Below are 57,671 nucleotides of genomic sequence, written 5' to 3' on the forward strand. Positions count from 1 at the left end.
CAGGATTAAGAATTATATTTGTATAACTATAATAGGATTTATTTATTAATTTGTATAGTTATTTTAGGACGGGTCATGAAACTTGAAACCTGAAACTTGAAACCTGGATACTCCGTAGATAGTCCGTAGATAGTCCGTAGATAGTCCGTAGATAATGTATAGATAAAGCATGGATAAAGCATCAATGGTGACAGAATTGTTTAGTGTAAAGCTTCAATAAAAAACACTTGTACAGCAGGTTTAGTACTAACTAGTAGCACTATCATTGGATTTATTCATTAATCGGTATAGTTATTCTTATAGGAGTTAGTCATTTCCACATCTTGTCGCCCCTTTCCTTAGGTGAGTCCCAAAGCTTCATAGGTACGTGCGGTTTATATTGATTCCTCCTTCTATCAACATGATAAGATTGTGATCAATTGGCTCTTTGCCACATTGTCCAATTGACTAATTGCCACATTAACTAACTTATCGTTTAAAGATTTTTTCCACATGCACTGTTTCTCCGTTTTGAAGGTTTAGCTGCAAGAGATAGGCTCCTGGGGCTAGTTTGTTTAAATCTAACGAGGTTGGGTTTTGGGTGAGCATTAGCGGGGCAGAATGTATTTTTTTGCCGGTGTAATCGTAAATGGTGGCTATTGTTTGGTTTTCGGTGGCGGCTTGCAGTTGTATGGTTTCTGAAAAAACAGTTGGGTAAACCAGTACCGTTGACGGGTTGGTGAGTGTGGGTAGTTGCAACGAATTGTCATCGGTGTAACGGGCTAACGCAAAATAGCGATTGGTGGGAAAACTACTGGTGGAAGCAAAACCCGCTGTTAGAATTTCATCGCTACTGATAATTATTTTATAGCCAAAGTCGGCAAAGCCAAAAAAGTCTGTGATTAAAAAGCCTTCTTCGCCAAAATCGTTGACCTGCGTGCCATCTAATGTATATTTTGCTAACGTGAAGTTTTCATTCCCTACGTTTGTTTGATAGGAATAGCCTACTGCAAATAGGTGTGATTCATACTGCACCAATTGATTGATTGTTGAATAGTGCGACGGAATTAACGAAATTACATTGCCTTGGGTTCCAAAAGTTGTGTCGAATTCGCCACTTTCTGTTAACTTGACCAAAGCAAAATTGCGGATTACACCAGGATTGTTTGGCGAATAGCAAGAGCCACCAATAATCAAACTATTGTCTGGCATGAGCACATGCGAATCGCTGCCGGATGCTCCTATTGTTTCTATATTAAAATAGGTGTAACCATCTTCTGAAAAAGTTGTATCCAGGTTACCGTTTGCCAACAAGCGGACTGCACAAATTCGGTTTTGATTTGAACCTGTTGTTAATGTTACCTCTCCGGTACCCACAATTCGACCATCGGGAAGAATGGAAACCGCATTTAAACGTTGACGGTGATCGATCATTTCTACAAATACTTTTCCGTCTGTGCTAAACGTCGTGTCGTAATCTCCATTTGGCAAAAGACGAGCAACAAAAATTTGTGTTAATGAATTGTTGCCAAATGATGTATGACCTACAACTACCATATTTCCGTCCGGTTGAAGCGTGAAATCGGCTGCAATATCGTCTGAAAAAGTGCCTAAGTTATATTCTCGCAAACCATTGGTTCCGAAAGTTGTGTCTAAATTGCCATTGGCATCCATTTTTCCTATGACAAAATTGTAATACGAATCTGTACCTTTTTTAAGAGCTAAAATATAATATTCGGTTTGCGATAATTGAATAAAATTGAGGATGCTCATAACGGGTAATTGCAGAATGCCGTTGTTTTGAAAGGTTGTATCCAACGTTCCGTTTTGGTTATAGCGAACTATAAATCCATTGGTATTGTCTGTGCCTCCTGCTAAAATTTGTTGGTTTTCTAACACCAAAAGGGCTTGTAAAGTTTCAATATTTAAATTGGGATTTACGTTGGTGGTAACCAAACCATCTGTTCCAAATGTTTCGTCTAACACTTGTGCTTGTAAAGTTACAAAGGCAAAAAGGAAAACAACTAACCAATTGAAGCTATATCGCATATTTTAAAATTGAAAGATTAAAATTCGTTTTATGAAATGCAAATGTATTGAAACCATTACGTTATAAAAAGTACAGTTCTACTTTTGTTTGAAAATGTGTGAGTTAAAAGCCTGAATTATAAAGACGTGAAAAAACAACTGAAACCCAACTACATCTCCTTTCTAGCCCCGAAAGAAGCGGCATCCCCGCCTCGGCGGGATAGAGCGGATTGCGGGAAAATGGATTGCTGAAAATGCCCGAGCCATTCGCTCTCAAAAAACTAAAAACAACTTTAAAAGTCTGATTTCTTTGAATTTTGCCAACACTTTATTATCTTTCGCCATTATTATATGAACATTACCCTTTATTACAATGTTAGAAGAAAAGAATGATAACCTGTCACCAATTGAGAATGAGACAGATGGAAACCAAGAAAACGTTTTGAAAAACGAAGTGGAAGAGACTGTAGAAGCAGTTTCGGAAGAAGTTGATACAGAAAATTCTACTCTGATTGAGGAAGAATCTGTAGTTGAAATTTCTGCCGAAGAATTGGCTGACGATTCTCCTGAAACGGAAAGTGAGCATCAAAAAGCGTTGAATGCTATTGACGATTCGAATGCAGAAGAAAGTGAAGATGAAACGTTGAAAGACCGCCATGATATTCCGTTGTTGGATTATCACTCGATGTCGATGGAAGCGTTGGTTGATGAACTTGAAAAACTTTCTACAGTTGAAAAAGTCATGTCTATCAAGGAACATGTTGAGGAAATAAAGAAAGAATTTTTATCGAAATATACTCATTTTATTGATGAAAAAAGGGATGAGTTTATAGCTGAAAATCCGGATACTACGGAGGAGTTTGAGTATCATTTGCCTTTGAAATCAAAATTTGATTCGTTATACAAACTGATTAAAGGAAAGCAAAATGCTCATTTTAAAAGTTTGCAAAACAATTTACAAGCTAATTTAAACAGACGATTAGCAATTGTTGAAGAGATTAAAAACCTCATTAATCCGCAAGAAAACATTAAAGACACGTTGAAACACTTTAATGAATTGCGTGAAGAATGGCGAAATATTGGTCCGATTCCGAGAGATAAGTATAACCATGTTTGGAATAATTATCATTTTCATGTAGAAAATTTTTATGATTATTTGCATTTGGATCGTGAAGCCAGAGATTTAGATTTTAAACACAATTTGGAGCAAAAACAAAAAATTATAGCTCGTGTTGAAGAGTTGGTTAATGAAGAAGATGTGACCAAAGCTTTCAGAGAATTACAAGATTTACATCGTCTTTGGAAAGAAGAAATCGGACCGGTGGATAGAGAACACCGTGAAGAAATTTGGAATCAATTTAGTGCGTTAACGAAACAAATGCACGATAAACGCGAAGGTTTATTTGCTAATCAACGTGAAAAAGAAGTTGCCAATTTAGAACGTAAAAAAGCCATTATTGCTGAAATTGAAGAGTTTGCAAAAGTGGAAGTTACTGTTCACTCGCAATGGCAAGGTTATATTGAAAAAGTAGAAGCTTTACGCAATTCTTTCTTTTCTGCCGGAAAAGTTCCAGCCGAAGTGAATGAAGATACTTGGGCAGAATTTAAAACTGCTGTTCGCAATTTTAATTCGCACAAAAATTCGTTTTATAAAGATATTAAAAAGGAACAAAGCGATAATTTGAATAAAAAATTGGCTTTGGTTGAAAAAGCAAAAGCCATGAGTGCAAGCGAAGATTTTGCTGCCACTACTCCGCTAATGAAACAAATTCAGGAGGAATGGAAACAAATTGGTCATGTTCCGAGAAAATATTCTGATAAAGTTTGGAAAGACTTTAAAGATGCTTGTAATGAGTATTTTGACAGAATGAAAGCAACTAGAAATGACGCAAATTCGGAGGAAATTGAAGCCTTTGACAAGAAAAAAGCGTATTTGGATTCGATGAAAGATTTTGAATTGGTTGGCGATCACAAAACCGATTTAGATGCAATTAAGGCTCATATAGAACAATGGAAATCGTTTGGAAAAGTTCCGTTTTCAAGAAGACATATTGAAGGAAAGTTCAATAAAATTCTGGATGCGTTGTTTGAAAAACTAAGTTTGAGCAAGAAAGATGGCGATATGATGCGTTTTTCTAACAAATTAGAACAATTAGCCGGATCGGATGACAGTAGAAAATTGGAAGGCGAAAAGATTTTTATTATTCGTAAAATTGAAGAAGTACAGTCAGAAATTTTTCAGTTGGAAAATAATATACAATTTTTCACGCATGCCAAAAAAGATAATCCGCTTGTGAAAGAAGTTTTCAAAAACATCGAAAAACACAAAGATGAATTGCAAACGTGGAAAGATAAATTGAAACAATTGCGAAATTTATCGCAGGAATAGTTTCAAAACTTTTACATATAAAACCATTCTATTTCAGGATGGTTTTTTTTTATGGAAAAAATAACAGATTGATTAAAAGTAAATAATACATTTGCATCGTGAAATGGTTTAAAAATAGTATTGCGTTAGCCAGTCTTTTGATGCTCTTTGTTTGGAGTGCAAAAGACAATACTTTTTTTGCAGAAAATAGTGCTCCAGCTTCGCAAACTGTTCGTTCTATAGAAACGGTTAAAGTTGTTGGCACGAAGCAAACCATTGCAGAACATCAATTTCAAAGCGTTGTTAAAGAAAGTTCTACTTTTTTAATTTCGTTTTTACCTTTTGTATTTGAGGAAAGTAAAACGTTTTTCCTTTCAAAATTTACTTCATTTTTATCGAGACAAGACCACAATCGTTGTGAGAAAGTATCGAGACTCTTGTTTCCTTATCATTTTTTTTGGTGATTAAATCTGTTTTATCAGTTTAATTTCAGCTGCTTTACATTATTTGTTTAGCAAACTTCATTATCATTCAATAATTTAAAAAATCAAAAAAATGGAAACATCTACCACATTAATTGGGTTGGGATTAGTATTGATTACAATTCTACCTATCGCTTTGTTATTACGAAATCAAAATATCAATAAATCTAAAATTGAAAACATTTTAAAACAATATAGTCAAGGAAATTCAAAGGCTTTCACTGTTCGCGAGAGTATTAATAACAAAATTGTTGCCTTTGACGAACAAAATAAAAAGTTAGTCTTAATTGATTTGAATGCAAAACCTGAACTGGTAACTTTTGCCGATTTAAAAGAAATTGGTCACTGTGAAATTCACCGAAAAGTTGAACAATCGCAAGCTGCAACCAGAAAAGAATTGGTAACAAAAGTTGAAGTTGTATTGGAAAAAAAATCAGACAAAACCAGAATTCCTTTTAAGTTTTATGATTTTGAATATGAAAAACCAATTCAAATCACACATTTTAGAGATAATCAATTAGCAGAAAAATGGCTTGATGTGATTAAAAAAGCAATTTAATAGTAGTTATTTGTTTGTGGAAATTTCCTTTTCTGATTTACATCGGAAAAGGATTTTTTATTTAAATTAAAATCAACACTGCAATTAGTATAAAAACCACAATTTGAAACCATTTCAAAAAAACAGCAAAATTCTGATTAGAGCGAATAAAAATAGTTAGTTTATCGGCTAAAATACTTACCAAAGAAAAAATAACGAATGCTTGAAGCATAAATAAAAAGCCAAGTAGATAGATTTGCTGTGTTACGTTTCCTAATTTTTCATCGATAAAACCAGGAAAGAAAGCTAGGAAAAATAAAGTTACTTTTGGATTAAGCACATTCATTATAAAACCTTGCTTGAATAATGAAAGTAAGTTGCTCTTACTATTGTTATTGGTTTTCAAATCTATAGAGGCGGGAGCTTTGTAAACTTGAAAAGCAATCCAAAGTAAATAACATGCTCCAATTATTTTTATTCCGGTGAAAATTAGTTCAGATTGTTTAATGACTGCCGAAACTCCTAAAGCAATTAACGTGGTATGCACCAAAATTCCGGAAACTAAACCGGCAGCTGTGGCAATTCCGAACTTTTTTCCGTTAGAGATGCTTTGGGTTAAGACGTACAGTATGTCTGGTCCCGGTGAGAGTGTTAAGGCGATGGATGCGAGAAGGAAAGTAGTAAACATAGTTTGCAGTTTGTAGTGGCAATATTCAGTTAGGGTTTACGGTCAACAGACAACTGAAAACAGATAAATTTAATTATTACTTAAAATCCGCTCATTAATCTTCTTAATCAAACTTGGTCCTTCATAAATAAATCCGGTATAAAGTTGCACCAAACTTGCTCCGGCATTCAACTTTTCAATCGCATCATCGGCAGAGTGAATTCCGCCAACGCCAATAATTGGGAAGGATTTATTGCTTTTTTCACTCAAAAAACGAATCACTTCAGTAGAACGGTTGGTTAATGGCTTTCCGCTGAGTCCACCCATTTCGGCTTTGTTTTCGGATTGTAATCCTTCTCGTGAAAGCGTCGTATTCGTGGCAATTACACCTGCAATTTTGGTTTCATTGATGATATCGATAATATCCAATAATTGTTCGTTGGTTAAATCGGGTGCAATTTTGAGTAAGATTGGTTTTTGTTTCGGTTTTTGTAAATTCAGATTTTGAAGAGTTTGCAATAAGTGTGTCAACGGTTCTTTGTCTTGTAAAGCTCTTAAATTGGGTGTGTTGGGCGAACTCACATTCACCACAAAATAATCAACATGTGGAAATAAAGCTTCAAAACAGATTTCATAATCCAACGTTGCTTCTTCGTTGGGCGTGTTTTTATTTTTACCGATATTTCCACCAATTAAAACGCCATTATTTTTTTTCAATCGTTCAACCGCTTCATCAACTCCGCCATTGTTAAATCCCATTCGGTTAATTATGGCCGAATCTTCTTTTAATCGAAACAAACGCTTTTTAGGATTTCCTTCTTGTGGTTTTGGTGTTAAGGTTCCAATTTCAATAAAACCAAAACCAAAATTGGATAATTCTTGGTATAATTTGGCATCTTTATCAAAACCGGCAGCTAAACCAACCGGATTTTTAAATTTTAAACCAAATACTTCTCGCTCTAATTTTGGGTTTTTAACTTCATAAATTAATTGAAAAAGCTTTCCAAAACCCGGAATTCTATTTAAAAACCGAATCAGTGAAAACGTAAAATGATGCACTTGTTCCGGATCGAAACAAAATAAAATCGGTCGAATCAGTAATTTATACATAATGGTTGTGTTGTTGGGCAAAATTAATCATTCTGACTTACATCGCTGCTAGACACGAAATAAAATAATCGATTTCTTCTCTGGTATTTTGATGATTGAACGAAATGCGAAGACTAGGTTTTTTGAGTTCTTCTTCCGATAAAATTTCGGCCAACACGTGCGAAGGCTTGATACTTCCGGATTGGCAAGCACTTCCTCGTGAAACGGCGATTCCTTTCATATCCAATTCAAATAAAATCATCGCTGTTTTTTCTGGAGCTAATGGTAATTGGACATTTAGAATTGAATAAAACGTTTCATATCCACCATTGAATTTAATGGAAGGAAACTGATGCACTAATTTTTCAATCGTATATTTTTTCAACTCAAAAATAGTATTTCTTTCCTCATCCAAATTTTGATAAGCTATTTCTAATGCTTTAGCCATTCCGGCAATTTGATGAACGGCTTCGGTTCCGGCACGAAGGCCTTTTTCTTGTTCGCCACCAAAAATCATAGGTGAAATAATTGTATTTTTCTTTACGTAAGCAAAACCAATTCCTTTTGGACCGTGGAATTTGTGAGCACTCGCTACTAAAAAATCAACTTGAATTTCTTGTAAATCAATTTCAGTTTTACCGATAGATTGCACTGTATCTGAATGAAAATAGGCATTGCGTGTTTTGCACAACTCTCCTACTCGATTCAAATCGACCACAACTCCGGTTTCATTGTTCACGTGCATTAAACTTACTAAAGTAGGTTTTGGATCTTCCAACAAAGTGGCTAATTGCAAATAATCGATTTGGCCGTTAGACATGATTGTTAGAAATTCAACTTCAATTCCAAATTCTTTTTGTAATTCTAAAATGGGATACAAGACTGCATGGTGTTCAATTTTGGTTGAAATGATTCGTCGAACACCCATTTTTGTTACCGCATTTCGCAGAATCCAGTTGTTTGCTTCGGTTCCGGAAGAAGTGAAGATTATTTCTTGTGCCGAGCAATTTAATTGTTTTGCAATGCTTTTTCTGGCGGATTCCAAAATCACTTTTGCACCACGACCAAAACTGTGTGTGGAAGATGGATTTCCGAATTCAGTTTGCATCACATTGGCCATTTCCTGAATTACTTCGGGACGGATGGGGGTTGTTGAGGCGTTATCGAAGTATATTTTGTTCATTTATTGGTTTGCTGTTTTTTGACCCGTCTTGGCGGGAGATTCCTCTTTTCGACTTCGTCATCTTTCGGAATGACAAAAAATTGAATTAAGATTCTCTTCCTTAATTTTTCCCTGCTTCGCAGGAGATTGCTTCGCCAGTTCGCTATCGCTCGTGTCCTATTTCGACTTCGTCATCTTTCGGAATGACAAAAATTAATTCAAGGGAAAGAAACTAATCGCTGTTCCGCCACCGGCTGCTAAATTTAATTTTAATTTGGATTTAGAAGTTACTTCGATGGTTTTGATGGAATAGGATTTCGGATTTTTTTCCCAATGAGCATCTTTTCCATCTTGGTAAATGGTGGCTTTGTATTTTTTTCCGGGAGTTAGAAAGTTCAGCGAAATTTCGGTGTTTCTCGGATTTTCATCAGTAATGGCTCCTAAAAACCACGATTCTTTACCTTTTGTTTTTCGGGCGATTGTGACATAATCTCCGGGCTCAGCTTCTAAAATTTCGGTTTTATCCCAATCTACTTCCACATCTTTGATGAATTGAAATGCATCGGGATAACGTTCGTAATTTTCCGGTAAATCGGCTGCCATTTGTAACGGACTATAAATCGTTACATACAACGCCAACTGTTTTGCTAACGTGGTGTGAACTTGTTCTTTTTTTGTGGCATCATAATGACTCATTTTGATTTCAAAAATTCCCGGCGTATAATCCATTGGACCACCAAGAAAACGTGTAAATGGTAAAATCGTTTCATGAGCTGGTGGATTTCCAACACTCCACGCATTGAATTCGTTGCCTCGAGCCGCTTCTGCCGCAATGTAGTTGGGATACGTTCTATGGTAACCAGTTGGTCTAGATGATTCATGTGAATTAACCATAATCTTATATTCAGCGGCTCTCTCTACGGTATAATTAAAATGATTCACCATTGCTTGACCGTCATGCCATTCGCCTCTTGGAATGATTTTGCCAACATAGCCACTTTTCACAGCATCATAATTATGTTTTTTCATAAAGGAATACGCACGGTCTAATCTTCTTTCATAATTTGATACAGAACCTGATGTTTCGTGGTGCATAATCATCTTAACTCCTTTTGATTCGGCATATTTTTGTACTTCTTCCACATTAAAATCAGGATAGGAAGTGACAAAATCGAATACATTTTCTTTCCAATTGCCAAACCAATCTTCCCAGCCAACGTTCCATCCTTCTACTAAAACACCGTCAAAACCATGTTTAGCAGCAAAATCGATGTATTTTTTAGTATTTTCTGTGGTCGCTCCATGTTTTCCGGTTGGTTTTAATTCGGCATCCTGAGCCATTTGTGCATTTTGTGAACCGGCATAATCCCAAGTGGCTTTGCCGACGTGCATTTCCCACCAAATTCCAACATATTTCATTGGTTTAATCCAAGAAGTATCTTCAATTTTGGATGGTTCATTCAAATTTAAAACCATTTTTGAGGCTAAAATAGTTCGTGCATCATCACTCACCATAATAGTTCTCCAAGGTGAATTGGCCGGAGCTTGTAAATAGGCTTTATCGCCAATGGCGTTTGGAACCAAATGCGATTGCATTAGAAATGTTTTTGTATTCACATCCAAATGCATAATTGGATAATTGACAACTGCAGCTTCAAAAATATTGAGGTATAATCCATCGGCAGATTTCATCATAACCGGCGATTGAATTCGGGATTTGGTCATTGGTCCTTTCATCCCAATTCCGTTATTCATTTCTAATTTATCAACATCAATTTGCGATAATTTTGTTTCATTATAGTTGTATTCTTGGCTATCATAATCACCCGGAATCCAAAATGCTTTGTGATCTCCTGTTAATGAAAATTGCGTTTCTTCATCAGAAATTACAAAATAATTTAACTTTTCTTGTGAAGGAATTTCGTAGCGAAAAGCCAATCCTTCATTAAATAATCGAAAAACTAAATTCATTTTTCGACCGGTTGCTTTTTGAAGAAGTTCAATCTTTAATTGATTATGCTGATTTAAAATTTCTTTTTCTTCGCCTAAAACCGGAGACCATTTTTCTGAAAAACTGGTTGTTTCTGTATTTATTATTTCAAAGCCTTCATTCAAAGGTTCAGTGTTTTTAAGGATCAACCCTAAGTTGCTATTTTGAACAACCATTTTAGTTTTATATTTTAAATTGTATGTTGGTTTTCCCTTTGCGTTAAGAGAAACATTCAATTCAAAGTTTTTGTCAGGTGATTGTAGTGGTTGAGCGAAAACGGCTAGTGTAAAAAAAAGAGAGAAACAAACGATAGAATTTTTCATTTTTATTAATTTATATGAAGTTATCAAAGATAAGAAATATGGTTAAAATCATACTAATTAAACTTAAATGCTTTTTAGTGAAATTAAAAATCCTATTTTTGCTTATAATTTTGACATTTCTATGAAAAAAATAGTCGGTTTTTTTGTGCTTTTGCTTTCGTTAAACGCTTGTGATGATGGTGATTTTAACATTGAGTCATTTGATTTTGCTGATGCCAACTCTACCTCGTGCAATACTGGCGAAACCGGTTTTTTTATTTATAAAATTAATGATAATGAAACGCTTATAATTCAAATTCCTGAAAGCAGTTTTATAAATACGATTACGCCTACAGAACCTAGAATTATCAACATTTCTGGAGCAAACAGAGTTATTTATAGGCTTTATAACGGTGTTTTAACGAATAATGTTATTTGCACCACAATACCTCCCGCTACACCAACAGTTTCTGCAGAATGGAATGCACTTTCCGGAAATATTGAAATTACAACATCTGTAAACAAGGAAGTTGATGAAGAGACAAATGCAACTGAAATAAGCGGATATACCCACACTGTAGTATTGCGAAATGTGAATTTTGATACCGGAAACGGAAACCAACAATTGTTTACTGAGTTGGTTTTTGGAGATTATGTTACATCATCTTTGCGACAAGGGGATTTTGATGTAAATATTGCTAAATGTGGCAATGACAATTCGTTTTTATTTAAAATACCCGTTATAGGCTCAACAACTCCTGCAAATATCCCTCCGCAGGCAATGACACTTCGTATTGATCCAAACTTATTTATAGCAGAAGTTACGCCTGAAGATCAACCAAGAACAGCCTTGATGAATGGCACTTCTAATTTTCTTAAACTTATTTTTTATAACGGAATTATTAGTAATGAGTTTTTATGTTTATCAGCAACCCCAACCTTTCCTACTCCCATTGAAGAGTTTTATGCTGAAAATGGTGTTTCAGGAACAAGCGGAATTATTGAAGTTACAACAACCATTGAATATGAAATTCCGACAGATAACCAGAGTCCGGTTATTGGTCATCGTCATAAAATCACACTTAAAAATGTGACGATGACAAAAGTAGTTGGTTCGCCGGAATTACAAATTTCATTTAATTTGGGTGATACTTATGAGTTTGGAGAGTTTGTAATTCTTCTTTAAAAACTAGTTAAACCATTTTCTTTTGAATAAAATACACCTCGGTTGCACCCAATCCGTATTTTTGATAATTGGCATCTTGAAAAGAAATATTGTCATATCGACCTAATAAAAAATCGAGTTCTGCTTTTAAAACGCCTTCGCCAACACCGTGTATAAAAACGACTTTGGGTATGCGGTTTTTTTGAGCAAATTCGAGTTGTCTTTTTGCCGTTTCCATTTGAAGATTTAGAATATCATAATTGTTCATTCCGCGTTTGGAAGGAACTAATTTTTCGATATGTAAATCTACTTCCAACACAAATTCATCCTTCTTAGATTTCTTTTCTTTAGTGAAATTTCGCTTGATTGGCTCGGTCTTTTCTTTGATAGCATTACTTACTTTTTCTCTTGATATAAAACCACTTAATTCACTGGTATTGTTTTCTTTAATCAACTCGTTGACAAAATATGTCATCAAGAATCCATCAGCAGTTTCTAGTTCAATTTGTTCATTTTTGATTGAAACTACTATGCCTGAAACAGCTTCGTCTAAAGCAGCTACTTTATCACCAATATTAAATTTCATCATCCTTATTTTCTTGATTTCTACTTGGCACTTTTTGCATTAATTTCATTACCCCTATCATGATAATTACAATAGCCACTACTTTGATATAAATAGAATAATTACTACTTTCTTTGGGTGTATAAAAAGCAAAAAAAACTGCAATTAGAATGATTGGAATAACTATTTTTTTCATCTGGAAAAGTTTTGATTTCAAAGGTAAAGATTAAAATTAAAAATGGAACAATGAAAAATCAATCTCTTTTTTTTGTAAAATTGTATTCTTAAAATTATAAAATTATGGAAGATTATATGCTTCCCTGTTTATCAAAAAAATTATTTGGCGTCGATTGTTTTGGATGTGGTATTCAACGTTCTTTGGTTTTACTAATGAAAGGAGAGTTTGAAGCTGCTTTTTATATGTATCCGGCAATCTATTCGATGATTTTGTTTTTTTTATTCATCGGTGTTAGCTTGATAGATAAATCAAGAAGTTATCATAAAATAATTGTCTTTTTTGGAATCGTAACAGCATTTATAATGGTTTTTTCTTATTTTTATAAACTCTTATATTATTAATCAACCAATAAATTAAAATTAAATTATGGAAAAACAAAAATTACCAAATCAAACAGCAATAATGATTTTAGGAATAACTTCATTTATAGGCTGTTGTTGTACAAATGGAGTACTTGGGTTAATCTTAGCCGGAATTGGGTTGTATTTAGCCAACAAAGACGAAAAATTATATGCCGAAAGTCCTGATGTGTATGATCTTGGTGCTTTAAAAACCTGGAAAATAGTTAATATTATCAGCTTAGTTATTAGTGCAATTTTTGTGATTTATTTAATTTTCTTATTGGCTACCGGTAAATTTGCCGAAAGCATGGAACAATACGAAGAATTAATAAATCAACTTCAAAACCAATAATATCGTTTTACTAAAAAAGCCACTTTAGAGTGGCTTTTTTTTATCTTTCAAATTCTTTCAGTGTTTTAATTATTATAGAAACACAATCCAGCAATTGTTCTTCGGTCATTACTAAAGGTGGTGCAAAACGAATGATGTTTCCATGTGTAGGTTTTGCTAGAAGACCGTTTTCGGCTAGTTTCATACAAATATCCCAAGCGGTTGAACTTTCTTCGGAATCATTGATCACAATGGCATTCAAAAGACCTTTTCCTCTTACTAAAGTAACAATGTTACTATTTTTAATATATTTGTTTAATTCACTTCTAAAAAGTTTTCCTAATCTACGTGCATTTTGAATTAACTTTTCGTCTTGAATCACTTCTAACGCTGCTGTGGCAACTGCTGCTGCTAGAGGGTTTCCACCAAATGTTGAGCCGTGCTGACCGGGTTTAATAACGTTCATAACATCATTATCAGCCAAAACTGCCGAAACAGGATAAACTCCACCTGAAATTGCTTTTCCAAGAATCAAAATATCAGGTTTTGAATAGGTTTCCGGATTTCTTTCACATTTGCTTTCACATCCACAATCACCACAAACCGATAATAAAGAACCCGTTCTTGCAACTCCGGTTTGCACTTCATCAGCAATGAATAAAACGTTATGTTTTGCACATAATGCTTTGGCTTTTGAAATAAAATCTTCAGACGGTACATAAACTCCTGCTTCACCTTGAATTGGTTCAACTAAAAATCCTGCTATATTTTTATTATTCTCTAAAACACTCTTTAGAGCATCTAAATTGTCGTAAGGAATTTTTATAAATCCTTCGGTATAAGGTCCAAAGTTTTTGCGTGCATTTTCATCATTTGAAAAAGAAATGATCGTGGTAGTTCTTCCGTGAAAGTTGTTTTCACATACCACGATTTCGGCTTGATGTTCATCGATACCCTTCTTTTCATACGCCCATTTACGGCAGATTTTAAGTGCGGTTTCAACGGCTTCTGCACCGGTATTCATCGGCAAAACTTTATCAAAACCAAATAAATTTGTGATAAACTTTTCATATTTACCCAACTTATCGTTATAAAAAGCTCTTGAAGTCAAAGTTAAGGTTTGAGCTTGTTCTATCAAAGCATTCACGATTTTTGGATGACAATGACCTTGATTAACAGCCGAATAAGCTGAAAGAAAGTCATAATATTTTTTTCCTTCCACATCCCAAACATAAACTCCTTTTCCTTTGCTCAACACAACCGGTAATGGGTGATAATTATGAGCACCATACTGATCTTCTAAAGCAATTAATTCTTCTGAATTGATTTTTTCTAAAACTGACATTGTAATAAATTTTAAATGCGATACATATCAATTCCTACTTGATGGAGAGAAATCATCCAAATAAGTAACAAAAATAAACAATATTCTTTGAAAACGTTTGCGTACAAAACAAAATAAAATTATAATAACGAGTTTTTCATACCGTTTGTCGAATAGATTTTTAAAATTTATGCTTTCTTGGTATTTTTATAAAAACCAATAAAACATGAGAAATATTTTACTTATCATTCCGATTCTTTTTCTTTTTACAGTTTCATCTTGTTCTGATGAGGATGACAACATTCCATCAACAGTTGAATCAAACAGTGTTACTGCTTCAATTAATGGCGAACTTATTAAATTTGAAAACCTTGTTATTACAAAACAACCTTATACTAATGAAGAAACCGGTTTTGAATGGACAGATATTAAAGTCTTAGGTTACAATACTCAAAACACTCTTAATGCCATTGAGTTTATTGCAGAAGAAGGATTAATGGGAGCAGAATCTATTTGGCGTTTCAACATTACTGTTAATGGTTTTACTTACGTTCAAGATAATAGTGCCTTTACAACTTTAGTTACAGAAAGTTCTGGAAACAAGTTAAAAGGAACTTTTTCAGGAGTTTTAATAGAGCCCAACAATGGTCAAACCATTACAGTTATCAATGGCATTTTTGATATAGATCATTAATAACATTTTTTATCAGATGTATGTTAAACAATTCATAAGAAAATACTATATTTGTGTTACTAAATAAACTTTTTTATGAAAAATAAAATTTTATTAATATTAACTTTTGCTCTGATTGGAGTATATTCTTGTTCGTCTGACGATGATAAATCAGAAGTTAATTTTATCCGTGCAAAATTTAATAATGTTGAACTAAAATTCAATATTATTAGTGTAGATATTGTTCCTGAAACTGATCCTGAGACAAATATTTCATACAATGACATATATGTAACTGCAACAATGAGTGGTGATGCCACTAAAACTCTCGAACTTAGATCACAGTACGATGTTACAGGAGATATTATTTGGGGTGTTTATTATATTAATGAAGGAATTTATTATGGAAATGACACACAAGGCTCAAACGTAACTGAAAATTCAAACGGCAAGTACAAAGGCACTTTTTTCGGCTCTTTAAGTAGTGATGGTGGCGGGACTATGAATATAACCGAAGGTTCCTTCGACATTATATATTAAAACCTAAAAACAATATAAATTTAAACGTCTTTTTAGCAAAGGCGTTTTTTTATTGTAAAAAATTCACAACACCTTAAAATTTTAGTATCTAATAACTTATTTTTGCCCCATGGGAAGAAAGAATACAGACAAAATTATATTTACGGAAGTACCCGTTTTAGATGCCGGAGCAAAAGGCGTTTCTGTTGCCAAAGCTGAAGATGGAAGAGTTATATTTATTCCGAATGTCGTGCCGGGCGATGTGGTAGATGTGCAAACATTCAAAAAAAGAAAATCCTATTTTGAAGGCAAAGCAATTCATTTTCACAAACTTTCCGAGCATCGTGTTGAACCGCAATGTCAGCATTTTGGAGTTTGTGGCGGATGCAAATGGCAAAATATGAAATACAGCCAACAATTATTTTATAAAAACAACGAAGTTTTTAATAATCTAAAGCGAATAGGAAAAATTGAATTACCGGAATTTGAACAAATTCTAGGTTCAGAAAAACAGTTTTTCTATCGAAATAAAATGGAATTTTCTTTTTCAGATAGTCGATGGCTTACCGAAAATGAAATTCAGAACGACAATGAAATTCAAGACAAAAATGCATTAGGATTTCATATTCCAAAAATGTGGGATAAAATTCTGGATATTGAAAAATGTCATTTACAACAAGATCCTTCCAATGCAATTAGAAATTCATTAAAACAATTCGCTACACAAAATAACATTCCGTTTTTTAATGCTCGAAATCATGGCGGTTTGTTGAGAACGTTGATGATTAGAACTACTTCAACCGGTGAAGTCATGGTACTGATTCAGTTTTTCAAAGAAAACAAAACGCAACGTGAATTGGTGTTGAATTTTCTTTCGGAAAAATTCCCTGAAATCACCTCTTTGCTTTATGTAATTAACGGAAAAGCAAATGATACTTTGTACGACCAAGATATTAAATTATTCAAAGGTAGAGAATACATTTTGGAAGAAATGGAAGGATTACAATTTTCTATTAATGCCAAATCTTTTTATCAAACCAATTCTGAACAAGCGTATGAACTTTATAAAATAACCCGCGAATTTGCCGGATTAACCGGAAATGAATTGGTGTATGATTTATATACCGGAACCGGAACAATTGCTCAATTTGTTTCTAAAAAAGCGAAAAAAGTAATTGGTGTAGAAGCCGTTCCTGAAGCGATTGCCGATGCCAAAGAAAATGCAAAACGCAACAACATTACCAACTGCGAATTTTTTGTGGGTGATATGAAAGAGGTTTTTAACGCCGAATTCATTACCACTCACGGAAAACCCGATGTCATTATTACAGATCCACCACGAGATGGGATGCACGCAGTAGTTGTAGAACAAATTATGAAAATTGCACCAGAAAAAGTGGTCTACGTAAGCTGTAATTCGGCCACCCAAGCTCGTGATTTGGCTTTAATGGATTCGTTATATAAAGTTACTCGTGTTCGCCCTGTGGATATGTTTCCGCAAACGCATCATGTTGAAAATGTTGTACTTTTAGAAAAAAAATAATGAAAAACAGATTGAAAATTTTCTTTTTATTACTCATAACCATCTTTTTTTCAGGTTGTGAAAAGGATGACATTTGTGCAGATGGAACGCCAACCACTCCTCGATTAATCATTGAATTTTATAGTATCGAAAACAGCACAGTTAGAAAATTAGTTGCTAACTTAAAAGTACAAGGCGAAGGTGTTGCTACTTCAATTGATTTTAATCAGGTTGACACGATTGAATTACCTCTAAAAACAAATGAAAATTTTACAAACTATAGTTTTACTATTAATTCTACTGCGAGCACGGCAGCCAACAACACCGATTTAATTCGGTTTAATTATAGCGTAAACGATATTTATGTGTCTAGAGCCTGCGGATTTAAAAGTTTTTTTAATCTAAACCTAGCAAATGGTCTACTTAAAGAAAATCCATTAGGAGACACTATCTATTGGATTGAAAATTATGAAATAGTAAAAACTAATGTTGAAACCGAAGAAGATGTCCATATCAAAATGTATTTTTAGTTTTTTTTTGTTTTTGTTTTCACTAGCTATTTTTGCACAGGAAACAAAGAAAGATAGCCTAATTACTCCTGTAAAAACTGAACGTTACGGACTTCGTATTGGTATTGATGCGTTTAAATTAGCCAGAAGTTTTTATGAAGATGATTACAGAGGTCTTGAAATTGTTGGAGATTATCGTTTAACAAAAAACTATTATTTAGCCGCAGAAATTGGTAATGAAAACAAAACAAAAAATGATGATCGTGTAAATTTTACAACTTCAGGAACCTACTTTAAAGTGGGATTTGACTACAATGCTTATGAAAATTGGTTAGATATGGAAAACCTTATCTATGTAGGTCTGCGATTTGGTGCAAGCACATTTACTCAAGAATTAAATACTTATAAAGTATATAATCCAAATCCATATTTTGGTGAAACACCAACCATTACTTCAGGTAGAAAATTTGATGGACTATCTGCACAATGGGGAGAATTTGTTGCTGGGGTAAAAGCAGAAATGTTTTCAAATTTTTATGCCGGATTTAGCTTCAGAATAAATTATTTAATTGCAAACAAAGAGCCTTCTGGATTTGACAACCTTTATATTCCCGGATTCAACAAAACTTATGAAGGCAAATTTGGAGTTGGTTTTAATTATACACTTTCCTATTTTATACCAATTTATAAGAAAAAAATTCAACCAAAAGCAGAAGAAATCAAAAAATAATTAAATTGATCTTACTCCTCTTAAAAATATCCATTTCATAAATAATTGTTCGCCGTCTTTTGTTTTAGCAACTTGAAACTTCGGGGCTAGAATTAGCGTAATTATAAAAGCAATAAAAGGTGGCCAAAATCTCTCTAAGCTAGTAAAATAATCAATTGCAATGCGTAAAGGAATGAAAAATAGTGCAAAAGAAATCAATTGAAATACAAATGCTTTTGTTTTAAGACTCATAATTTTTAATTTCAACAAAGCTACAAAATTTTAAATTTATCCTTTTGTCGTAATTTTTATAACTTTCTGTGAAGATTAAAAGTTTTATTTTACTTTTACGAATCAGTTTTAATGATTTTTACCAAAAAACAATTCTATTCGATGCACTATAAAAGTTTAAACAAGCTTGCTCCAACTGTTTCCTTTGAAGATGCTGTAATTTTAGGTCTAGCCTCTGATAAAGGTTTATATTTTCCGGAAGAAATAAATCCACTACCTGCTTCATTTTTTGATAAAATTGAAACATTCACTAATGTTGAAATTGCATTTGCAGCGATAAAACAATTTGTTGGAAACGAAATTCCTGAAAACGATTTAAAACAAATTCTTGCTGAAACTTTAAATTTTGAATTTCCATTAACCAAAGTTGACGAAAATATTTTTTCATTAGAATTATACCACGGTCCAACAATGGCTTTTAAAGATGTTGGTGCACGTTTCATGGCGAGATGTCTGGCTTACTTTAACAAAAAAAAATCAGAACAAAAAAATACCATTTTGGTAGCAACATCAGGAGATACCGGCGGAGCTGTAGCTAGTGGCTTTTTAGGAGTAAAAAATGTTGAAGTCGTTATAGTATATCCAAGTGGAAAAGTAAGTGATGTTCAAGAACGTCAATTAACTACACTGGGTCAAAATATTACCGCATTAGAAGTTGATGGTGTTTTTGATGATTGTCAAGATATGGTAAAAAAAGCTTTTTTGGATGAAGATTTAGCTCATAAAAATTTAACTTCTGCCAATTCTATCAATGTTGCCAGATGGTTACCACAAATGTTTTATTTCTTTTTTGCTTATAAAGAGTTGAAAAAGCATAATAAACCACTTATTGTTTCTGTTCCAAGCGGTAATTTTGGAAATATTTGTGCCGCTATTTTAGCAAAAAAATTAGGCTTACCAATTCAACATTTTGTTGCTTCAACCAATGAAAATGATACAGTTCCTCGATTTATGACAACCGGAATATATACTCCAAAAACTTCTAAAGCTACTTTATCAAACGCAATGGATGTTGGAAATCCGAGCAATTTTATTCGAATTCAGGAATTATACAACAATGATATGAATGCTTTTAAAAATGATTTTTCATCGTATCATTTTTCAGATGATGAAACAATAGAAATCATGAAAAAAATATATTCAAAATTCAATTACATTACAGAACCTCATGGTGCAGTAGGTTATTTGGGGCTAAAGAAAGAATTAGCCAATAAGCCAAATTGCATCGGAATATTTTTAGAAACAGCACATCCCATTAAATTTTCGGATATTGTTGAATCAACTTTAGAGTTAAAATTACCTATTCCAAAACAGATTGAAAGTGTTTTAAATAAAGAAAAAAAGAGTCTAAAAATCAAATCTTACGATGATTTAAAAGATTTTTTAATCTGATCCAAATTCAAATTCCAAAACAACTAAATACCACATTTTTTCATGATTCAAATTAAACAACAAAAAGTACATTGCCCATTCGATGTAAAAAAGAAAATAATTTTTTTATATTTGGGTAATGAAAAGTAAATCAAATATCATTTCTTTTGTTTTTATCATTGCTTCGCTTTTTTTAGCTATCATTATGCATTTGGTATTGAGAGGAAGTTTTAAAAATGATTTTCATAGCTTAATAACTTTTCACTTCATCAAAGACGTAAGTTTTATTATTGCAGCTGGTTTGCTTCTTCGCTTTGTAATTGCACGAAACGACAAAAGAAACATCTCTATTCTAGAGCAACTTCAGACTATTAACAGTGAAATTAAAGATTCTAATGAACGGTATGACATTGTAGCAAAAGCAACCAGTGATACGATTTGGGATTGGAAAATTCAGGAAGATGAATTCGTATGGAACAAAGGAATTCATGGGATTTTTGGTTATAAAAAAGAAGATGTAGGCACAACTTCCAGCTGGTGGTTTGATCGAATTCATCCTGAAGACAGTTTAAAAATGTCTGTAAAACTCTATTCTTTTCTCGAACAAAAAACAGAACGATGGCAAGACGAATACCGTTTCAAATGTGCAGACGGAAGCTATAAATATGTTTTTGACAGAGGATTTTTAGTAAAAGACAAAGACGGAAAAGCCATCCGAATGATCGGAGCGATTCAAGACGTAACAAAACAAAAAGAAGAAGAACAACGCTTAAAATTATTGGAAACGGTAATTACACAAACCAAAGAAGCTGTGGTAATTACAGACACCGACACTTCAAATAATCCAATTCCCAACATCATATTTGTAAATCCCGCTTTTACTAAAATGACTGGTTATAAAGCACATGAAGTAATTGGAAAATCTCCAATAATGTTTTCTGGTGCAAAATCAGACATGGCCGAATTAGAAAGACTATCAACATCAATAAAGAACAACAAAGAATGTTTTATTGAAACTATTAGCTACAAAAAAAACGGAGAAGAATATTGGGTAAATTTTTCAATGATTCCGGTTACAAATAAAGAAGGAGAACACTCACACTGGATATCAATTCAACGTGACGTTACTAAAGAAAAAATTCAACAACGAGAACGTGAACAGTTGATTCGAGAATTAACACAAAACAATAAAGATTTAAAACAATTTTCATATATTACGTCTCACAACTTTAGAGCACCACTTTCAAATTTAACCGGGCTGCTACATTTATTAGAAGACGTTCCTATTGAAAACGAAGAGTTACAAGAAATTCTTAATGGTTTTAAACGCTCTACACATTTATTAAATGAAACAATTGAAGATTTGGTAAAAGTGGTTATAATCAAGGATAATCCGTCTATTTTGAAAGAAGATATTTCAATTAAAGAAATTTTTGAAAATGTATTTTTTCAATTAAATAACCAAATCAATCTTTATAAGCCAACAATAAAATTTGATATCGATGAAAATGTAACGATTCATATCAATAAAGCCTATATGGAAAGCATTATATTAAATTTAATGTCAAATGCTTTGAAATATAGATCATTGGATAAACCACCAAAAATTTCAATTAAAGCCACTGAAAAGGAAAATTTCGTAAATTTGATCATCAAAGACAATGGAATTGGCATTGATTTGAATAAAAATGGGGACAAAATTTTTGGTCTGTATCAACGATTTCATAATTATCCCGACAGCAAAGGCTTAGGATTATATCTTGTGAAATCACAAATTGAAGCCATGGGAGGCACAATTGAAGTTGAAAGTCAGGTTGGAAAAGGAACCCAATTTACACTAACCTTTATTAAAGAATAATGCTAAAAACCATACTGTGTGTAGACGATGACCCAATTACTTTAATGCTTTGCAAAAAAGTGATTAAAAAGGCTGAATTTAGCGAAGAAGTTTTGTTTGCCAACAATGGTCAAGAAGCAATTGATTTATTTCAAGCACTTGCTGATAAAAATCAAATTAATGAAATTTCTGAGCTTCCACAACTTATTTTTCTCGATTTAAATATGCCTGTAATGAGTGGATGGGAATTTCTTGACTTATTTAAAAACACTATTTCTAATAAATTTTCACAAACAAAAGTAATCATACTTTCATCAACGATTGATCCTGCAGACTATAATAAGGCTAAACAATATGATATTGTATCACATTTTTTATCAAAACCAATAACGGTAGAAATGCTTGAAAATTTAAAACCAATATATTCCTAAAACAAAAAAAGCTTTCCAAATAAATGGAAAGCTTTTTTATGATATATAACCTTGTAATTAATTATAACTTGGCAACGTGCTTAGTTAATTTTGATTTTAAGTTTGAAGCTTTATTGTCATGAATGATATTTTTCTTAGCTAATTTATCAATCATAGAGATTACAGCAGATAATTTTCCGGCTGCATCAGACTTTTCAGTTGCTAATCTTAATGCTTTGATTGCATTACGAGTAGTTTTATGTTGGTATCTGTTTAATACTCTTTTCTTTTCGTTGCTTCTGATTCTTTTTAAAGCTGACTTATGATTTGCCATTTTGTTTTTAATTTTAGATGTAATAATTTATAAATACTAGTTAAAAAAGAAAAACCTCCCACAATTGCAAAAACAATCACTTTGGTTTTAACTAATAAAATAGAAATCGAGACACCAATTTGTATTTTATAAAACTAATTTACAACTAATTTGTAGTCCGTAGGGGAATCGAACCCCTGTTACCAGGATGAAAACCTGGCGTCCTAACCCCTAGACGAACGGACCATTGATTCCTCTAGTTTAAGCTTTTCAATCTGTTCACTGAACTTGTAGCCCGTGGGGGAATCGAACCCCCCTTACCAGGATGAAAACCTGGCGTCCTAACCGATAGACGAACGGGCCAATTGCTAATTGCGAGTGCAAAAATACAACTATTTTTTATACTCGCAATAGTTATAAATTATTTTTTTAATTTTTTTTAATAAGCCTTAGCAAAAAGTACCCTTCCAACTGATGGTTTCCCACTAAACATGCAGACTCCGGCCTCTTCTACTCTATCCAAAGGAATACAGCGAATTGTTGCTTTGGTTAACTCTTTAATTTTTTCTTCAGTTTCCGGAGTTCCATCCCAATGAGCTGCAAAAAAGCCAGCTTTAGAGTCTAATAATTCTTTGAATTCTTCAAAACTATTTACCTCTGTAATGTGACTATTTCTATAATCTAATGCTTTGGCAAACATACTATTCTGAATAGTTTCTAATAAATTTTGAATATACGTTTCAATACCATCTTTTGCAACAACTTCTTTGGTTAACGTATCTCTTCTAGCCACTTCAAAAGTACCATTTTCCAGATCGTTTGGTCCAATTGCAATTCGAACAGGCACACCTTTTAATTCATATTCATTGAATTTAAATCCGGGTTTATGAGTAGTTCTGTTATCAAATTTTACAGAAATTTTTAATTTGCGTAGAGCCGAAACTAATTTATCAACTTCAGCTGTAATTGCTTCAAGTTGTTCGTCTGATTTATAAATTGGAACAATTACCACTTGAATTGGAGCCAAATTTGGAGGTAAAACCAAACCATTATCATCAGAATGCGTCATTACTAACGCCCCCATTAATCGAGTTGAAACACCCCACGAAGTTCCCCAAACATGTTCTTGCTTTCCTTCAGAATTAGCAAATTTCACATCAAATGCTTTGGCAAAATTTTGTCCTAAAAAGTGTGACGTACCCGCCTGAAGTGCTTTTCCATCCTGCATCAACGCTTCAATACAATAGGTTTCAACTGCACCTGCAAAACGCTCAGATTCAGTTTTAACTCCTTTTACAACCGGAATTGCCATGAAATTTTCTGCAAATTCAGCATACACATTCATCATTTTTACAGATTCTTCAATAGCTTCGGCTTGTGTTGCATGTGCTGTGTGACCTTCTTGCCACAAAAACTCAGCAGTTCGCAAAAACAAACGCGTCCTCATTTCCCAACGTACCACATTGGCCCATTGATTTATTAGCAAAGGTAAATCTCTATAGGACTGAATCCAATTTTTATAAGTACTCCAAATAATCGCTTCACTGGTTGGACGAACGATTAATTCTTCCTCCAATTTAGCATTAGGGTCAACCATTAATTTTCCTTTATTATCAGGATCGTTTTTAAGGCGATAATGCGTCACAATGGCACATTCTTTAGCAAATCCTTCTGCGTTTTTTTCCTCAGCTTCAAACATGCTTTTCGGCACAAATAGTGGAAAATAAGCATTAGAATGTCCAGTTTCTTTGAACATTCGATCTAATTCGGCCTGCATTTTTTCCCATATAGCATAGCCATAAGGTTTTATCACCATACAACCTCTAACACCCGAGTTTTCAGCTAAATCTGCTTTAACCACAAGTTCATTGTACCACTTTGAATAATCTTCGGATCTTTTCGTAAGGTTTTTGCTCATTTTGAATAATTTGGCATAAAAATTGTTTAACTAAAATTAACTAAATAGTTCGGCAAAACTAACTATTTTTGTAATAACAACAATAAAAATGCTACGATTATGAAAACTAATTTTTACTTCTCATCAAAAAATATTGCCCGCTCAGTTTTATTCTTTTCGGGAATGTTGTTAGTTTCTTGTGGTTCCTATCAAAATTCGTCTTACTATGACAATGATGGTGTTTACAGAGGTCCGGAAGGTAACAGACAAGTTGCAAATAACAATGATGAACAAAATAATACCAATCAAGCTTATCAAAATTATTTTAAATCAAAACAATTAAATGCTGAAGAGGAAGTATTTACAGATGTTGAAAGTTATTCTTCTGTGGAAGACTCTACTGTAACTTCTGAGAGAAATTATGATTCTTACGCGGCTTGGGGCTCAAATCCTTCCTCTGTAACTGTTAATGTATATGACAATAGTTGGGGATGGAATTATTGGAATAATTGGTATGGTCCAGGTTGGGGTTGGAACTCATGGTACGGCGGTGGCTGGGGATGGAATGTTGGCTGGGGATGGAACAATTGGTACGGCCCTGGATGGGGAATGGGATGGAATAATTGGTATGGTCCGGGATGGGGTTATGGCTGGTATGGAAATAGCTGGTATGGAAATGGTTGGAATAACGGTTATTACGGAAATAATTATGCCCATGTTAGAGGTAGAAGAACTGGCGGATATTACGGAAATAACTACCAAGGAAGATACAATAATAGAACATCCTATTCAACAAATGGCAGAACATCAACAAGAGATAATTTTGGCACTAGATCAAGAAATTCTTCTACCAGAAGCACACAAATTTCTCCAAGAAATTCAAATGGAACCCGAGAATATAATCCAGCTAACACCGGAACTCGAAATCCTTCAAACGTAGGAACAAGAAGCTCTACTCGCACTTCTACTCCTGCACCTAGAGTTAGAAATGATGCACCAACAAGAAGCACACCAAGCTCTTCACCTACATATTCAGGTTCAAGATCGAATTCAGGTGGATCATTTGGAGGTGGTCGTTCATCTGGCGGTGGCGGTGGCGGTGGTCGTTCATCCGGTGGCGGAGGCGGACGTGGCAGAGGTTAATCTAAAAAATAATCTAAAATACCTATGTTAAAACTTATCTTTTTACATGGGTATTTTTATGAAAAAAATAAAAAAATATGAAAAAGATTTTTATTACTTCCAGTTTACTTTTTGCAAGCTTTGTTTCTTTTGCACAGGAAATAACGCCGAATGAAGGATTGCGATACGCAATAGATAATTTAACGGGTTCTGCTCGCTTTAGAGCTATGAGTGGAGCTTTTGGTGCTGTTGGTGGAGATTTATCTGCTATCAATGTAAATCCTGCCGGTTCAGCTGTTTTTAATTATAACCAAGCAACCATTTCACTTAGCAATTACAACATTAGAAACAGTTCTACCTATTTTGGAACAAATACCATTGAAAACGATCACGATTTAGATATAAATCAAGCGGGTGCTGTTTTTGTTTTTAAAAACAATAATCCGTCAAACGGATGGAATAAGATTAGTTTTGCATTGAACTACGAAAATAATTCTAATTTTGATAATCAGTTTTACACTCGTGGTGTCAATCCAAACAACTCCATCGATGGCTATTTTCTACGATTTGCAAATGGATTGCCTAATGAAGGAGGCATTCGTTTAGAGGTTCTTGAAAATGCCTTTTTTGATCAATTAAGTTTCATAGATCAACAAGCTTATCTAGGTTATAATGCTTATATGTTCAATCCTGTTGATGGTGAAAATCTAGACAATAGTGTATACTTTTCAAATGTCCCAACAAATGGTAACTTTTACCAGGAAAATTACACTGTTGCAACTGGTTATAACGGAAAACTCACCGGAAACATTGCAACATCATTTAAAGACAGACTTTTTATCGGACTTAATTTGAATGCTCACTTTACAGATTTAACCAACACGATTTCCATTTATGAAGGCTATAATAACAATTCATCTACAGGACTTCGTTCTGTTCAATTTGATACTGAAACGTATACATACGGTGGTGGATTCTCTTTTGGTGTTGGAGCCATCGGGAAAATAACCGAAAGTTTACGACTAGGTTTAGCCTACGAATCTCCTACTTGGTATAATTTGAGTGATGAAGTTAGACAAAGAACAATTACTTATTGTGCAGACTGTGATCCAGATTTTAACCCGGTAATTTTTGATCCAAATGTAATTATGGTTTTTGAATCGTATAAAATTCAAACACCAAGTAAATTAACAGGGAGTTTTGCTTATGTTTTTGGTGAAAAAGGATTGATTAGTGTTGATTATTCTATGAAAGATTACAGCAATACAACATTTAGACCAAGAAGTGATGCTCATTTAGAATCTCTAAATAGCTTTATGACTGATAATTTAGACACAGCAGCCGAAATTAGAGTTGGTGGAGAAATTAAACACAAACAATGGAGTTTTAGAGGTGGTTATCGTTTTGAAGAAAGTCCATACAAAATTGATGTGGCCATGGGAGACCTTACGGGTTATTCCGGTGGTATTGGCTTTGATTTTGGCATTTCAAGATTAGATTTGGCTTATGCATATAGTAGAAGGAAAATGAATTTTGATTTAATTAGCTCGGGTTTGAGTGATGCTTCAAGATTAACGGCTATCAATAATAATGTAACATTGAGTTATACGATAAAATTCTAATGAACTTAAAATAATTCTGAAAAACCATTTGCGTAATGTGAATGGTTTTTTTATTTAATTCGATTAATCACAAATAAAACCGTAATTTTGCATCCCTTTTAAGATTAAAAAGAGAATAAAACAATGAGAACCAAATCGTTAAAGAAAAATAAAATCAACGTTATCACCTTAGGATGTTCTAAAAACGTGTATGACAGTGAAGTGCTGATGGGTCAACTAAAAGCCAGCGGAAAAGATGTTGTTCATGAGCAAGAAGGAAATATTGTAGTAATTAACACCTGTGGTTTTATTGACAATGCAAAGGCTGAATCGGTTAATACGATTTTGGAGTATGTTGAAAAGAAAAATCAAGGAATTGTAGATAAAGTTTTTGTAACCGGATGTTTATCAGAACGATACAAGCCGGATTTAGAAAAAGAAATTCCGAATGTTGATCAGTATTTCGGTACAACAGATTTGCCAATTTTACTAAAAGCATTAGGAGCCGATTATAAACACGAATTATTAGGTGAACGATTAACCACAACGCCAAAAAACTTTGCTTATTTAAAAATTGCCGAAGGGTGCGACCGTCCGTGTAGTTTTTGTGCCATTCCATTAATGCGTGGAAAACACGTTTCTCAACCTATTGAAAAATTGGTTAAAGAAGCAGAAGGTTTAGCAAAGAATGGTGTAAAGGAATTAATCTTAATTGCTCAAGATTTAACGTATTACGGTTTAGATTTATATAAAAAACGAAACTTAGCCGAGCTTTTAGAAAACTTGGTTAAAATTGAAGGAATTGAATGGATTCGTCTTCACTATGCCTTCCCTACCGGATTTCCGATGGATGTGTTAGAATTGATGAAAAACGAACCAAAAATTTGTAATTATATTGATATTCCGCTACAACATATTTCAGATAACATTCTGAAATCGATGCGACGTGGAACAACTCAAGAAAAAACAACCAAACTTTTAAAAGAATTTAGAGAAGCTGTTCCCGGAATGGCTATCAGAACCACTTTGATTGTTGGATATCCCGGTGAAACGGAAGAAGATTTTCAAATTTTGAAAAATTGGGTGGAAGAAATGCGTTTTGAACGTTTAGGATGTTTTGCCTATTCGCATGAAGAAAACACACACGCCTATTTATTGGAAGACGATGTTCCTGCCGAAGTGAAACAACAACGTGCTGCTGAAATCATGGATATTCAATCTCAAATTTCATGGGATTTGAATCAAGAAAAAATTGGTCAGACATTCAAATGTATCATCGACAGAAAAGAAGGACCATATTTTGTGGGAAGAACAGAATTTGACAGCCCTGATGTGGATAATGAAGTATTAATTGATGCTTCAAAATTTTACTTAAAAGTTGGCGATTTTAGTATGATAAAAATTATTGACGCTACTGAATTTGATTTGTACGGTGAACCTTTAAATACTTAGAATTATGAAAAAAATTGTATTAATACTATTCCTAATCGGATTTATTTTGCCTTCTACTGCTCAAATGAATAGAGGAATGAACCGTAGTGGAGGACTAAATGATATGTCGAGATATAGCAAAGGAGATCCGCAAAGAGAAAAAAAAGATCCGGTAGTAGAAACGATGAAATACTTAAAAGAAGAACTTTCGCTCGATAGTTTTCAGGAAGCTGCTGTTAAAAGTTATCTACTTGAAAACATTGCTGAAAGTGAAAAAATGAATGCGATTATGATTAATCCTGAAGAAAAAAGGGTGAAATTTGAAGAACTAAGAAAAGTCTTCGATGAAAAAACTAAAAGCATTTTAAGGCCGGATCAAGTAGAAAAATTTACAAAACTTTCTGAAGATGCTAAAGGAAACAAAAAATCAAAAAAGAAGAAGAAAAAAGAAGAGGAAAATTAGTTCCTCTTTTTTTATGAACTGACAAATATCATTAAATAGTTGCTTTTTACTAAGTAATTTAGAGGTATAAATTAATATCTAAAACTTTTACTTATGATTAGCAAACATCCTATACTAGAAGAGTTTCCTGAATATTCAGAAAAAATTAAAGATTTATATCATCACAATGAAGAATTTCAGGTTCTATTAGCTTCTTATCATTCTTTAGATAATGAAATTTTTGAAATTGAAAAAGGTGAAATCCCACTTAACGATGATGAATTAACCCACAAACGAAAAGATCGTGTTTTCTTGAAAGATGAAATTTATACTTATCTCCAAAAAAACTAAAAAAAGTCAGGAAGAAAATAAAATCTTCCTGACTTTTTAAAAATTTTATTTCAATTTTCTACAAGGGAATATTACCGTGTTTACGTTTTGGTAATTCTACTTCTTTGTGTTCGAGCATGCTAAAGGCTTTGAGTAATTTTTTACGCGTTTCATTCGGCAAAATTACTTCATCAATAAAACCACGTTGAGCTGCACGATAAGGAGTAGCAAATTTTTCGGCATATTCTGTTTCTTTTTCAATCAATTTTGCAGCCGGATCTTGAGCTTCGGCAATTTCTTTTTTAAAGATGATTTCACTGGCTCCTTTTGCTCCCATTACGGCAATTTCGGCAGTTGGCCACGCAAAATTCATGTCGGCACCAATGTGCTTGGAATTCATAACATCATACGCACCACCATAGGCTTTTCGTGTAATAACGGTTACTCTTGGCACAGTTGCTTCGCTTAAAGCGTATAATAATTTTGCTCCGTGACGAATGATTCCTGTCCATTCCTGATCAGTTCCGGGTAAAAATCCGGGTACATCAACCAAAACCAATAACGGAATGTTGAAGCAATCGCAAAAACGTGTAAATCGAGCCGCTTTTACGGAACTGTTTACATCTAAAACTCCTGCTAAATATAGCGGTTGATTAGCTACAATTCCAATACTTCGTCCACCTAAACGAGCAAAACCAACGATGATATTTTCGGCATAATTTTTATGAATTTCAAAGAAAGAATCTTCGTCAATTATTCCTTGAATCACTTCGTGCATATCATACGGCTTGTTTGGATTATCCGGAATAACATTCATCAATTGTTCCCGAATTTCATCATTCAAAACAAATGGAATTTTAGGCGTTTTTTCTTTATTGCTTTGTGGTAAATAACTCAATAATTTTTTCACATCTTCCAAACATTCTACATCATTGGCTGAAGTGGTGTGAGCAACTCCAGATTTAGTTGAATGTGTACTTGCTCCGCCTAATTCTTCGGAAGTAACGGTTTCGTTGGTTACGGTTTTCACAACATTCGGACCTGTAACAAACATATAACTGGTGTTTTCTACCATCATTGTAAAATCAGTCATAGCAGGAGAATAAACCGCTCCGCCTGCACATGGTCCCATAATTGCAGAAATTTGTGGGATGATTCCACTTGATTTTACATTACGAAAAAAGATATCGGCATAACCCCCAAGCGAACGAACTCCTTCTTGAATTCTCGCACCACCGGAATCATTCAACCCAATCATTGGTGCTCCTGTTTTGAGTGCCATGTCCATCACTTTGCATATTTTTTCGGCATGTGTTTCAGATAAAGCACCACCAAAAACAGTGAAATCTTGTGCAAAAACAAATACTAATCGGCCATTGACAGTACCATAACCGGTGATTACTCCATCGCCGTAGTATTGTTCGTTTTCCATACCGAAATCGGTGGTTCGGTGTGTGACTAATGCATCAATTTCTTCAAAAGAACCTTCGTCCATTAAATAATTTACACGTTCCCGAGCAGTTAATTTTTTCTTAGCATGTTGGGTTTCAATTCTTTTTTTACCGCCACCTAATTGTGCTTCGGCTAATTTATCTTGTAATTCTTTTATCTTATTTTCCATGCTTATTGAATTGGTAAACGAACTATTTTTTGGTCTTCAAGGTATTGTTTTAAGGCAATTAGAGCGGCAATTTCGGCTTCTTTACTATGTTGTTCGTTCAATTTATCGGTATCATAATAATTTTTGACAAAATGAGTATCAAAATTTCCGGAACGAAATGCTTCATGTTCACAAACTAATTTCCCAAAAGGTAAAGTGGTTTGAACTCCATGCACTTTATAATTATCTATCGCATAAATCATTTTTTGAATGGCTTCTGAACGTGTTTCTCCGTAGGTAATTAATTTGGCTAACATGGGGTCATAATAAATTGGAACATCCATTCCTTGCTCATAGCCATTATCCACACGAATTCCTTCGCCTTCAGGCAATTTATACTCTTCTAAATGCCCAACACTTGGTAAAAAATCATTCAATGTATCTTCTGCATACACTCTCAATTCTAATGCATGACCTTTTATCTGCAAATCTTCTTGTTTGATTGATAAAACTTCACCTCTAGCCACTCGAATTTGCATTTCTACTAAATCAACACCAGTAATTAATTCCGTTACCGGATGTTCCACTTGCAAACGTGTATTCATTTCCAGAAAGTAAAAATTATGATTTTCATCTAACAAAAATTCAACTGTTCCGGCTCCTAGATAATCACATGATTTGGCAACCAAAACGGCAGCTTCGCCCATTTTTTTTCGCAATTCCGGTGTCAACACAACTGAAGGAGCTTCTTCCACTACTTTTTGATGACGCCGTTGAATGCTACATTCTCTTTCAAATAAATACAAAATATTTCCGTGAGCATCGGCCATAATTTGAATTTCGATATGACGTGGAGATGCCACATATTTTTCGACAAACACAGAACCATCGCCAAAGGCAGAAGTTGCTTCACTGATAGCACGGTTCATTTGCGATTCAAAATCGGCTTCTTTTTCAACTACTCGCATCCCTTTTCCACCACCTCCGGCAGAAGCTTTGATTAAGATTGGGAAACCAATTTTTGCGGCTACTTCTTTTGCTTTTCCAACATCAGTAATTGCTTTATCATAACCGGGAACCATCGGAATATCATAGGCTTTCACCGCTTCTTTTGCGGCTAATTTGCTTCCCATGATGTGAATGGCTTTTGATTTTGGTCCGATAAAAATGATGTCATTTTTTTCTGCTTCTTCGGCAAAAACAGCATTTTCACTTAAAAATCCGTATCCGGGATGAATTGCATCAACACCTAATGATTTGGCAACTTCTATGATTTTACTTCCCAATAAATACGATTGATTGGAAGGTGACTCGCCTATCCAAACTGCTCCATCGGCAAATTTTACGTGAGGAGCATTTCTGTCAATTGTAGAATAAACAGCTACGGTTTTAATTCCCATTTTTTGAGCCGTTTTCATCACTCGAATCGCAATTTCTCCTCGATTAGCAACTAATATTTTTGTTATTTTTTTCATTTGTCTTTAATTTCTTCTGAATTCTAATTTCTGAATTCTACCTTATAAATTTACTCAAACTCAATCAACAATTGTCCTTTATCTACTGCATCGCCTTTGGCAACTGAAATAGATTTGATTTTACCATTTCTTGGTGAAGCAAAACTATTTTCCATTTTCATGGCTTCTAAAATGATTAGGTTGTCGCCTTCTTTCACTTCTTGGCCAACCGAAACATTGATTTCGAGAATCAATCCAGGCATCGGAGCTTTGATGGCATTGATTTGTTTAGTTTTACCAACTTCAAATCCCATTTCTTTGATTAAAATATCCAGTGGATTTTCAATTACAACGGTATAAGAATTTTGGTTAACCTCAACAGTATAGGTTTTTTTTAGAAAATCTGTTTCTAAAATTATTGCTGTAAACGGTTTGTGATTATGAAGAATGTGAAATTGTGATGATGAAGTAACTACTGCATCTAATTGCAAAAGATCTTGCTCTGTTTTTTCAAAGGTATCACTCTGATTGACTGAAAGTCTGAATTTTTGATTCATACATGTATTTTTGAATGAGGTAAAAATACACAATTATAACGTTTTCGTAAAGGATATTATTTAGAATTTCGCTAATTTAGTATAGCCAACTACAAAAATTAAACATTTATTTTTTTAAAACCATTAAGAAATTAAGGCTAATTAAGATTATAACTCATAAAACGAGTAAACCAGCATTTCGAAGCGATTTAATTGATTTGGCATACCAAAATAATTCAAAATCTTCAAAACGAGTTTCGAAATCTTCTTTTAGATGTGAAAAAGTAAAAGTTTTAGAATTAGAGATTGAAATTTTTTCGAGAATTTCCATCAACCAAATTGCTTTTTCTTTTTCTAATGAAATTTCAACAGTTTCAATTTTGGTATGAAAAGTCAATTTTGTCATTTCCCACGACTGGCCTTTTTTGGATTTTGTAAATTCTTCAGCGGATGGCTTTCCTCCTATCCAAACAATTTTTGAAGTTGGTTTAGTGTTGAAATTCTCTTCTTTTTCCAAACAAGAAATAATATAATCAGGAGCGATTTTTGTTTTTGGAATTTTAAAGTCGAACCATTCTTGCAACTCATAGTCAAAACAAATTCCGTGCATATAATTAAAGAGTGATTTCTTTAATCCGAAGCTGAATTTGTCATGATTAATTCCGGTTTTGTCTGTAAACTGAATATCGTTGTTGGCAAAAGTCACATCGTTTTGTTGCGGAATGACACCAAACTCTTCGGGAAACATTCCAACCGGACTGTGAGCCGTCATCGCAAATTGATGCCAAAAACCGGATTGTAAAACACCTAATTCAAACAATTGTCTTACCATTTCGAGACTATCGACCGTTTCTTGAATCGTTTGGGTTGGATAGCCATACATCAAATAGGCATGCACCATGATGCCTGATTCGGTGAAATTTCGGGTAACTTGAGCCACTTGTTCTACTGTTACTCCTTTTTTGATGAGTTCGAGTAATCGGTCGGATGCCACTTCCAATCCTCCAGAAACGGCAATACAACCGGAAGCTTTTAATAGCTGACACAAATCGGCTGTAAAACTTTTTTCAAAACGAATGTTTGTCCACCAACTTAACGTTAATTTTCGTCGGAGAATTTCCAATGCTACTTCACGCATCAAAGCCGGAGGAGCTGCTTCATCCACAAAATGGAATCCGTTTTCGCCAGTTTGAGCAATAAGTTCTTCCATTCTATCTACCAATAATTTGGCTGCGATTGGTTCATACAATTTAATATAATCAAGTGAAATGTCGCAAAATGTACATTTTCCCCAATAGCAACCGTGAGCCATCGTGAGTTTATTCCAACGCCCATCGCTCCATAAACTGTGCATAGGATTGGCAATTTCGATTACGGAAATGTAATTGTCTAATTGCAAATCGGAATAATCGGGTGTTCCGACTTCGGATTGTTTGTAGTCTTGTTGTTGCGAATTGTTTTTGTAGATTACTTCATTGTTTTCGAGAAGAAATGTTCTTTTGTATTGGTTGGAAGAGATTCTTCCTTCGTCAGAATGACAAACTGAGCGATGTAAAAGTTCAATTGGTAATTCTCCATCATCCAAAGTAATAAAATCGAAAAATTCAAAAACCCGTTTATCTTTTAAATCGCGTAATTCGGTATTGGGAAAACCACCTCCCATCGACGTTTTTATGTTTGGAAAATTGGTTTTAATAAATTGAGCACATCTAAAAGCACTGTATAAATTTCCCGGAAACGGAACCGAAAGACAAACTAGTTTAGGTTGAATTTCAATAAGTTTTTTGTTTAAAATGGAAAGCGTAATTTCATCAATAAACGTTAATTTTTGGTTTAATTGATGGTATAATTCGTCAAAGGAATTGGCACTTCGCCCTAATCGTTCGGCATAACGACTGAAACCGAAATTTTCATCGACGCAAGCGACAATATAATCGGATAAATCTTCGAGATACAAGGTGGCTAAATGTTTTGCTTTGTCTTGCATTCCCATAGTTCCGAAGGCATATTCCATGTCATCCAACTGCTCAAAACGAGAAGCTTCGGGAAGAAAATTTCCGGAACAAATTTGACGAGCTATGGTTGGATTTTTTCCTTGAAGAAAAGTAATGACAACATCGATTGTTTGGATATAATCATTTTGTAAAGCATAAATTCTTTCACAATTCTCATCAACTTGAAACTTCAAACTTGAAACTTGAAACACTTTTTCTAACCCTTTTTTTGAAAAAATTTCCAAAATCACTTCGATACCTAAATCCATCTGAAAAGAGGAAATGCTTTTGGTATTAAGAAAACCTTTCAAATAGGCTGTGGCCGGATACGGTGTATTCAGTTGGGTGAAAGGCGGTGTGATGAGGAGGAGGTTTTTCAAAGGGATTTTTTTACAAAAATAGATTTTTTTTACATATAGTTTTCATAACGTTTCTTTAATAAGAAAATAAGTATATTTGTAATTATTTCTATTTTTTTTTCTAATGAAAGTATTAATTTATACCATTCTATTATTAGTTTCAAGTTTTGTTTTAGGCCAAAATAAATCTTCTTCAATAGGTTTTATTGAAAACAAAGGACAAATTGTTGATCAAAAAGGAAGACCTAATCTAGCTGTAAAGTATCTTTTAAATACAAATGGTTTGAATGTTCAATTGAGAGAAAATGGATTTTCGTATGATGTTTATGAGGTTGAGAAAAAAAGAGAAGATTTGAAAAAAATTAGCATTATAAATCCCGAAATTGATTACATCTCAAAAAATCCTGAAGTCACTACTAAATATTCTGTTCATAGAGTAGATATTGATTTTTTAAATGCAAATCTAAATACGAAAATTATAGGTGAACAAAAATCTAGTAGTTTTAACAACTATTTTAATTTATCACATAATGTTGAGGGTATAAGTAATATTTATAATTATCAAAAAATAATTTATAAAAACTTATATCAAAACATAGATGTTGTTTTTTTTATACCAAATGATTCTACGAAAGTATTTGAATATAATTTCATCATTAAGCCTGGCGGCAAAATTTCAGACATACAATTTAAAATAAATGGGGTAAAAAACGATTTATATAATAATAAAATTAAAATGGATCTTCGTTTTGGCCAAATGGAAGAAACAATTCCATTGAGCTGGGTTGAATTAGAAAAATCTAATTCTGAAATTGTTATAAATTATAAAAAAATTAAAAAAAATGTTTATGGCTTTCAAGGTGATATCGACTTGTCAAATAAAACAATTGTTATTGACCCTGTTCCAATTCGATTATGGGGAACATACTATGGAGGTACAGGTCAAGAAATGTCTGGCACTTTAAATGTAGATAGTAATAACAACATAATATTAACAGGGGGTACAGGAAGTGCTACCAACATTGCTAGTGCAGGTCCTAATATTAGTGGCTATAATTCAGGTGGTGCTTTTATTTCAAAGTTTAACACTGACGGGGAATTTCTGTGGGGTTCCTATTATCCTTTTGGTACAGGTTTAGTATTAGATAATCAAGACAACATGTATTTATTTGGAAATGTTTTAAATGCAAATCCCTTTATACCATCACCTGGATGTCATCAGCCTATAAAAGATCAATATAACTCGGGCTATTTAATAAAACTAAACAACTTAGGTGTTAAGCAATGGGGTACTTACTATGGCGGAAATCAAAATGAATATATAAATGGTCTATCTGTTGACACAAATGGAAATATTTATATTGTCGGAGAAACGAATAGTACCGATAATTTCGCAACACCGGGTGCCTTTCAAATGGAAAAAGCTTCTCCAGGATATCTCTCAACAGGTTTTGTTGCAAAGTTTGACTCACAAGGAAATAGAATTTGGAGTACCTTTTATGGCGGTGAATTTGCAGATGGGTTTACAGAATGTTCAATTTCCTCGGATGGTTACCTTTATGCTATTGGTTCCCATAATTCAACAAATCCTGATAGTAATATTACAACACCTGGATCATATCAACCAACTTCTACTGAATTTGGTGGTTTGATTGTTAAATTTGATTTTAATGGCAGTAGAATTTGGGGAACTTTTATTGCAGATAGAACATACATTTTTGGTGCTAAATTAAAAAATGATCACTTAGTTATGTATGGTATAGGGATAAATAATTATGGATTAGGAACTCCAGGAACGATGAATGAAAATTATATAAGTCCTCTTCCTCAAGGATCAATACTTTCTTCAGGTAATAATATTACCATTATCAAATTTAATCTTCAAACTCAACAATACGTTTGGGGAACTTATTTCTTTGAATATATAGCTTCTTTAGATATAGATTCTTCAGATAACATATTTTTTTCAGGCTATACAGGCATAAATGACGGACTAACTACTCCAGACACATATATGCCAGTAAAAACCAACTATCATAAATCTTTTTTAATTAAATTGAATCCTTTTGGTCAAAAAATTTGGGGAACTTATTATGGAGGCAATTTAGCCGAACAATTGGGGGTAACAAGAATTGATTTAAATAACGATATATACTTATATGGAAACACTAACGGTAGCACTGCTGGAATTGCTACAGATGGAGCTCATCAATCAACTCTTGGTTCAAATCCTGATACTTATATAGTTAAATTTAGAGACTGTCAATCAACAACCAATGCAACCAGCAACACTCCAACTTGTATCGGTAGCAACCTCGAACTTAATGCAACAGGTGGTACTAATTATCTTTGGAATGGTCCAAATGGGTTTACCTCTACGTTACAAAATCCAATCATAACAAATGTAAATTCTACTCATAGCGGACAGTATAGTTGTGAAATTACCGGTACTGGAGATTGTGATAATACAATAACCATTGATGTTCTTGTTGGAGATACTCTAGCTCCAATACCCAATCTTTCTAATTTACCAGTAATAAACGGTGATTGCAATACCGTAATTACAAACATTCCAACAGCAAATGACAATTGCTCGGAAACTATTATCGCTACAACAACTTCTTCACTAGATTTTTCAAATTCAGGAAATTACAGTATTACTTGGAAGTATGATGACGGTAATGGAAATACTAGCACTCAAATTCAAAATATTGTTATTAGCCAGGTAGCACTTCCAGCAGGAAATAATCAACAAACCTTTTGCATCCAAGAAAATGCTACTTTAAATGACATTTTAATTACTGGACAAAATATCACTTGGTATGACAGCCAATTAAATGGAAATATCTTAGCTAACAATACTCCTTTACAAAACGCAACAAATTATTATGCTTCTCAAACAATCAACAGCTGTGAAAGTGATAGAATAGAAATAGCGGTCGTCATCAACAATACCGCACCAGTAACTGGTTCAACAAACCAAAATTTTTGCTCTACTGAAAACGCCACTTTACAAACAATAATTGTAAATGGCACAGACATTCTTTGGTATGGAAGCAATACAAGCACAACACCACTTCCCGATTCTACTTTATTGATTGATAACACGACTTATTTTGCTACACAAACGCTCAATGGTTGTGAAAGCACAACTAGGTTTGCCGTTTCAATAAATTTAATCAACACTTTAAATGCCACTGATTATACTGAATCTATTTGTGATGATTTAAATGATGGAAATGAGATTATTGATTTAACAAGCTATAATTTAGAACTAATAGCTTCTAACGGAAATGTTTTCCATTATTATCATTCACTAAATGGTGCTGAAAATCAAATTAGTTCAGATGAAATTGCAAACACAACCAATTTTGAACTTGTAACCGGAAATAAAATTATCTATGTTCGGATTGATTCTCCAAACACTTGTTTTCAAATTATAGAATTGGATTTGACACTTTATAGTAAGCCCATAATCGAAATTAATGACATCATGCCTATTTGTGATGGCAATGAAATTACAATCAATGCCGGAAATAGTTTTGATAACTACATTTGGTCAACAGGAGAAAGCACTTCTTCCATCATCGTTTCTCAACCCGGAAATTATGATGTTACAGTTAGCGAAATACATGGAACTTTGATTTGCACTTCTACAAAAAACTTCACAGTAGTTTTATCAAATCCTGCTACAATTACTAATATTGAAACCAAAGATTGGACAACTAGTGAAAACATTATTCAGATTGCAGCTTCAGGATTAGGCAATTATGAATACTCTCTGGATAATATAAATTTTCAGGATTCTAATCTTTTTACCAACCTACCAAGTGGAGAATATATGGTTTATGTTCGAGACAAAAATGATTGTGGGACAGTTGATGAGGAAGTTTACTTATTGATGTATCCTCTGTTTTTCACACCAAATGGTGATGGCTATAATGACAAATGGAAAATTAAATTTTCTGAAATTGAACCAAATATGATAGTTGCAATTTTTGATAGATACGGAAAATTCATCCAACAATTAGGTGCTAATTCTGAAGGTTGGGATGGAACATTTGTTGGAAATCATCTTCCATCAAGTGATTATTGGTTTGTTGTTACTCGTGAAAATGGAAAAGAATACCATGGTCATTTTTCTTTGAAAAGGTAATCTGCAGTCAAGCTTCAAAATTATCTTTTTATAATTTTTTGATAATTAAAAGAATCATCATTTTTTCCTATTCTACAAAAATAGATTCCGGAATTCAAGTGTGTTATATCAATTTCAGAAACATTTGAGTTATTTTCAAAAACTTTTTTTCCAAGACTATCATAAATTTCAACAAAAGTTATTTCACTATGTTGAGAAGAAATTTTTACTATTCCATCGGTTGGGTTTGGATGAACAATAAAATTACTAGTTTCAAATTCGTTAATTCCTAGCGTAACATCAAGCACATATGCACCTCCGTTTGAAGCAGCGACAGGGATTGTCCAATATTCACCTGAATTTCCAAAAAGCACTTGATTTTCCTTTATCAAAGTAAAATGACCAAAGTTGTCGTGTGTGTAGGAACTCATTCCTGTATAAGCATTGTTATAACTCCAACTGCCATTTTCATTAACAAAATGGAAGACCGGGTTTTTGCGTTCCACCATCAAAATGTATTCTCCCGTTGGAATTATAAACATATTATTTCCTTTTACCTTCACTTTATATTTGTAATAATCTCCTTCCTGAAACACAAAATCTTCAACAAAACTCCATTCATCAGAAGCATCAGACCAATCATAAATTTTAATCATTTTTAAACCTAAAAAATCATTTTCTGTGTCAGTAAGATGATATAAGTATAATTTCCCATTTGATAAACTTACACGATCAGAATGAAGAAGGCTTAATTCGGGATTAAATTCAAATGAAACATTCGGCATAATCATACTATTTACTAATTCCCATGTAGAACTTTGTTGATTAAAAGAAGTAATAAAATCATCAGTTGAATTGGTTGAAGTAGTTACCAACATATCATTTTCAATATCTAATAACGTTCCAAATCCTGAATTTCCGGAAACTCCGGTTAACGTTTGCTGAAGTGAAAAGGTATCGCCATTTTGGTTGTAAATGTAAACTGCTCCATCGTTTATTGCTGCATCTCCATTTTCATCATAACCAAAAGCAGTAATAAACAATTGATTGTTATGTACTTTTATATTCGTACCAAAATAATCATTTTCGTGTTGAGTTGAAGGTTGAATTTTCAATAAGTACTCCCAATTTCCATTTATTTTTTTGAAAACATATACAGCACCACCATTTGCAACATTGGCACTATTTCTAATAGAACCCGCAAACAAATAATCATCTGTCATTTCGATTGCACCTCCAAAATTTTGATTGGATTCAGGAGAATCGATTGTTCCGTTTGGAGTAATCACAGATGAATCTATATTAAAAAAATGTAATTTTGGAACACCTGTTGGAGGCATCTCATCTAGACCGGAGATTACAATTTCAGTGTCGTTGAAACTACCACTGCCTCCAAAACCGTAAACAGTTGAAAAATTTTCAGGCTCAATTCTAACTAAACTTTGGCTAAAAGAATGAATCGAAATTAATAATGCTAAAAGGTAAAGTTTTTTCATAAGGAACTAGTTTACTTACAAATTTAACGAAAAAAGCATATCAAATTCAAATGCAGTAGTAAAAATTATCATTTCCTAACCATTTGTTAAACCCCTTTTCACTACTTTTATTTTCGTTATTTTTACGAAAACTTTCAAACTATGCCAACCGACTGTATCAGCAATCAAGAATCCGGATATTTTTCCTCGTTAATCAACGATTATCTGAATGAAAAACCGGAGTTGAAAGCCTTATATCATCGTTTTCCTAACTTGGAAAATTTTAAGTTACAGTTGGAAGAGAAAGGAAGAAATTTCAAGAGCAATGACAATTTCAAGAGGGAAATTTTGGTTTCTGTTTTAGAAAAACAATATGAATCAATTGGAATTTCTAAAGAAACGAAGCAGAACATTCAAAATTTAATTAATCCTAAAACATTTACGGTTACAACCGGACACCAGTTAAATTTGTTTACAGGTCCGTTGTATTTTTTGTATAAAATTGTTTCTACAATTAATTTATGTAAAGAATTAAAAAGTGAATTTCCTGAACACGATTTCGTTCCAATTTATTGGATGGCAACGGAAGATCACGATTTTGATGAAATCAATTATTTTAATTTTAAACATAAAAAAATCAGTTGGAATCGGGAAAGTTTTGGTCCGGTTGGACGATTATCGACCGATGGTTTAGAGGATGTTTTGGCTGTTTTTGAATCGGAAATTGGTTTAGGAAAAAATGCGGAATATCTGAAGAATTTATTCAAAAAGGCTTATTTGGAACATTCCAATTTAGCAGATTCTACTCGTTTTTTAGCGAACGAATTGTTTTCCAAAGAAGGTTTGGTTATTATTGATGGTGATGATGCTGATTTGAAAAAATCCTTTATTCCTTACATCAAAAATGAATTGATGAATCAAACGGCTTTTGCTGAAGTGAATGAAACAATTCCTTTGTTGGAATCCTATTCGGTTCAAGTGAATCCAAGGGAAATTAATTTGTTTTATATTGAAGATAATTTGCGTGAGCGTATTGTTTTTGAAAACGGAAGTTATTCTGTTTTAAACACAAAACTGACTTTTTCGGAGGAAGAAATTTTGAAAGAAGTTGACAATCATCCTGAAAAATTTAGTCCGAATGTGTTGTTGCGACCGTTATATCAAGAAGTTATTTTACCTAATTTGTGCTACATCGGCGGTGGTGGAGAATTGGCGTATTGGTTGGAATTGAAATCGTTTTTCGAAAGTCAGCATGTGACTTTTCCGATTTTGTTACTTCGTAATTCGGTTTTGTTGGCTACAGAAAAACAAGCGGCAAAAGCAGATAAATTACAATTGACTTGGCGAGATTTGTTTTTGAATCAGCAAGAATTGTTTACTCAGAAAACGAAATTACTTTCTGATTTTACGATTGATTTTTCGGTTCAAAAAGAAGCGTTGAAAAAGCAGTTTGAAGAGTTACATAAAATGGCGGAAGCTACAGACAAATCGTTTTTGGGAGCCGTAAAAGCTCAAGAAACTAAGCAGATTAAAGGTTTAGAAAATTTAGAAAAACGCTTATTGAAAGCCGAAAAGCGAGTTCACCAAGAACATTTAAATCGCATTATTTCGTTGCAAAATGAATTATTTCCGAACCAAAGTTTACAGGAACGAAAAGTAAATTTTGCTGAGTTTTATGTTGAATTTGGGGAAGAATTGATTGAAAAATTGGTGAAGGAATTGAAACCGTTGGAGCAGGAATTTAAGGTGGTGGTTTTGTAGAACTGTATCTGTAAATGGCTTCCCTCCTAGCCCCGATTATAGTGGAAATCTTTTTGTTGGCGAGCTTTGCTCGGGAACAAAAAATTGGAACGGAAAGCGGGAAAATGGATTTCTGAAAAAGCCCAAGCCATTTGCTTCTAAAAAAACTACATAAAGCTTTATGAGATTCCTCCTGCGTCGGAATGACAAGATTGTGAGAAAATTGACACTGAAATATTCTTGAAACTTCAAACTAAAATCGTAACTTTGCACCCGAATTAAAACAAGCAAATTACAATGGCAACAAATAGAACTTTTACAATGATTAAGCCGGATGGCGTTGAAAACGGACACATCGGTGGGATTTTGAATATGATTACGGAAGGTGGTTTTCGTATCGTAGCAATGAAATTAACGCAATTGACGGTGACTGATGCGAAGGCATTTTATGCTGTACACGCAGAAAGACCTTTTTATGGTGAATTGGTTGAATTTATGACTCGTGGTCCTATTGTTGCGGCTATTTTGGAAAAAGAAAACGCTGTGGAAGATTTTAGAACTTTAATTGGTGCTACTAATCCGGCGAATGCTGCTGAAGGAACTATTCGTAAAAAATATGCTACTTCGATGGGCGAAAATGCGGTTCACGGTTCGGATTCTGATGAAAATGCAGCGATTGAAAGTGCTTTTCATTTTTCAGGAAGAGAGCAGTTTTAGTTGGCAGTGATCAGTTTTTAGTGGTCAGCAAATAGAATAAAATCTCATTTCAAATTGAAATGGGATTTTTTTTATGCTGATAAACTGCTTACTAAAAACTGAACACTGATCACTATCTCAAAACCAAATCCTTAACAACATCTTTTCTCATTTCATCGTTGAGCATCGTGATGATTTTTTGTTTTCCGTGACTGAGTTCTTCTCGCAAAACAGCAGAAGTTAATGTTACATAGAGTGTTGTTCCTTTGAGGATGACTTCTTTGGTGTAGGTGTTTACGCCATTTCCCATCAAATCTTTCCACGCTTTTTCTACGTCGATTTTGTCCATACCAGATTGGAGTTTATTGTTTTCAATAAACGCTTTGAGTACGTCGGAAATCGGGCTTTCGTTGTTTAATCGTTTGGCCATTATTGGATAGAAATGGGTTTGAATCGTTTGTAATGGTATTCTAAATCTTGCTTGTTTTTGAGGACTAAAATGCTATCGGTTAACGATAAAATTTCTTCGCTCCATTGGGCAAAATCGGTTTTATAATGAATTAAGAAAATGCCGGAACTGTCTTTAATTTGAATGGTTTCCAACTCATCATTGGTTAGATATTTACCATCAAATTGCGGTTTTACTTTTTTTCTGAAACCGGTTTTGTTATTCCATTCAAAATAATCAACAGTTTCATTAATTTTATATTCTTTTTCTTGACCATCAGGCAATTGTACTTTTTGTATTTCCCAGTAACCGTTTATTTTTGAAATGGAATCGGGAGAAACTTTTTCTTGACAAGAAATCAATACAACTGAAAAAATAAGGGAATAAAAAAGTTGTTTCATCGTTTTAAAATAAAGTTTAAAATTACAATTATTTTGAAGGAATAAAAAGTAAATTTGATTAAACCTTTTTAAAAATATTGAGTCTAAGTTGACATAAAATCCTAAGTTATGAAGTACTATTTTCCACTTATTTTATCAGCAGTTTTACTTTTGAACTGTTCGACTGACTCTGATTCTTCAGAAGATATTCCAACTGAAAGTATGTATTTTCCACCAATTTCTGGAAATACTTGGGAAACTAAACCAATGAGTGAATTGGGTTGGAATGAAAGTGAAGTGCAACCTTTGTTGACATTTTTGGAAGAAAAACATACAAAAGGATTCATTATTTTGGTGAATGGTCGCATTGTGATGGAAAATTATTTCAATGGTCATACCGCAACTTCTCCGTGGTATTGGGCAAGTGCAGGTAAAACATTGACTACAGCTACAATTGGAATTGCTCAACAAGAAGGTTTGCTTGATATTGATGACAAAGTTTCTGATTATTTGGGAACGGGTTGGACTACGGCTCCGTTAGCAAAAGAAAATTTGATTACAAATAAACATTTATTATCGATGACTTCCGGTTTAGATGACGGAATGGGAAATGGAAATACACCTGCGGAGTTGCAGTACTTAGCTGATGCAGGAACGCGTTGGGCTTATCATAATGTTTTTGAAAAATTGCAAGATGTAATTGCCGAGGCAACTAATCAAACTTTTGATACTTATTTTACTTCAAAACTTAAAAGCAAAATCGGCATGACCGGAGCTTGGATTGAGTCAGATGATTTTAACGTCTATTGGAGTACAACCAGAAGTACAGCTCGTTTTGGACTTTTATCTTTAAATAAAGGAAAGTGGAATACTGAAATTATTGTTCCTGAAGCGTATATGATGGAAGCTATTTCTCCTTCACAAAGTTTAAATAATGCTTACGGTTATTTGTGGTGGTTGAATGGCAAAGCAAACTATCGCTTACCGCAAACACAATTGCAATTTCCAGGTAGCCTGATTCCTAATGCTCCAGCCGATATGGTTTGTGGTTTGGGAAAAAATGACCAGAAAATTTATGTTATCCCAAGTAAAAAAATGGTTGTGATTCGTTTAGGAGAAGTTGCTGATGGCGAAAATTTTGCTCTATCAGATTTTGATAATCAATTGTGGGAAAAAATTAGTGCAGTAATTGATTAATTTAAGATTTACTAACCGCAATTGGTTTGCTATTTCTACTCCATTCGCTCCACGAACCAACATACAATTTTGGAATTTCAAATCCCGCATAATCCATCGCTAAAAGTGTATGACAAGCTGTTACACCTGAACCACAATGCACAATAATTTCGCTTGATTTTTTATTGTTGAAGATATTTTTATATTTCTCTCGTAATATTTCCGGAGAAAGAAAAAGTCCGTTTTCATCTAAATTTGTAGAAAACGGAATATTTATTGCATTTGGAATATGACCTGCAACTAAATCTATTGGTTCGATTTCTCCATTATATCTTACACTTTCACGAACATCAATAATTAAATTTGAAATATTTTTTGAAGCTTTTTCTACTTCATTTAATGTGGTTACGGGTAATTTCCAATTTTCGATTTTATATTCTTCTGTCGGTGTAGAATTTATAGGATTCGAATTGATTGGGAAACTTTGTTTTTCTGCTTCTTGAAAACCTCCATTTAGAACTTGAACTTTTTCGTGTCCGACAGATTTTAACATCCACCACATTCGAGCTGCAGCATTTGCACCACTTTTATCGTCGTAAAGAATAATGTGTGTTTTTGGAGTAATTCCTAAAGTTGAAAGTAACTTAGAAAAATTTTCTGTGGTTGGTAAAGGATGCCTTCCTCCTTTTGACAGATCTTCTTTTATATCTGCAAGTTGTGAATTCAAATCAACAAAAAGGGCTCCGTCTAAATGTTTTTGTTTGTAATTGGATTGAGCCTCTTTTCCATTACTTACATCGAGAATAATTAAATCATTCCTTTTAAAAAGCTCATTTAAATCTGAAACTTGAATAATAGGAGAAAGTTTGCTTTTCATTTTTATACAATTTAAGATTGCGTAGAATGATTAACTCCCGTACTTATTCTGCAAAAAATAAACCAAATCTACTTCATAATAACGAACTGCGATGATAAGCACAACTGTAATGATTGTGATAATCCAAGAATATTTTTTATAAAGAACTGTGTAAGCCGTCAAAATTCCCATACAAATAAATGGGATTGCTAAGATAATATTTGGAATCATCCAAGCACCACGAAAAATGGCTATTGATTTAAGAAGTACAAAAAAGAAGCAGTAAACCGAAACAATTTTGGTTAAGGATACGAGGTATTTATTAAAAACTTTAGGTTCTTCCATTATTTAAAAAACGAATCTACAAATTCATATTTGTTGAAAACCTGTAAGTCTTCGATTCCCTCGCCCACGCCGATATATTTTACGGGAATTTTAAATTGATCAGATATTCCGATTACTACGCCACCTTTTGCAGTTCCATCTAGCTTAGTTACAGCTAAACACGAAACTTCTGTAGCTGCTGTAAACTCTCTGGCTTGTTCGAATGCATTTTGTCCGGTTGATCCATCTAAAACCAATAATACATCGTGAGGAGCATCGCCAACGACTTTTTGCATTACGCGTTTTACTTTGGTTAGCTCGTTCATCAAATTAACTTTGTTATGAAGTCGGCCAGCAGTATCAATAATCACTACATCGGCACCTTGCGTTACAGCACTTTGCAATGTATCAAAAGCAACTGATGCAGGATCACTTCCCATTTGTTGTTTCACAATAGGCACACCTACTCGATCAGCCCAAATTTGCAATTGGTCAATCGCAGCAGCTCTAAAAGTATCGCCAGCACCTAAAACAACTTTGTGTCCGGCTTTTTTGAATTGATAGGCTAATTTTCCGATGGTGGTTGTTTTTCCAACTCCGTTTACACCAACAACCATAATCACATACGGTTTTTTGTTGACCGGAATATCAAATTCGGTGGCTTCGCCGGTATTGGTTTCCGATAAAAGTCCGGCTATTTCTTCACGAAGAATTTTGTTGAGTTCTTCTGTTCCAAGGTATTTATCTTTGGCAACACGTTCTTCAATTCGGTCGATAATTTTGAGAGTAGTTTTCACACCAACGTCTGACGAAACTAATACTTCTTCTAAATTATCCAAAACGTCTTCGTCTACAGTTGATTTTCCGGCAACTGCTTTGGTTAACTTAGCAAAAAAAGAGGTTTTGGTTTGTTCTAAACCTTTGTCTAACGTTTCCTTTTTTTCGGATGAAAATATTCGTTTGAAAAAACTCATTGTAATTTTTGTTTATAAACAGATATGATGGCACAAATATAAAAATAAAAAAGCTACTCTCAAGGAAAGTAGCTTTAGTATAATACGTTTAAAGTGATTATTTCTTGTTTAAGAAAGTATCTACTTCTTCTGGAGACATAACAGATTCAACAAAAGTATAAGCTCCTGTTTTAGGAGATTTTACCATTTTAATGGCTTTAGTTAATCTTTTTGAAGCTGTTTGTAACGTTGCTACGGTTTTCTTTGCCATTTCTTATCTTATTTAATTTCTTTATGAACTGTTACTTTCTTCAAGATTGGATTAAATTTCTTAATCTCTAATCTATCTGGAGTATTTTTTTTGTTTTTAGTTGTGATATAACGAGACGTTCCAGGTACACCTGAAGTTTTGTGCTCTGTACACTCTAAAATTACTTGGATTCTATTGCCTTTCTTTGCCATTTTTCTGTATATTTAATAAGGTGGAATTAAGAAATAAATCCTTTAGCTTTTGCATCTTTCAATACAGCGGCTAACCCTTTTTTATTAATTGTTTTAATAGTAGACGCTGCTACTCTAAGCGAAATCCATCTGTCTTCTTCAGCAAGATAGAAACGTTTTTTAACTAAGTTTACAGAAAACTTTCTCTTAGTTTTGTTCATCGCGTGAGAAACATTGTTTCCTACCATCGCTCTTTTACCTGTAAGGTCACAAACTCTTGACATTATGCTTATCTTTTATCGTTATTCAAAATCAGGGTGCAAAGAAACAAAAAACTAATCTATTACACAAACAAATTTTAGTAGTTTTTTAAAATTTCTTTTAAAAGTAGCTCAAGTCCTTTGTTTACTGCTCTGTCTATCACTTTTTGACGTGGTTGACCAAAATTAAACTCTTCTGAAAAAACTCCTTTTGGTGTAGCAATCGCAAAACAAACTGTTCCAACCGTTGCATCGGCATCGCCTTTGGTTGGACCGGCATTTCCTGTGGTTGCTATGGCGAAATCGGTTTGAAGCAATTTCTGAGCTCCCAGAGCCATTTCTTCGGCTACTTCTTTGCTCACAACTGAATAGTTATCAATGGTTGATTGATTTACTTTTAGTATAGAAACTTTTGTATCTGTTGCATAAGTTACAACTCCTCCGCGAAAATAGGAAGATGAACCTGCAATTGCTGAAATTGTTTCTGCTATTTTTCCTCCGGTGCAACTTTCGGCTGTGGAAAGGGTCAATTTCTTTTGGGTTAATAATTTTCCTAAAACGAATTCTATGCTTTCGTCTTCTTCAAAACCAACAATGATGTCGTTGATGATTTCTTGCAATTGAGCGACCAATTCGCTTATTGTGTTTTGTAAAAATTGTTCGTCTAAACCACGAGCAGATAGTCGCAAACGCACTCGACCCGGACTTGGTAAATAGGCTAATTTTACAAATGGTGGTAAATTATTTTCCCATTCTTCAATGCGTTCGGCAACGATGCTTTCGCCTTGTCCGTAGGTTAAAATGGTTTTGTGTAAAATGTACGGTCGCTTGTATTCGTTTACTATTTTGGGAATTAATTCGTCGGTTACGATGGCTTTCATTTCATAGGGAACGCCGGGTAACGAGACAAAAACTGTGTTTTCCTTTTGCATCCACATTCCGGGAGCGGTCCCGAAGTTGTTTTGCAACACAATGCATTTGGATGGAACCAACGCTTGATCACGATTGACTTGAGAAACCACAAAATTCATTTTGGTAAAAAGTTCGACGATGTGATTTTCAACGGTTTGATTTCGTTGTAACTTATCTTCGAAATAATCGCAAAAAGTGATTTTGGTGATATCGTCTTTTGTTGGACCTAAACCGCCGGTAATTATGACAAAATCGACTAGGTTTTGTACTTTGGCGAAGGTTTCTAAAATATGTGTTTTATCATCACTGATAGAAATCATTTCGTGTACATCGACACCAATTTTGTTCAATGCTTTGGCAATGAAACCGGAATTGGTATCGGTGATTTGTCCGATGAGAATTTCGTCGCCAATGGTGATGATGGTTGCTTTCATTTTTTTAGTGGCTGAGTTGCTGAGTGACTGAGATGCTGAGATGCTGAGATGCTGAGATTCTGAGATTTTTATTTTGCTAAATCACTCAGCTACTTAGTAACTCAGTGTCTCAGCTACTCCTGTAGCCCGGATAGTAGCGGAAAGCCCGGAACTAAAAAAACTAATTTTTCTTGGCAAAAAAGAGCGACCAAAGGAAGCTACTTTTTTGGCTTAGAAAAATAGTTTTTTTAGTGAGGACTTGTAGCGAATAACCGGAATAGCTTCTTATAATTCGAAATCTTTATTGATTTCTTTTACGGCTTTTTCTACTTGATCTTCGATGCTTTTGAAAATCTCTTTTATTTCTTTTCGTTTTCCTTCGCGTTTGGTCCAAGCTTCTACTTGAAGAATTTCTTCGTAGGCCACGTTCATTCCTAATAAATCAAGTGTAGGTTTTATTTTGTGAGCATAGCTGTAAGCCAATTTGTGATTTTTTTCTTCAATGCCTTGCTTGACGAACTTTAGATCTTCGGGAATTTCGCTCACAAAAAGAGTTATTATTTGTAGAACGAACTCGGGATCGTTATCAGAAAGTGCATACACTTTGGCTAAGTTATAGTTTAATGCCATGATTTTATTTTACTTGAATTCGGAATAATTTTTTGTTTTCAATGAAACCTTCGAGAATATCGTTCGGGTTTACTTTTGCCACACCTTCGGGTGTTCCGGTAAAAATAATATCGCCAATTTTGAGTGTAAAGTATTGAGAAACATAGGCTATAAGTTCGTCAATTTTCCACAACATATGGCTGGTATTCCCTTTTTGAACGGTATTTCCGTTGGATTTCAATTCAAAATTAATATTTTCTGTGGAACTGAAATCTTTTTTCGATAAAAAGCTACCAATAACCGCTGAACCGTCAAAAGCCTTGGCTTTTTCCCAAGGCAAACCTTTCTCTTTGAGTTTTGCTTGCAAATCGCGTGCAGTGAAGTCGATTCCGAGACCGATTTCGTCGTAATAATTCGGTGCAAATTTGGAATCGATGTATTTGCCGACTTTGTTGATTCTCACTAAAATTTCGACTTCGTGGTGAATGTCATTGCTAAATTCGGGAATCACAAACGGGTGTTGTTTGAGCAAAACCGCACTGTCGGGTTTTAGAAAAACGACCGGTTCTTCGGGTCGCTCGTTGTGAAGCTCTTCGATGTGTTTGGTGTAATTTCTTCCGATGCAGATTATTTTCATTTTTTTCTGAGTTTCTGAGTTGCTGAGTTGCTGAGATGCTGAGATGCTGAGAATCTAAGTTAATTTATTGTTTAATTTTCTGAGTTTGATGGCGGTGAGGACTTTTTTGGTATAAAGTGGAAAATCAGCATTTTGAATCCAACCGAAATAGCCGGGTTCTTCTTCTAGCACTTTTTCAACTAAAACGCCTTTGTGTTTTCCGAAGGAAAAAATTTCTTCTCCTTTGTCATTCAACGCAATAAATCCGGCAAAATCGACGGATTTTTTTCGGGTAGTGAATTCGGAGAGCGATTTCATATCGTTTTCTAATTCGGGATAACGTTCTAGTTGAGCTTTAAGGATTTCGTACGTTGCCATTGTATCAGCTTCGGCAGAATGTGCGTTTTCTAGCGATTGTCCGCAATAGAATTTGAAAGCCGCACTCAATGTTCGCTCTTCCATTTTATGGAAAATAGTTTGAACATCGACAGAAACTCTGTTTTTCATATCGAAATCTACTCCGGCACGCAACAATTCTTCGGCTAATAATGGAATGTCAAATCGGTCTGAATTAAATCCGGCTAAATCTGAATCTTTAATCATGTTATAAACCTGACCGGAAAGTTCTTTGAAAGTGGGTTCGTTGGCTACTTTTTCGTCCGTAATTCCATGAACTTGAGTGGATAAAAAAGGGATTTTCATTTCGGGATTTACTAACCACGTTTTACTTTCTTTGTTTCCGTTTGGAAAAACTTTAAAGATTGAGATTTCCACAATTCTGTCTTTTGCCACATCAACACCGGTGGTTTCGAGGTCGAAAAAGCAAATTGGACGGTTTAATTTGAGTTCCATTTTAAATTTTTTAGAAAAACAAAGATAAGGGTTTGAAATAACCTTTTAACGATGAAATTACTTTTTTTAGTAGTATTTTAAGGTTTTAAAGTAAACTCTTTTGGACAAAAGCAGATAATTTGATTTTTGCAAACTAAAGTCTGTTTACGGATATTTTTACCACGAATTACACGGATTGGCACGAATTAATTTGTGGAAATTCGTGTAATTCGTGGCTAAATTTTTGAAATTTGAAAACAAAAAACCCTTTCAGATTTTGATGACTGAAAGGGTTGAAATTATATAAATTTTTAATTTTAGAATTCTCTGTTTTCACTGAAACCTTCCAAATAATCAGCTACTCGTTTTACGAATTGTCCTCCCAACGAACCATCTACCACTCGGTGATCATAACTGTGAGACAAGAACATTTTGTGGCGAATTCCGATATAATCTCCGGTTGGAGCTTCGATAACAGCAGGAACTTTTCTGATGGCTCCTAATGCTAAAATGGCTACTTGTGGTTGATTAATAATTGGTGTTCCGAAAACGCTGCCGAAAGTTCCCACATTGGTCACTGTGTAAGTTCCGCCTTGAATTTCGTCAGGTTTTAATTGATTATTTCGAGCACGGTTGGCTAAATCGTTAACAGTTTTTGTTAATCCTACTAAGTTAAGCATATCTGCATTTTTGATAACGGGAACAATTAAGTTTCCGTTTGGTAATGCAGCGGCCATTCCTAAATTGATGTTTTTCTTTTTGATGATGTAATCGCCTTCCACAGAAATGTTAATCATTGGGAAGTCTTTGATGGCTTTTGCCACAGCTTCCATAAATATTGGTGTAAACGTTAGCTTCTCACCTTCTCTTTTTTCAAAAGCGTCTTTCACTTTGTTTCTCCAGTTTACGATGTTGGTTACATCTACTTCAATGAACGACTGCACGTGAGCCGATGTTTGTTTGGATGTGGTCATATAACCGGAAATCAATTTTCGCATACGATCCATTTCGATGATTTCATCTTGACCATTTACGGAAACAGGGATTTTTTTCTCAGGAGTTGGTTCTGCTTTTGGAGTTTCAACTTTTGGAGTTTCAACTTTTATTTCTACTTTTGGAGCATCAACAACAACTGCTGGTTTTGGAGCAGCAACAGGTTGATTAGCTCTGTCTTTTACATAAGACAAAATATCATCTTTGGTTACACGACCTTCTTTGCCGGAACCGTTTATTTTTTCTAATTCGGAAATGGAAACACCTTCTTCTTTGGCGATATTTTTTACTAATGGCGAAAAGAATTTTTCTGATGTGGAAAAATCTACATCAACCGGAGTGGCTGATTGCACAACTTCTTGTGCTACTTCAATGGCTTTTTCAAGTTCAACGATGGCTGGAGCAATTTCTTCATTAGGTTTTTCTGCAGGAGCACTTCCCCCTTCGGTGTCGATAATTGCAATGGTTTGACCCACTTTTACAACATCATCTACGTTAAAAAGAATTTCGGTTAGCGTTCCTGAAACTTCAGATGGAACTTCGCTATCTACTTTATCAGTAGCGATTTCCAAGACCGCTTCATCGGCTTCGATTTTCTCTCCAACTTTTTTAAGCCAATTGGTAATTGTTGCTTCAGCAACGCTTTCTCCCATTTTGGGCAATTTCAATTCAAATTTTGCCATATTTTTAACCTAAAGGTTTATTTCTTGTTTCAGTTTGCGAAATTACTAAAAAAAGGATTGATTTTTATTATTATCAATAATTTTATTTGACACGGATTGCACGGATTAACACGGATTAAAAATTCCACCGAGTTTCTAAAACTTCAAAAATCAATAATCAAAATTCTTCAATCTTCAATCATCACGACTTCTCCTCTATCGTTGCTGCTGTTGCTTCCAATCATAAAATTACTTTGATTGGGGATAATTTTGAAGGTTACTTTTTCATTTTTATACAATTCCATTGCTGAAATGATGGTTGAAAAAGTTAACTCGTTTTGATCAAAAATGATTTCAATATTTGAATTTATTCCTTTTAATAGCGAAGGTAATTCATTTTTAAAAGAGGTGGAAAGTCGTTTCACATTTTTTCCTAACAATTTTTCGAGTTTTTCTTTTAATAACTCATTTTCAGAAATTAAAATATAATTGTCAATTTTTCTTTTGGAAATTCCCGCTTTATTTTTCTTTAAAAATGCAAAAAAGAAGCTACCGACTTTCATAAAAACACTAAAAAAGGCTGATTTTTTGAAATGTTTGGAATAAAAATAATCCATTGCTTCTTGAAAACGTTTCATATACGTTCCGTCTTTCACTGTACTTTCGCCTTTGTAATGAATGACGGTAGTTTCGGCAAAATAATAATTGATTTTTCCTTTTTTCAAAACCGTATAACTCAAGTCGATATCGTCGGAATACATAAAACAATTTTCGTCGAATCCGCCTACTTCATTGTATAAATTACGTTGCATTAGCATAAACGCTCCTACTAAAATATCTACTTTTCCGGATTGATTTTCGGTTAAATGCTGAGCATAATATTGATTGAATAATTGAACTTTCGGAAAAATTTTATACAACCCAAAGATTTTTGTAAATGCCACCCAAGGTGTTGGAATGCCACGTTTGCTTTCGGGGAGGAAATTTCCGGTGCCGTCGATAAGTTTGCAACCGATTATTCCGAGTTGCGGGTTGCGGGTTGCGAGTTGCGAGTTCAGAAGTTTTGTGAAAGTATCTTCTGCCACAACCGTATCGGGATTGAGAATGCAAATATGTTCGCCTTTTGCTTGGGCAACTGCGATGTTATTTCCTTTTGGGAAACCGGTGTTTTCTTTGTTTTCAATGAGTTTGATGTGCGGAAAACGGGTTTTCATCATTTGACAACTATCGTCGGATGAATTGTTGTCAATTACAATTATTTCGCCGTCAATGTGTTGCAAAGCGTCTTGAACACTGAGCACACATTGTTCGAGGAAATAGCGAACGTTGTAATTAAGTATGATGACGGATAGTTGCATAGGGCAAATTTACAGCAACTTATTTAAATCTTCCGGATTTTTTAGATTGTTCCAAAATAAAAGCAAATCAATTACTTTATTTTTCATATCAATACTATAAAAAAGCTTAGTTTGCTTAGAAATAATTATTGTATAAATTTCTTTTGAACTATCATAATTTCCAATTAATGGATTTTCTGAAAGTCTGTTCAAGTTTTCGAATACTAAATCCTGAAATTTTTGAACCTCTTTATAATTCCATTTACGGAAAATAAAATCGATTTCATCATAATAAGATATTTCAGAATTTGGTTGCCAAATTATCTGATATGTCATTTCAAAAAAGGATATTTCAGCTTAATTCTCTTTTGCATTTCTTCGTGTGAAATCCCTTTTCCTTCTTTAGAATCTTGAATCGATATTTCCAAAAGTTTCACTAATATCGGATGCAATTCCTCTTCTTGAAGAGCATTTTTTTCTACATTATATTCTGTAATCGGTTCTTCAACTTTGTTGATGTCTTTTTTTTCGTGGCTTGGGTTCTTTTTGCTCATAACATTAAATTAAAGAATAAATATAAGGATTTTTTTTGAAATGCAAAACCCAATTACATTTCCCTCCTAACCCCGATTGCAATGGAAATCCTTTTTTGAAAAAAAAGATTGCAATGGAAAGCGGGAACACGGATAACCGATAAAGACCAAGCCATTCGTTTCAGAAAAAATAAAGCATTACTTTTGCACTTCTAAATTCTAATTTCAGAATTCTAAATTTAAAAAATGAACTATCTTTCAGTAGAAAATATATCCAAATCCTTCGGCGAACGCGTGCTGTTTGACAACATTTCGTTTGGAATTAACAAAGACCAGAAAATTGCTTTTATTGCGAAAAATGGTTCGGGAAAAACGACCATTATGAACATTATTAATGGTTTTGATGAACCGGATACAGGTCAAGTGGTGGTTAGAAAAAATATCCGAATGGCTTTTTTGTCGCAAAAAAATGAATTGCAAGATGAATTGACGATCGAAGAAAGCATTTTTGCAAGTGATAATGAAACGCTCAAAGTGATTGAGCAATATGAAAAAGCGTTGGAAAACCCTGAAAATGAAGAAGCTTATCAACGAGCATTTGATTTGATGGACCAACATAATGCGTGGGATTTTGAAACGCAATTCAAGCAAATTTTGTTTAAATTGAAGTTGGAAGATTTTAAATTGAAAGTCAAAAGTCTTTCGGGTGGACAGAAAAAAAGGCTTTCGTTAGCGATAATTTTGATTAACCGTCCGGATTTATTGATTTTGGATGAGCCTACGAACCACTTGGATTTGGAGATGATTGAATGGTTGGAAAGTTATTTTGCCAAAGAAAATATCACGTTGTTTATGGTAACGCACGACCGTTTTTTTTTGGAACGTGTTTGCAATGAAATTATCGAATTGGACAACGGAAAACTATACCAATACAAAGGAAATTACTCGTATTATTTGCAAAAAAAGGAAGAACGAATTACTTCTGAAAATGCGAGTATCGACAAAGCTCAGAATCTTTTTGTGAAAGAATTAGCGTGGATGCGTCGCCAACCAAAAGCGAGAACGACCAAATCGAAATCGCGTCAGGACGATTTTTATGTGATTAAAGAAAAAGCCGAAAGTCGCCGAAAAGAAAATGTGGTGGAGCTTGAAATCAATATGGAACGAATGGGAAGCAAGATTATTGAGCTTCATAAATTGTATAAAAAATTCAAAGACCGAGTGATTCTTGATAATTTTTCGTATGATTTTCAGCGTGGTGAACGCATTGGAATTATCGGAAAAAACGGAACCGGAAAATCGACTTTTTTGAATATTTTAACCAAAACGATGTTGCCCGATGCCGGAAAAGTGGTGATTGGTGAAACGATTAAAGTTGGTTATTATACGCAAAGTGGCATCAACCCAAAACCGGGTCAGAAAGTAATTGATATTATTAAGGAGTACGGTGAATATATTCCGCTTACAAAAGGAAAAATTATTTCGGCTTCGCAATTGTTGGAACGTTTTCTTTTTGATGCGAAAAAGCAATATGATTTTGTAGAAAAATTAAGTGGTGGCGAATTGAAACGCTTGTATTTGTGTACGGTTTTGATTCAGAATCCGAACTTTTTGATTTTGGATGAGCCAACGAATGATTTAGACATTGTAACGTTGAATGTTTTGGAAAGTTTTTTATTAGATTTTCCTGGATGTTTGCTAGTGGTTTCGCACGATCGTTATTTTATGGATAAAATTGTAGATCACTTATTTGTGTTTAGAGGCGAAGGTGAAATTGAAGATTTTCCTGGTAATTATTCCGATTTTAGAGCGTATGAAGACAGTGCTGATGTGGCGTTAAAAGAAGAAAACAAAGCCGATAAAAAAGCATGGAAGCAAAATAATCCGGTCGGAAATTTATCGTTTAATGAACAGAAAGAATTTCAAAAAATAGAACGTGAAATCAAAGATTTGGAGTTTGAGAAAAAGCAAATCGAACAATTGTTTGCTGATGGTAAAGTAACTGATGATGCTATTGAGAAAAAAGCGAATGAGTTGCAAGTGATAATAAAGAAATTGGAAGAAAAGGAAGAACGTTGGTTTGAACTTTCTTCGAAAATTGAGTAATTTAGCTCGCAAAGACGCAGAGTCGCCAAGAAAAACTGCGTCTTTGCGACTTTGCGAGAAATGATACAAATTATAAAATCATATCTAAAATTCATCTGGAACTCCAAAAACCAACACGGAGTTCACTCTCCATTTGTGTTTGATTTGGTGACAAAATGTTTTTATGATAAAAAGAAATATCCTGAATATTCCATTCTAAAAGAATACCGAAACTCACTTTTAGCAAACGAAAATATAATTGAAGTAACCGATTTTGGTGCTGGCTCAAGAGTTTTTAAATCCAATC

At 33.9% G+C, this 57,671-nt stretch carries 57 protein-coding genes and 2 tRNA genes (1 of these 59 running past the window's edge); 25 read left to right on the plus strand and 34 right to left on the minus strand.

What is annotated here, in order from left to right:
- Positions 1-468: 468 nt before the first annotated feature.
- Positions 469-2,028 (minus strand): T9SS type A sorting domain-containing protein, encoded by a 1,560-nt coding sequence (locus AC23MC_RS07990; protein WP_487567992.1) that lies wholly within the window; start codon positions 2,026-2,028, stop codon positions 469-471.
- A 352-nt stretch (positions 2,029-2,380) separates the two neighbouring features.
- On the opposite strand from AC23MC_RS07990, the gene AC23MC_RS07995 reads away from it, so the two are divergent.
- The 3 genes from AC23MC_RS07995 (at position 2,381) to AC23MC_RS08005 (ending at position 5,416) form a co-directional block, all read left to right on the plus strand.
- On the plus strand, positions 2,381-4,396 hold the full coding sequence (locus tag AC23MC_RS07995) for a DUF349 domain-containing protein (protein WP_487567991.1): 2,016 nt from the start codon (positions 2,381-2,383) through the stop codon (positions 4,394-4,396).
- Positions 4,397-4,494: 98 nt separating this feature from the next.
- Positions 4,495-4,839, plus strand: a complete 345-nt coding sequence (locus AC23MC_RS08000; protein ID WP_487567990.1) for a hypothetical protein — start codon at positions 4,495-4,497, stop codon at positions 4,837-4,839.
- Positions 4,840-4,930: 91 nt separating this feature from the next.
- Positions 4,931-5,416, plus strand: coding sequence for a hypothetical protein (locus tag AC23MC_RS08005; protein ID WP_487567989.1), 486 nt, complete (start codon positions 4,931-4,933; stop codon positions 5,414-5,416).
- A gap of 61 nt (positions 5,417-5,477) precedes the next feature.
- Here AC23MC_RS08005 and AC23MC_RS08010 read toward each other — a convergent pair whose 3' ends face one another.
- From AC23MC_RS08010 to AC23MC_RS08025, 4 genes are all read right to left on the minus strand, one after another.
- Complete coding sequence (locus AC23MC_RS08010; protein WP_487567988.1) at positions 5,478-6,083, minus strand: LysE family translocator; 606 nt, start codon at positions 6,081-6,083, stop codon at positions 5,478-5,480.
- Positions 6,084-6,152: 69 nt separating this feature from the next.
- Positions 6,153-7,172: a quinone-dependent dihydroorotate dehydrogenase gene (locus tag AC23MC_RS08015; protein ID WP_487567987.1), complete on the minus strand. Its 1,020-nt coding sequence runs from the start codon at positions 7,170-7,172 to the stop codon at positions 6,153-6,155.
- 37 nt (positions 7,173-7,209) lie between these two features.
- Positions 7,210-8,334, minus strand: coding sequence for a cysteine desulfurase family protein (locus AC23MC_RS08020; RefSeq protein WP_487567986.1), 1,125 nt, complete (start codon positions 8,332-8,334; stop codon positions 7,210-7,212).
- A 192-nt stretch (positions 8,335-8,526) separates the two neighbouring features.
- The gene (locus tag AC23MC_RS08025) at positions 8,527-10,626 is read right to left on the minus strand and encodes a glycoside hydrolase family 97 protein (RefSeq protein ID WP_487567985.1); all 2,100 of its coding nucleotides are present in this window, start codon (positions 10,624-10,626) and stop codon (positions 8,527-8,529) included.
- A 121-nt stretch (positions 10,627-10,747) separates the two neighbouring features.
- Here AC23MC_RS08025 and AC23MC_RS08030 point away from each other — a divergent pair, with 121 nt between their 5' ends.
- Positions 10,748-11,791: a hypothetical protein gene (locus AC23MC_RS08030; protein WP_487567984.1), complete on the plus strand. Its 1,044-nt coding sequence runs from the start codon at positions 10,748-10,750 to the stop codon at positions 11,789-11,791.
- Between the two features lie 7 nt (positions 11,792-11,798).
- Here AC23MC_RS08030 and AC23MC_RS08035 read toward each other — a convergent pair whose 3' ends face one another.
- Positions 11,799-12,359 (minus strand): Smr/MutS family protein, encoded by a 561-nt coding sequence (locus AC23MC_RS08035; RefSeq protein ID WP_487567983.1) that lies wholly within the window; start codon positions 12,357-12,359, stop codon positions 11,799-11,801.
- Positions 12,346-12,531, minus strand: coding sequence for a hypothetical protein (locus AC23MC_RS08040; protein WP_487567982.1), 186 nt, complete (start codon positions 12,529-12,531; stop codon positions 12,346-12,348). Before AC23MC_RS08040 ends, AC23MC_RS08035 begins: the two co-directional genes overlap by 14 nt.
- A gap of 104 nt (positions 12,532-12,635) precedes the next feature.
- Between AC23MC_RS08040 and AC23MC_RS08045 the strand changes: the two genes are divergently transcribed.
- Together AC23MC_RS08045 and AC23MC_RS08050 are read left to right on the plus strand one after the other, a co-directional pair.
- The gene (locus tag AC23MC_RS08045; protein WP_487567981.1) at positions 12,636-12,914 is read left to right on the plus strand and encodes a DUF2752 domain-containing protein; all 279 of its coding nucleotides are present in this window, start codon (positions 12,636-12,638) and stop codon (positions 12,912-12,914) included.
- A 25-nt stretch (positions 12,915-12,939) separates the two neighbouring features.
- Positions 12,940-13,266: a CCC motif membrane protein gene (locus AC23MC_RS08050; protein ID WP_487567980.1), complete on the plus strand. Its 327-nt coding sequence runs from the start codon at positions 12,940-12,942 to the stop codon at positions 13,264-13,266.
- Between the two features lie 40 nt (positions 13,267-13,306).
- Here AC23MC_RS08050 and rocD read toward each other — a convergent pair whose 3' ends face one another.
- Positions 13,307-14,590 carry an ornithine--oxo-acid transaminase gene (gene rocD, locus AC23MC_RS08055; protein ID WP_487567979.1) on the minus strand — a complete coding sequence of 428 codons (1,284 nt, stop codon included), beginning with the start codon at positions 14,588-14,590 and terminating at the stop codon, positions 13,307-13,309.
- A gap of 205 nt (positions 14,591-14,795) precedes the next feature.
- On the opposite strand from rocD, the gene AC23MC_RS08060 reads away from it, so the two are divergent.
- From AC23MC_RS08060 to AC23MC_RS08080, 5 genes are all read left to right on the plus strand, one after another.
- The gene (locus AC23MC_RS08060) at positions 14,796-15,263 is read left to right on the plus strand and encodes a hypothetical protein (RefSeq protein ID WP_487567978.1); all 468 of its coding nucleotides are present in this window, start codon (positions 14,796-14,798) and stop codon (positions 15,261-15,263) included.
- A gap of 75 nt (positions 15,264-15,338) precedes the next feature.
- On the plus strand, positions 15,339-15,782 hold the full coding sequence (locus AC23MC_RS08065) for a hypothetical protein (RefSeq protein WP_487567977.1): 444 nt from the start codon (positions 15,339-15,341) through the stop codon (positions 15,780-15,782).
- Between the two features lie 109 nt (positions 15,783-15,891).
- On the plus strand, positions 15,892-17,304 hold the full coding sequence (gene rlmD, locus AC23MC_RS08070) for a 23S rRNA (uracil(1939)-C(5))-methyltransferase RlmD (protein ID WP_487567976.1): 1,413 nt from the start codon (positions 15,892-15,894) through the stop codon (positions 17,302-17,304).
- On the plus strand, positions 17,304-17,813 hold the full coding sequence (locus tag AC23MC_RS08075) for a DUF6452 family protein (RefSeq protein WP_487567975.1): 510 nt from the start codon (positions 17,304-17,306) through the stop codon (positions 17,811-17,813). The genes rlmD and AC23MC_RS08075 overlap by 1 nt, the downstream gene beginning before the upstream one ends.
- Entirely contained in the window at positions 17,788-18,522 is a 735-nt protein-coding gene (locus AC23MC_RS08080) for a DUF6048 family protein (RefSeq protein ID WP_487567974.1), read from the plus strand. Before AC23MC_RS08075 ends, AC23MC_RS08080 begins: the two co-directional genes overlap by 26 nt.
- On the opposite strand, the gene AC23MC_RS08085 is transcribed toward AC23MC_RS08080, so the two are convergent.
- Positions 18,523-18,753 (minus strand): hypothetical protein, encoded by a 231-nt coding sequence (locus AC23MC_RS08085; RefSeq protein ID WP_487567973.1) that lies wholly within the window; start codon positions 18,751-18,753, stop codon positions 18,523-18,525.
- Positions 18,754-18,894: 141 nt separating this feature from the next.
- Here AC23MC_RS08085 and thrC point away from each other — a divergent pair, with 141 nt between their 5' ends.
- From thrC to AC23MC_RS08100, 3 genes are all read left to right on the plus strand, one after another.
- A complete protein-coding gene (gene thrC, locus AC23MC_RS08090; RefSeq protein WP_487567972.1) occupies positions 18,895-20,184 on the plus strand; it encodes a threonine synthase in 1,290 nt (429 codons plus the stop codon).
- Positions 20,185-20,302: 118 nt separating this feature from the next.
- Entirely contained in the window at positions 20,303-22,021 is a 1,719-nt protein-coding gene (locus AC23MC_RS08095; RefSeq protein ID WP_487567971.1) for a PAS domain-containing sensor histidine kinase, read from the plus strand.
- Positions 22,021-22,431 (plus strand): response regulator, encoded by a 411-nt coding sequence (locus AC23MC_RS08100; protein WP_487567970.1) that lies wholly within the window; start codon positions 22,021-22,023, stop codon positions 22,429-22,431. Before AC23MC_RS08095 ends, AC23MC_RS08100 begins: the two co-directional genes overlap by 1 nt.
- Before the next feature lie 61 nt (positions 22,432-22,492).
- On the opposite strand, the gene rpsT is transcribed toward AC23MC_RS08100, so the two are convergent.
- From rpsT to proS, 4 genes are all read right to left on the minus strand, one after another.
- Positions 22,493-22,744, minus strand: a complete 252-nt coding sequence (gene rpsT / locus AC23MC_RS08105; RefSeq protein WP_248433159.1) for a 30S ribosomal protein S20 — start codon at positions 22,742-22,744, stop codon at positions 22,493-22,495.
- Positions 22,745-22,897: 153 nt separating this feature from the next.
- Positions 22,898-22,969 (minus strand) — tRNA-Glu (locus tag AC23MC_RS08110).
- Between the two features lie 45 nt (positions 22,970-23,014).
- Positions 23,015-23,086: transfer RNA gene (locus tag AC23MC_RS08115), tRNA-Glu, on the minus strand.
- Positions 23,087-23,162: 76 nt separating this feature from the next.
- Positions 23,163-24,641: a proline--tRNA ligase gene (gene proS / locus AC23MC_RS08120; protein ID WP_487567969.1), complete on the minus strand. Its 1,479-nt coding sequence runs from the start codon at positions 24,639-24,641 to the stop codon at positions 23,163-23,165.
- A gap of 99 nt (positions 24,642-24,740) precedes the next feature.
- On the opposite strand from proS, the gene AC23MC_RS08125 reads away from it, so the two are divergent.
- The 5 genes from AC23MC_RS08125 to AC23MC_RS08145 all read left to right on the plus strand — a co-directional run bounded on the left by AC23MC_RS08125 (position 24,741) and on the right by AC23MC_RS08145 (position 29,567).
- The gene (locus AC23MC_RS08125) at positions 24,741-25,763 is read left to right on the plus strand and encodes a hypothetical protein (protein WP_487567968.1); all 1,023 of its coding nucleotides are present in this window, start codon (positions 24,741-24,743) and stop codon (positions 25,761-25,763) included.
- 77 nt (positions 25,764-25,840) lie between these two features.
- The gene (locus tag AC23MC_RS08130; RefSeq protein ID WP_487567967.1) at positions 25,841-27,364 is read left to right on the plus strand and encodes an OmpP1/FadL family transporter; all 1,524 of its coding nucleotides are present in this window, start codon (positions 25,841-25,843) and stop codon (positions 27,362-27,364) included.
- Between the two features lie 123 nt (positions 27,365-27,487).
- Complete coding sequence (rimO, locus tag AC23MC_RS08135) at positions 27,488-28,795, plus strand: 30S ribosomal protein S12 methylthiotransferase RimO (protein WP_487567966.1); 1,308 nt, start codon at positions 27,488-27,490, stop codon at positions 28,793-28,795.
- 4 nt (positions 28,796-28,799) lie between these two features.
- On the plus strand, positions 28,800-29,237 hold the full coding sequence (locus AC23MC_RS08140; RefSeq protein WP_487567965.1) for a hypothetical protein: 438 nt from the start codon (positions 28,800-28,802) through the stop codon (positions 29,235-29,237).
- Positions 29,238-29,330: 93 nt separating this feature from the next.
- Entirely contained in the window at positions 29,331-29,567 is a 237-nt protein-coding gene (locus tag AC23MC_RS08145; RefSeq protein WP_487567964.1) for an HP1242/YdcH family protein, read from the plus strand.
- Between the two features lie 58 nt (positions 29,568-29,625).
- Here AC23MC_RS08145 and AC23MC_RS08150 read toward each other — a convergent pair whose 3' ends face one another.
- From AC23MC_RS08150 to AC23MC_RS08165, 4 genes are all read right to left on the minus strand, one after another.
- A complete protein-coding gene (locus AC23MC_RS08150) occupies positions 29,626-31,167 on the minus strand; it encodes an acyl-CoA carboxylase subunit beta (RefSeq protein ID WP_487567963.1) in 1,542 nt (513 codons plus the stop codon).
- A gap of 2 nt (positions 31,168-31,169) precedes the next feature.
- Entirely contained in the window at positions 31,170-32,612 is a 1,443-nt protein-coding gene (locus AC23MC_RS08155; RefSeq protein WP_487567993.1) for an acetyl-CoA carboxylase biotin carboxylase subunit, read from the minus strand.
- Between the two features lie 59 nt (positions 32,613-32,671).
- Entirely contained in the window at positions 32,672-33,157 is a 486-nt protein-coding gene (locus AC23MC_RS08160; RefSeq protein ID WP_487567962.1) for an acyl-CoA carboxylase biotin carboxyl carrier protein subunit, read from the minus strand.
- Positions 33,158-33,311: 154 nt separating this feature from the next.
- Positions 33,312-35,510 carry a B12-binding domain-containing radical SAM protein gene (locus tag AC23MC_RS08165; RefSeq protein ID WP_487567961.1) on the minus strand — a complete coding sequence of 733 codons (2,199 nt, stop codon included), beginning with the start codon at positions 35,508-35,510 and terminating at the stop codon, positions 33,312-33,314.
- A 103-nt stretch (positions 35,511-35,613) separates the two neighbouring features.
- Here AC23MC_RS08165 and AC23MC_RS08170 point away from each other — a divergent pair, with 103 nt between their 5' ends.
- Positions 35,614-39,645, plus strand: a complete 4,032-nt coding sequence (locus tag AC23MC_RS08170) for a DUF7948 domain-containing protein (protein WP_487567960.1) — start codon at positions 35,614-35,616, stop codon at positions 39,643-39,645.
- Between the two features lie 20 nt (positions 39,646-39,665).
- On the opposite strand, the gene AC23MC_RS08175 is transcribed toward AC23MC_RS08170, so the two are convergent.
- Positions 39,666-41,120 carry a T9SS type A sorting domain-containing protein gene (locus AC23MC_RS08175; RefSeq protein ID WP_487567959.1) on the minus strand — a complete coding sequence of 485 codons (1,455 nt, stop codon included), beginning with the start codon at positions 41,118-41,120 and terminating at the stop codon, positions 39,666-39,668.
- A 141-nt stretch (positions 41,121-41,261) separates the two neighbouring features.
- Here AC23MC_RS08175 and bshC point away from each other — a divergent pair, with 141 nt between their 5' ends.
- Positions 41,262-42,860, plus strand: coding sequence for a bacillithiol biosynthesis cysteine-adding enzyme BshC (gene bshC / locus AC23MC_RS08180; protein WP_487567958.1), 1,599 nt, complete (start codon positions 41,262-41,264; stop codon positions 42,858-42,860).
- Between the two features lie 276 nt (positions 42,861-43,136).
- Entirely contained in the window at positions 43,137-43,556 is a 420-nt protein-coding gene (locus tag AC23MC_RS08185) for a nucleoside-diphosphate kinase (protein ID WP_487567957.1), read from the plus strand.
- Positions 43,557-43,668: 112 nt separating this feature from the next.
- Here AC23MC_RS08185 and AC23MC_RS08190 read toward each other — a convergent pair whose 3' ends face one another.
- Positions 43,669-43,965: a DciA family protein gene (locus AC23MC_RS08190; RefSeq protein ID WP_487567956.1), complete on the minus strand. Its 297-nt coding sequence runs from the start codon at positions 43,963-43,965 to the stop codon at positions 43,669-43,671.
- Positions 43,965-44,384 (minus strand): lipocalin family protein, encoded by a 420-nt coding sequence (locus tag AC23MC_RS08195; protein WP_487567955.1) that lies wholly within the window; start codon positions 44,382-44,384, stop codon positions 43,965-43,967. Before AC23MC_RS08195 ends, AC23MC_RS08190 begins: the two co-directional genes overlap by 1 nt.
- 108 nt (positions 44,385-44,492) lie before the next feature.
- Between AC23MC_RS08195 and AC23MC_RS08200 the strand changes: the two genes are divergently transcribed.
- Positions 44,493-45,560 carry a serine hydrolase domain-containing protein gene (locus AC23MC_RS08200; RefSeq protein ID WP_487567954.1) on the plus strand — a complete coding sequence of 356 codons (1,068 nt, stop codon included), beginning with the start codon at positions 44,493-44,495 and terminating at the stop codon, positions 45,558-45,560.
- Between the two features lies 1 nt (position 45,561).
- Here the strand turns inward: AC23MC_RS08200 and AC23MC_RS08205 are convergent, their stop codons facing one another.
- The 14 genes from AC23MC_RS08205 to AC23MC_RS08270 all read right to left on the minus strand — a co-directional run bounded on the left by AC23MC_RS08205 (position 45,562) and on the right by AC23MC_RS08270 (position 55,300).
- Positions 45,562-46,416, minus strand: coding sequence for a sulfurtransferase (locus AC23MC_RS08205; protein ID WP_487567953.1), 855 nt, complete (start codon positions 46,414-46,416; stop codon positions 45,562-45,564).
- Positions 46,417-46,446: 30 nt separating this feature from the next.
- A complete protein-coding gene (locus AC23MC_RS08210) occupies positions 46,447-46,740 on the minus strand; it encodes a hypothetical protein (protein WP_248434780.1) in 294 nt (97 codons plus the stop codon).
- Entirely contained in the window at positions 46,740-47,693 is a 954-nt protein-coding gene (gene ftsY / locus AC23MC_RS08215; RefSeq protein ID WP_487567952.1) for a signal recognition particle-docking protein FtsY, read from the minus strand. The genes AC23MC_RS08210 and ftsY overlap by 1 nt, the downstream gene beginning before the upstream one ends.
- A gap of 97 nt (positions 47,694-47,790) precedes the next feature.
- A complete protein-coding gene (locus AC23MC_RS08220) occupies positions 47,791-47,943 on the minus strand; it encodes a DUF4295 domain-containing protein (protein WP_487567951.1) in 153 nt (50 codons plus the stop codon).
- A gap of 8 nt (positions 47,944-47,951) precedes the next feature.
- Complete coding sequence (rpmG, locus tag AC23MC_RS08225) at positions 47,952-48,134, minus strand: 50S ribosomal protein L33 (protein WP_112087260.1); 183 nt, start codon at positions 48,132-48,134, stop codon at positions 47,952-47,954.
- A 26-nt stretch (positions 48,135-48,160) separates the two neighbouring features.
- Positions 48,161-48,397 carry a 50S ribosomal protein L28 gene (gene rpmB / locus AC23MC_RS08230; RefSeq protein ID WP_112087259.1) on the minus strand — a complete coding sequence of 79 codons (237 nt, stop codon included), beginning with the start codon at positions 48,395-48,397 and terminating at the stop codon, positions 48,161-48,163.
- A gap of 74 nt (positions 48,398-48,471) precedes the next feature.
- Positions 48,472-49,719: a CinA family nicotinamide mononucleotide deamidase-related protein gene (locus tag AC23MC_RS08235; RefSeq protein WP_487567950.1), complete on the minus strand. Its 1,248-nt coding sequence runs from the start codon at positions 49,717-49,719 to the stop codon at positions 48,472-48,474.
- A 264-nt stretch (positions 49,720-49,983) separates the two neighbouring features.
- A complete protein-coding gene (locus AC23MC_RS08240; protein WP_248434786.1) occupies positions 49,984-50,328 on the minus strand; it encodes an Hpt domain-containing protein in 345 nt (114 codons plus the stop codon).
- A 4-nt stretch (positions 50,329-50,332) separates the two neighbouring features.
- A complete protein-coding gene (locus AC23MC_RS08245; RefSeq protein WP_487567949.1) occupies positions 50,333-50,944 on the minus strand; it encodes a fumarylacetoacetate hydrolase family protein in 612 nt (203 codons plus the stop codon).
- Between the two features lie 54 nt (positions 50,945-50,998).
- Positions 50,999-51,775, minus strand: coding sequence for an exonuclease domain-containing protein (locus AC23MC_RS08250; RefSeq protein ID WP_487567948.1), 777 nt, complete (start codon positions 51,773-51,775; stop codon positions 50,999-51,001).
- 296 nt (positions 51,776-52,071) lie between these two features.
- Complete coding sequence (locus tag AC23MC_RS08255) at positions 52,072-53,430, minus strand: dihydrolipoamide acetyltransferase family protein (protein ID WP_487567947.1); 1,359 nt, start codon at positions 53,428-53,430, stop codon at positions 52,072-52,074.
- A gap of 167 nt (positions 53,431-53,597) precedes the next feature.
- Positions 53,598-54,767 (minus strand): glycosyltransferase family 2 protein, encoded by a 1,170-nt coding sequence (locus AC23MC_RS08260; protein WP_487567946.1) that lies wholly within the window; start codon positions 54,765-54,767, stop codon positions 53,598-53,600.
- A 9-nt stretch (positions 54,768-54,776) separates the two neighbouring features.
- Entirely contained in the window at positions 54,777-55,082 is a 306-nt protein-coding gene (locus tag AC23MC_RS08265) for a hypothetical protein (protein WP_487567945.1), read from the minus strand.
- Positions 55,079-55,300 carry a hypothetical protein gene (locus AC23MC_RS08270; protein ID WP_487567944.1) on the minus strand — a complete coding sequence of 74 codons (222 nt, stop codon included), beginning with the start codon at positions 55,298-55,300 and terminating at the stop codon, positions 55,079-55,081. The genes AC23MC_RS08265 and AC23MC_RS08270 overlap by 4 nt, the downstream gene beginning before the upstream one ends.
- Positions 55,301-55,525: 225 nt before the next feature.
- Between AC23MC_RS08270 and AC23MC_RS08275 the strand changes: the two genes are divergently transcribed.
- On the plus strand, positions 55,526-57,385 hold the full coding sequence (locus AC23MC_RS08275) for an ABC-F family ATP-binding cassette domain-containing protein (protein WP_300060730.1): 1,860 nt from the start codon (positions 55,526-55,528) through the stop codon (positions 57,383-57,385).
- 60 nt (positions 57,386-57,445) lie between these two features.
- Positions 57,446-57,671, plus strand: partial view of an O-methyltransferase gene (locus AC23MC_RS08280; protein WP_487567943.1) — the 5' portion only. Its footprint extends 596 nt past the window's final position; the window shows 226 of its 822 coding nt (coding positions 1-226); the start codon lies at positions 57,446-57,448; the stop codon falls past the right edge of the window.

It is taken from the genome of Flavobacterium sp. T50_26 (genome assembly GCF_057652995.1).

Coding starts and splice junctions, on each gene's coding strand:
- AC23MC_RS08170 (WP_487567960.1), top strand. CDS start 35,614: ATGAAAGTATTAATTTATACCATTCTATTATTAGTTTCAAGTTTTGTT.
- rlmD (WP_487567976.1), top strand. CDS start 15,892: ATGGGAAGAAAGAATACAGACAAAATTATATTTACGGAAGTACCCGTT.
- rimO (WP_487567966.1), top strand. CDS start 27,488: ATGAGAACCAAATCGTTAAAGAAAAATAAAATCAACGTTATCACCTTA.
- AC23MC_RS08200 (WP_487567954.1), top strand. CDS start 44,493: ATGAAGTACTATTTTCCACTTATTTTATCAGCAGTTTTACTTTTGAAC.
- thrC (WP_487567972.1), top strand. CDS start 18,895: ATGCACTATAAAAGTTTAAACAAGCTTGCTCCAACTGTTTCCTTTGAA.
- AC23MC_RS08240 (WP_248434786.1), bottom strand. CDS start 50,328: ATGGCATTAAACTATAACTTAGCCAAAGTGTATGCACTTTCTGATAAC.
- AC23MC_RS08260 (WP_487567946.1), bottom strand. CDS start 54,767: ATGCAACTATCCGTCATCATACTTAATTACAACGTTCGCTATTTCCTC.
- AC23MC_RS08195 (WP_487567955.1), bottom strand. CDS start 44,384: ATGAAACAACTTTTTTATTCCCTTATTTTTTCAGTTGTATTGATTTCT.
- AC23MC_RS08005 (WP_487567989.1), top strand. CDS start 4,931: ATGGAAACATCTACCACATTAATTGGGTTGGGATTAGTATTGATTACA.
- proS (WP_487567969.1), bottom strand. CDS start 24,641: ATGAGCAAAAACCTTACGAAAAGATCCGAAGATTATTCAAAGTGGTAC.
- rpmG (WP_112087260.1), bottom strand. CDS start 48,134: ATGGCAAAGAAAGGCAATAGAATCCAAGTAATTTTAGAGTGTACAGAG.
- rpmB (WP_112087259.1), bottom strand. CDS start 48,397: ATGTCAAGAGTTTGTGACCTTACAGGTAAAAGAGCGATGGTAGGAAAC.
- AC23MC_RS08160 (WP_487567962.1), bottom strand. CDS start 33,157: ATGAATCAAAAATTCAGACTTTCAGTCAATCAGAGTGATACCTTTGAA.
- rpsT (WP_248433159.1), bottom strand. CDS start 22,744: ATGGCAAATCATAAGTCAGCTTTAAAAAGAATCAGAAGCAACGAAAAG.
- AC23MC_RS08125 (WP_487567968.1), top strand. CDS start 24,741: ATGAAAACTAATTTTTACTTCTCATCAAAAAATATTGCCCGCTCAGTT.
- AC23MC_RS08075 (WP_487567975.1), top strand. CDS start 17,304: ATGAAAAACAGATTGAAAATTTTCTTTTTATTACTCATAACCATCTTT.
- AC23MC_RS08270 (WP_487567944.1), bottom strand. CDS start 55,300: ATGAGCAAAAAGAACCCAAGCCACGAAAAAAAAGACATCAACAAAGTT.
- AC23MC_RS07990 (WP_487567992.1), bottom strand. CDS start 2,028: ATGCGATATAGCTTCAATTGGTTAGTTGTTTTCCTTTTTGCCTTTGTA.
- AC23MC_RS08210 (WP_248434780.1), bottom strand. CDS start 46,740: ATGGAAGAACCTAAAGTTTTTAATAAATACCTCGTATCCTTAACCAAA.
- AC23MC_RS08245 (WP_487567949.1), bottom strand. CDS start 50,944: ATGAAAATAATCTGCATCGGAAGAAATTACACCAAACACATCGAAGAG.
- AC23MC_RS07995 (WP_487567991.1), top strand. CDS start 2,381: ATGTTAGAAGAAAAGAATGATAACCTGTCACCAATTGAGAATGAGACA.
- AC23MC_RS08030 (WP_487567984.1), top strand. CDS start 10,748: ATGAAAAAAATAGTCGGTTTTTTTGTGCTTTTGCTTTCGTTAAACGCT.
- AC23MC_RS08145 (WP_487567964.1), top strand. CDS start 29,331: ATGATTAGCAAACATCCTATACTAGAAGAGTTTCCTGAATATTCAGAA.
- AC23MC_RS08025 (WP_487567985.1), bottom strand. CDS start 10,626: ATGAAAAATTCTATCGTTTGTTTCTCTCTTTTTTTTACACTAGCCGTT.
- AC23MC_RS08275 (WP_300060730.1), top strand. CDS start 55,526: ATGAACTATCTTTCAGTAGAAAATATATCCAAATCCTTCGGCGAACGC.
- AC23MC_RS08235 (WP_487567950.1), bottom strand. CDS start 49,719: ATGAAAGCAACCATCATCACCATTGGCGACGAAATTCTCATCGGACAA.
- AC23MC_RS08010 (WP_487567988.1), bottom strand. CDS start 6,083: ATGTTTACTACTTTCCTTCTCGCATCCATCGCCTTAACACTCTCACCG.
- AC23MC_RS08185 (WP_487567957.1), top strand. CDS start 43,137: ATGGCAACAAATAGAACTTTTACAATGATTAAGCCGGATGGCGTTGAA.
- AC23MC_RS08095 (WP_487567971.1), top strand. CDS start 20,303: ATGAAAAGTAAATCAAATATCATTTCTTTTGTTTTTATCATTGCTTCG.
- AC23MC_RS08250 (WP_487567948.1), bottom strand. CDS start 51,775: ATGGAACTCAAATTAAACCGTCCAATTTGCTTTTTCGACCTCGAAACC.
- ftsY (WP_487567952.1), bottom strand. CDS start 47,693: ATGAGTTTTTTCAAACGAATATTTTCATCCGAAAAAAAGGAAACGTTA.
- bshC (WP_487567958.1), top strand. CDS start 41,262: ATGCCAACCGACTGTATCAGCAATCAAGAATCCGGATATTTTTCCTCG.
- AC23MC_RS08080 (WP_487567974.1), top strand. CDS start 17,788: ATGTCCATATCAAAATGTATTTTTAGTTTTTTTTTGTTTTTGTTTTCA.
- AC23MC_RS08265 (WP_487567945.1), bottom strand. CDS start 55,082: ATGACATATCAGATAATTTGGCAACCAAATTCTGAAATATCTTATTAT.
- AC23MC_RS08190 (WP_487567956.1), bottom strand. CDS start 43,965: ATGGCCAAACGATTAAACAACGAAAGCCCGATTTCCGACGTACTCAAA.
- AC23MC_RS08050 (WP_487567980.1), top strand. CDS start 12,940: ATGGAAAAACAAAAATTACCAAATCAAACAGCAATAATGATTTTAGGA.
- AC23MC_RS08255 (WP_487567947.1), bottom strand. CDS start 53,430: ATGGCAAAATTTGAATTGAAATTGCCCAAAATGGGAGAAAGCGTTGCT.
- AC23MC_RS08015 (WP_487567987.1), bottom strand. CDS start 7,172: ATGTATAAATTACTGATTCGACCGATTTTATTTTGTTTCGATCCGGAA.
- AC23MC_RS08150 (WP_487567963.1), bottom strand. CDS start 31,167: ATGGAAAATAAGATAAAAGAATTACAAGATAAATTAGCCGAAGCACAA.
- AC23MC_RS08175 (WP_487567959.1), bottom strand. CDS start 41,120: ATGAAAAAACTTTACCTTTTAGCATTATTAATTTCGATTCATTCTTTT.
- AC23MC_RS08065 (WP_487567977.1), top strand. CDS start 15,339: ATGAAAAATAAAATTTTATTAATATTAACTTTTGCTCTGATTGGAGTA.
- AC23MC_RS08140 (WP_487567965.1), top strand. CDS start 28,800: ATGAAAAAAATTGTATTAATACTATTCCTAATCGGATTTATTTTGCCT.
- AC23MC_RS08085 (WP_487567973.1), bottom strand. CDS start 18,753: ATGAGTCTTAAAACAAAAGCATTTGTATTTCAATTGATTTCTTTTGCA.
- AC23MC_RS08045 (WP_487567981.1), top strand. CDS start 12,636: ATGGAAGATTATATGCTTCCCTGTTTATCAAAAAAATTATTTGGCGTC.
- AC23MC_RS08100 (WP_487567970.1), top strand. CDS start 22,021: ATGCTAAAAACCATACTGTGTGTAGACGATGACCCAATTACTTTAATG.
- AC23MC_RS08205 (WP_487567953.1), bottom strand. CDS start 46,416: ATGAAAAGCAAACTTTCTCCTATTATTCAAGTTTCAGATTTAAATGAG.
- AC23MC_RS08130 (WP_487567967.1), top strand. CDS start 25,841: ATGAAAAAGATTTTTATTACTTCCAGTTTACTTTTTGCAAGCTTTGTT.
- rocD (WP_487567979.1), bottom strand. CDS start 14,590: ATGTCAGTTTTAGAAAAAATCAATTCAGAAGAATTAATTGCTTTAGAA.
- AC23MC_RS08040 (WP_487567982.1), bottom strand. CDS start 12,531: ATGAAAAAAATAGTTATTCCAATCATTCTAATTGCAGTTTTTTTTGCT.
- AC23MC_RS08020 (WP_487567986.1), bottom strand. CDS start 8,334: ATGAACAAAATATACTTCGATAACGCCTCAACAACCCCCATCCGTCCC.
- AC23MC_RS08060 (WP_487567978.1), top strand. CDS start 14,796: ATGAGAAATATTTTACTTATCATTCCGATTCTTTTTCTTTTTACAGTT.
- AC23MC_RS08220 (WP_487567951.1), bottom strand. CDS start 47,943: ATGGCAAAGAAAACCGTAGCAACGTTACAAACAGCTTCAAAAAGATTA.
- AC23MC_RS08035 (WP_487567983.1), bottom strand. CDS start 12,359: ATGATGAAATTTAATATTGGTGATAAAGTAGCTGCTTTAGACGAAGCT.